This is a genomic window from Aneurinibacillus sp. Ricciae_BoGa-3, from assembly GCF_028421645.1.
Classification (GTDB): Bacteria; Bacillota; Bacilli; order Aneurinibacillales; family Aneurinibacillaceae; genus Aneurinibacillus_B.
In genome coordinates this window covers 3,789,605-3,847,275 of sequence record NZ_CP116887.1, presented here as the reverse complement: position 1 = coordinate 3,847,275, position 57,671 = coordinate 3,789,605, and the positions used below count along the sequence as shown (strand labels likewise).

The 57,671-nt window shown below is 48.2% G+C and carries 53 protein-coding genes, 1 pseudogene and 1 riboswitch (2 of these 55 running past the window's edge); of the genes and pseudogenes, 49 read left to right on the top strand and 5 right to left on the bottom strand.

Annotated elements, in window-relative coordinates; translation table 11 throughout:
* From leuS to PP175_RS19550, 3 genes are all read left to right on the top strand, one after another.
* A protein-coding gene (gene leuS / locus PP175_RS19560) for a leucine--tRNA ligase (protein ID WP_272439913.1) crosses the window boundary here: on the top strand, window positions 1-1,128 show its end. It extends 1,332 nt beyond the left edge of the window; 1,128 of the gene's 2,460 nt are visible here — the last part of the coding sequence; the start codon falls outside the window, past its left edge; it ends in the stop codon at window positions 1,126-1,128.
* Between the two features lie 88 nt (window positions 1,129-1,216).
* On the top strand, window positions 1,217-2,245 hold the full coding sequence (locus PP175_RS19555; RefSeq protein ID WP_272439912.1) for an ABC transporter substrate-binding protein: 1,029 nt from the start codon (window positions 1,217-1,219) through the stop codon (window positions 2,243-2,245).
* Between the two features lie 112 nt (window positions 2,246-2,357).
* The gene (locus tag PP175_RS19550) at window positions 2,358-2,618 is read left to right on the top strand and encodes a hypothetical protein (RefSeq protein ID WP_272439911.1); all 261 of its coding nucleotides are present in this window, start codon (window positions 2,358-2,360) and stop codon (window positions 2,616-2,618) included.
* Here the strand turns inward: PP175_RS19550 and comER are convergent.
* Window positions 2,607-3,434 (bottom strand): late competence protein ComER, encoded by an 828-nt coding sequence (gene comER / locus PP175_RS19545; RefSeq protein WP_272439910.1) that lies wholly within the window; start codon window positions 3,432-3,434, stop codon window positions 2,607-2,609. The two genes, PP175_RS19550 and comER, sit on opposite strands and share 12 nt — an antisense overlap.
* A gap of 246 nt (window positions 3,435-3,680) precedes the next feature.
* The gene (locus tag PP175_RS19540; protein WP_272439909.1) at window positions 3,681-3,929 is read right to left on the bottom strand and encodes a DUF2533 family protein; all 249 of its coding nucleotides are present in this window, start codon (window positions 3,927-3,929) and stop codon (window positions 3,681-3,683) included.
* Window positions 3,930-4,019: 90 nt separating this feature from the next.
* Between PP175_RS19540 and PP175_RS19535 the strand changes: the two genes are divergently transcribed.
* The 9 genes and pseudogenes from PP175_RS19535 (at window position 4,020) to holA (ending at window position 15,357) form a co-directional block, all read left to right on the top strand.
* Complete coding sequence (locus PP175_RS19535; protein WP_272439908.1) at window positions 4,020-4,787, top strand: helix-hairpin-helix domain-containing protein; 768 nt, start codon at window positions 4,020-4,022, stop codon at window positions 4,785-4,787.
* Between the two features lie 117 nt (window positions 4,788-4,904).
* Window positions 4,905-5,007: riboswitch (SAM riboswitch) on the top strand.
* 99 nt (window positions 5,008-5,106) lie between these two features.
* Window positions 5,107-6,405: a homocysteine synthase gene (locus PP175_RS19530; protein ID WP_272439907.1), complete on the top strand. Its 1,299-nt coding sequence runs from the start codon at window positions 5,107-5,109 to the stop codon at window positions 6,403-6,405.
* A 175-nt stretch (window positions 6,406-6,580) separates the two neighbouring features.
* Complete coding sequence (locus PP175_RS19525; RefSeq protein WP_272439906.1) at window positions 6,581-7,084, top strand: deoxycytidylate deaminase; 504 nt, start codon at window positions 6,581-6,583, stop codon at window positions 7,082-7,084.
* A gap of 102 nt (window positions 7,085-7,186) precedes the next feature.
* On the top strand, window positions 7,187-7,774 hold the full coding sequence (locus PP175_RS19520) for a hypothetical protein (protein WP_272439905.1): 588 nt from the start codon (window positions 7,187-7,189) through the stop codon (window positions 7,772-7,774).
* Window positions 7,775-7,868: 94 nt separating this feature from the next.
* Window positions 7,869-10,256: a DNA internalization-related competence protein ComEC/Rec2 gene (locus tag PP175_RS19515; protein ID WP_272439904.1), complete on the top strand. Its 2,388-nt coding sequence runs from the start codon at window positions 7,869-7,871 to the stop codon at window positions 10,254-10,256.
* Window positions 10,257-10,396: 140 nt separating this feature from the next.
* Complete coding sequence (locus PP175_RS19510) at window positions 10,397-10,939, top strand: RNA polymerase sigma factor (RefSeq protein WP_272439903.1); 543 nt, start codon at window positions 10,397-10,399, stop codon at window positions 10,937-10,939.
* A 1-nt stretch (window position 10,940) separates the two neighbouring features.
* Complete coding sequence (locus PP175_RS19505) at window positions 10,941-12,203, top strand: anti-sigma factor family protein (protein WP_272439902.1); 1,263 nt, start codon at window positions 10,941-10,943, stop codon at window positions 12,201-12,203.
* A gap of 395 nt (window positions 12,204-12,598) precedes the next feature.
* A pseudogene (locus PP175_RS19500) lies at window positions 12,599-13,819 on the top strand (IS110 family transposase).
* Window positions 13,820-14,322: 503 nt separating this feature from the next.
* On the top strand, window positions 14,323-15,357 hold the full coding sequence (gene holA / locus PP175_RS19495; RefSeq protein WP_272439901.1) for a DNA polymerase III subunit delta: 1,035 nt from the start codon (window positions 14,323-14,325) through the stop codon (window positions 15,355-15,357).
* A gap of 66 nt (window positions 15,358-15,423) precedes the next feature.
* On the opposite strand, the gene rpsT is transcribed toward holA, so the two are convergent.
* Window positions 15,424-15,690 carry a 30S ribosomal protein S20 gene (gene rpsT, locus PP175_RS19490; protein WP_272439900.1) on the bottom strand — a complete coding sequence of 89 codons (267 nt, stop codon included), beginning with the start codon at window positions 15,688-15,690 and terminating at the stop codon, window positions 15,424-15,426.
* A gap of 136 nt (window positions 15,691-15,826) precedes the next feature.
* Here rpsT and gpr point away from each other — a divergent pair, with 136 nt between their 5' ends.
* The 16 genes from gpr (at window position 15,827) to deoC (ending at window position 34,004) form a co-directional block, all read left to right on the top strand.
* A complete protein-coding gene (gene gpr, locus PP175_RS19485; RefSeq protein WP_272439899.1) occupies window positions 15,827-16,939 on the top strand; it encodes a GPR endopeptidase in 1,113 nt (370 codons plus the stop codon).
* Window positions 16,940-17,051: 112 nt separating this feature from the next.
* Window positions 17,052-18,203 carry a stage II sporulation protein P gene (gene spoIIP / locus PP175_RS19480; protein ID WP_272439898.1) on the top strand — a complete coding sequence of 384 codons (1,152 nt, stop codon included), beginning with the start codon at window positions 17,052-17,054 and terminating at the stop codon, window positions 18,201-18,203.
* A 23-nt stretch (window positions 18,204-18,226) separates the two neighbouring features.
* Entirely contained in the window at window positions 18,227-18,538 is a 312-nt protein-coding gene (locus PP175_RS19475) for a DUF3679 domain-containing protein (RefSeq protein ID WP_272439897.1), read from the top strand.
* Window positions 18,539-18,699: 161 nt separating this feature from the next.
* Window positions 18,700-19,806 carry a M24 family metallopeptidase gene (locus PP175_RS19470; RefSeq protein WP_272439896.1) on the top strand — a complete coding sequence of 369 codons (1,107 nt, stop codon included), beginning with the start codon at window positions 18,700-18,702 and terminating at the stop codon, window positions 19,804-19,806.
* Between the two features lie 75 nt (window positions 19,807-19,881).
* Window positions 19,882-21,696 (top strand): translation elongation factor 4, encoded by a 1,815-nt coding sequence (gene lepA, locus PP175_RS19465; protein WP_272439895.1) that lies wholly within the window; start codon window positions 19,882-19,884, stop codon window positions 21,694-21,696.
* A gap of 164 nt (window positions 21,697-21,860) precedes the next feature.
* Window positions 21,861-23,000 carry a radical SAM family heme chaperone HemW gene (hemW, locus tag PP175_RS19460; protein ID WP_272439894.1) on the top strand — a complete coding sequence of 380 codons (1,140 nt, stop codon included), beginning with the start codon at window positions 21,861-21,863 and terminating at the stop codon, window positions 22,998-23,000.
* An 88-nt stretch (window positions 23,001-23,088) separates the two neighbouring features.
* Window positions 23,089-24,120 (top strand): heat-inducible transcriptional repressor HrcA, encoded by a 1,032-nt coding sequence (gene hrcA / locus PP175_RS19455; RefSeq protein ID WP_272439893.1) that lies wholly within the window; start codon window positions 23,089-23,091, stop codon window positions 24,118-24,120.
* Window positions 24,121-24,135: 15 nt separating this feature from the next.
* The gene (locus tag PP175_RS19450; RefSeq protein WP_272439892.1) at window positions 24,136-25,659 is read left to right on the top strand and encodes a TCP-1/cpn60 chaperonin family protein; all 1,524 of its coding nucleotides are present in this window, start codon (window positions 24,136-24,138) and stop codon (window positions 25,657-25,659) included.
* 11 nt (window positions 25,660-25,670) lie between these two features.
* Window positions 25,671-26,273: a nucleotide exchange factor GrpE gene (gene grpE, locus PP175_RS19445; protein WP_272439891.1), complete on the top strand. Its 603-nt coding sequence runs from the start codon at window positions 25,671-25,673 to the stop codon at window positions 26,271-26,273.
* A gap of 57 nt (window positions 26,274-26,330) precedes the next feature.
* The gene (dnaK, locus tag PP175_RS19440) at window positions 26,331-28,184 is read left to right on the top strand and encodes a molecular chaperone DnaK (RefSeq protein ID WP_272439890.1); all 1,854 of its coding nucleotides are present in this window, start codon (window positions 26,331-26,333) and stop codon (window positions 28,182-28,184) included.
* A gap of 106 nt (window positions 28,185-28,290) precedes the next feature.
* A complete protein-coding gene (gene dnaJ, locus PP175_RS19435) occupies window positions 28,291-29,412 on the top strand; it encodes a molecular chaperone DnaJ (RefSeq protein ID WP_272439889.1) in 1,122 nt (373 codons plus the stop codon).
* A 51-nt stretch (window positions 29,413-29,463) separates the two neighbouring features.
* Window positions 29,464-30,501 carry a 50S ribosomal protein L11 methyltransferase gene (prmA, locus tag PP175_RS19430; protein ID WP_272439888.1) on the top strand — a complete coding sequence of 346 codons (1,038 nt, stop codon included), beginning with the start codon at window positions 29,464-29,466 and terminating at the stop codon, window positions 30,499-30,501.
* Between the two features lies 1 nt (window position 30,502).
* On the top strand, window positions 30,503-31,234 hold the full coding sequence (locus tag PP175_RS19425; RefSeq protein WP_272439887.1) for a 16S rRNA (uracil(1498)-N(3))-methyltransferase: 732 nt from the start codon (window positions 30,503-30,505) through the stop codon (window positions 31,232-31,234).
* Window positions 31,235-31,272: 38 nt separating this feature from the next.
* Entirely contained in the window at window positions 31,273-32,619 is a 1,347-nt protein-coding gene (mtaB, locus tag PP175_RS19420) for a tRNA (N(6)-L-threonylcarbamoyladenosine(37)-C(2))-methylthiotransferase MtaB (protein WP_272439886.1), read from the top strand.
* Between the two features lie 267 nt (window positions 32,620-32,886).
* Window positions 32,887-33,333, top strand: coding sequence for an NUDIX hydrolase (locus PP175_RS19415; RefSeq protein ID WP_272439885.1), 447 nt, complete (start codon window positions 32,887-32,889; stop codon window positions 33,331-33,333).
* A 62-nt stretch (window positions 33,334-33,395) separates the two neighbouring features.
* Window positions 33,396-34,004, top strand: a complete 609-nt coding sequence (deoC, locus tag PP175_RS19410; protein WP_272443327.1) for a deoxyribose-phosphate aldolase — start codon at window positions 33,396-33,398, stop codon at window positions 34,002-34,004.
* 422 nt (window positions 34,005-34,426) lie between these two features.
* Here deoC and PP175_RS19405 read toward each other — a convergent pair whose 3' ends face one another.
* Window positions 34,427-35,350 carry a Na/Pi symporter gene (locus tag PP175_RS19405; RefSeq protein WP_272439884.1) on the bottom strand — a complete coding sequence of 308 codons (924 nt, stop codon included), beginning with the start codon at window positions 35,348-35,350 and terminating at the stop codon, window positions 34,427-34,429.
* 229 nt (window positions 35,351-35,579) lie between these two features.
* Here PP175_RS19405 and PP175_RS19400 point away from each other — a divergent pair, with 229 nt between their 5' ends.
* The 13 genes from PP175_RS19400 to PP175_RS19340 all read left to right on the top strand — a co-directional run bounded on the left by PP175_RS19400 (window position 35,580) and on the right by PP175_RS19340 (window position 49,182).
* Window positions 35,580-35,819, top strand: a complete 240-nt coding sequence (locus tag PP175_RS19400) for a hypothetical protein (protein ID WP_272439883.1) — start codon at window positions 35,580-35,582, stop codon at window positions 35,817-35,819.
* A 172-nt stretch (window positions 35,820-35,991) separates the two neighbouring features.
* Window positions 35,992-37,239, top strand: a complete 1,248-nt coding sequence (locus tag PP175_RS19395) for a DUF445 domain-containing protein (RefSeq protein ID WP_272439882.1) — start codon at window positions 35,992-35,994, stop codon at window positions 37,237-37,239.
* 61 nt (window positions 37,240-37,300) lie between these two features.
* Window positions 37,301-38,605 carry an ATP-binding protein gene (locus tag PP175_RS19390; RefSeq protein WP_272439881.1) on the top strand — a complete coding sequence of 435 codons (1,305 nt, stop codon included), beginning with the start codon at window positions 37,301-37,303 and terminating at the stop codon, window positions 38,603-38,605.
* Window positions 38,602-39,495 (top strand): response regulator, encoded by an 894-nt coding sequence (locus PP175_RS19385; RefSeq protein WP_272439880.1) that lies wholly within the window; start codon window positions 38,602-38,604, stop codon window positions 39,493-39,495. The genes PP175_RS19390 and PP175_RS19385 overlap by 4 nt, the downstream gene beginning before the upstream one ends.
* Before the next feature lie 37 nt (window positions 39,496-39,532).
* Window positions 39,533-40,882 (top strand): sensor histidine kinase, encoded by a 1,350-nt coding sequence (locus PP175_RS19380; RefSeq protein WP_272439879.1) that lies wholly within the window; start codon window positions 39,533-39,535, stop codon window positions 40,880-40,882.
* Window positions 40,863-41,516 (top strand): response regulator, encoded by a 654-nt coding sequence (locus tag PP175_RS19375; RefSeq protein WP_272439878.1) that lies wholly within the window; start codon window positions 40,863-40,865, stop codon window positions 41,514-41,516. Before PP175_RS19380 ends, PP175_RS19375 begins: the two co-directional genes overlap by 20 nt.
* Window positions 41,517-41,661: 145 nt before the next feature.
* Window positions 41,662-42,657 (top strand): ABC transporter ATP-binding protein, encoded by a 996-nt coding sequence (locus PP175_RS19370; RefSeq protein WP_272439877.1) that lies wholly within the window; start codon window positions 41,662-41,664, stop codon window positions 42,655-42,657.
* Window positions 42,638-43,609 carry an ABC transporter ATP-binding protein gene (locus PP175_RS19365; protein ID WP_272439876.1) on the top strand — a complete coding sequence of 324 codons (972 nt, stop codon included), beginning with the start codon at window positions 42,638-42,640 and terminating at the stop codon, window positions 43,607-43,609. Before PP175_RS19370 ends, PP175_RS19365 begins: the two co-directional genes overlap by 20 nt.
* 30 nt (window positions 43,610-43,639) lie before the next feature.
* Complete coding sequence (locus PP175_RS19360; RefSeq protein ID WP_272439875.1) at window positions 43,640-45,301, top strand: ABC transporter substrate-binding protein; 1,662 nt, start codon at window positions 43,640-43,642, stop codon at window positions 45,299-45,301.
* Window positions 45,302-45,374: 73 nt separating this feature from the next.
* Window positions 45,375-46,379 carry an ABC transporter permease gene (locus tag PP175_RS19355; protein WP_272439874.1) on the top strand — a complete coding sequence of 335 codons (1,005 nt, stop codon included), beginning with the start codon at window positions 45,375-45,377 and terminating at the stop codon, window positions 46,377-46,379.
* A gap of 16 nt (window positions 46,380-46,395) precedes the next feature.
* Window positions 46,396-47,292 carry an ABC transporter permease gene (locus tag PP175_RS19350; RefSeq protein ID WP_272439873.1) on the top strand — a complete coding sequence of 299 codons (897 nt, stop codon included), beginning with the start codon at window positions 46,396-46,398 and terminating at the stop codon, window positions 47,290-47,292.
* 423 nt (window positions 47,293-47,715) lie between these two features.
* On the top strand, window positions 47,716-48,780 hold the full coding sequence (locus tag PP175_RS19345) for a D-alanine--D-alanine ligase (protein ID WP_272439872.1): 1,065 nt from the start codon (window positions 47,716-47,718) through the stop codon (window positions 48,778-48,780).
* A 24-nt stretch (window positions 48,781-48,804) separates the two neighbouring features.
* A complete protein-coding gene (locus PP175_RS19340; RefSeq protein ID WP_272439871.1) occupies window positions 48,805-49,182 on the top strand; it encodes a YidH family protein in 378 nt (125 codons plus the stop codon).
* 545 nt (window positions 49,183-49,727) lie between these two features.
* Here PP175_RS19340 and PP175_RS19335 read toward each other — a convergent pair.
* Window positions 49,728-51,107 carry a UDP-N-acetylmuramoyl-tripeptide--D-alanyl-D-alanine ligase gene (locus PP175_RS19335; protein ID WP_272439870.1) on the bottom strand — a complete coding sequence of 460 codons (1,380 nt, stop codon included), beginning with the start codon at window positions 51,105-51,107 and terminating at the stop codon, window positions 49,728-49,730.
* A gap of 272 nt (window positions 51,108-51,379) precedes the next feature.
* Here PP175_RS19335 and rpsU point away from each other — a divergent pair, with 272 nt between their 5' ends.
* From rpsU to PP175_RS19295, 8 genes are all read left to right on the top strand, one after another.
* Entirely contained in the window at window positions 51,380-51,553 is a 174-nt protein-coding gene (rpsU, locus tag PP175_RS19330) for a 30S ribosomal protein S21 (RefSeq protein WP_272439869.1), read from the top strand.
* A 12-nt stretch (window positions 51,554-51,565) separates the two neighbouring features.
* On the top strand, window positions 51,566-52,012 hold the full coding sequence (locus PP175_RS19325) for a GatB/YqeY domain-containing protein (RefSeq protein WP_272439868.1): 447 nt from the start codon (window positions 51,566-51,568) through the stop codon (window positions 52,010-52,012).
* A gap of 167 nt (window positions 52,013-52,179) precedes the next feature.
* A complete protein-coding gene (gene yqfC, locus PP175_RS19320) occupies window positions 52,180-52,461 on the top strand; it encodes a sporulation protein YqfC (RefSeq protein ID WP_272439867.1) in 282 nt (93 codons plus the stop codon).
* An 18-nt stretch (window positions 52,462-52,479) separates the two neighbouring features.
* Window positions 52,480-53,706 carry a sporulation protein YqfD gene (gene yqfD, locus PP175_RS19315; RefSeq protein ID WP_272439866.1) on the top strand — a complete coding sequence of 409 codons (1,227 nt, stop codon included), beginning with the start codon at window positions 52,480-52,482 and terminating at the stop codon, window positions 53,704-53,706.
* 5 nt (window positions 53,707-53,711) lie between these two features.
* Window positions 53,712-54,680 (top strand): PhoH family protein, encoded by a 969-nt coding sequence (locus PP175_RS19310; RefSeq protein WP_272439865.1) that lies wholly within the window; start codon window positions 53,712-53,714, stop codon window positions 54,678-54,680.
* A 17-nt stretch (window positions 54,681-54,697) separates the two neighbouring features.
* Window positions 54,698-56,812: an HD family phosphohydrolase gene (locus PP175_RS19305; RefSeq protein ID WP_272439864.1), complete on the top strand. Its 2,115-nt coding sequence runs from the start codon at window positions 54,698-54,700 to the stop codon at window positions 56,810-56,812.
* A gap of 38 nt (window positions 56,813-56,850) precedes the next feature.
* Window positions 56,851-57,291, top strand: coding sequence for an rRNA maturation RNase YbeY (gene ybeY, locus PP175_RS19300; protein WP_442870487.1), 441 nt, complete (start codon window positions 56,851-56,853; stop codon window positions 57,289-57,291).
* A 12-nt stretch (window positions 57,292-57,303) separates the two neighbouring features.
* Window positions 57,304-57,671, top strand: the 5' portion of a protein-coding gene (locus tag PP175_RS19295; protein ID WP_272439862.1) for a diacylglycerol kinase family protein. 121 nt of this gene lie beyond the right edge of the window; 368 of the gene's 489 nt are visible here — the first part of the coding sequence; its start codon is at window positions 57,304-57,306; its stop codon lies beyond the right edge, outside the window.

The window sequence follows — 57,671 nt, the reverse complement described above, 5'->3', positions numbered from 1 at the left end:
ATCGTACCTGTTCCGAAAGAACAGTTGCCTGTAATGCTTCCGGAAGACGTGGTCATTGATGGCCATTCCAATCCTCTTGCCAAATCAGAGGAATTCGTGCATACCGATTGCCCGAAATGCGGCAAGCCGGCCCGGCGCGAAACAGACACGATGGATACGTTTATCGATTCGTCCTGGTATTACCTTCGTTTTACCGATCCGAAAAACGATGAGATTCCGTTTGAACCGGCAAAAGCCAATAAATGGCTGCCAGTTGATGAATACATCGGCGGCATTGAGCACGCGATCCTGCATCTGCTTTACTCCCGCTTTTTCACAAAAGTGCTGCATGACGCCGGTATGGTTTCCTTTACCGAACCGTTTAGGAGTCTGCTGACACAGGGAATGGTACTCAAAGACGGCGCTAAAATGTCTAAATCCAAAGGCAACGTGGTCAGTCCGGATGAAATCATCGAAAAATACGGGGCAGATACCGGCCGGCTCTTTATTCTGTTTGCGGCTCCGCCTGATCGCGATCTGGAGTGGAGTGACAGCGGGGTGGAAGGCAGCTTCCGTTTCTTAAACCGCGTATGGAGAATGGTGGATCAGCATCGTGCCCTTTTCAGCAGTGACACGGCTGTTGCACAGGTTTCAGGTGACGCAGAAAAGGATTTGAATCGAACGCTTAATGCCACCATTAAAAAAGTGAGCGAAGATATTGGCGAGCGGCGCCAATTCAACACGGCGATTAGTTCCATCATGGAGCTCGTGAACAAAATTTATGCGTATCCTGAGACGGCGGACAGCGGGATGCTGGCTCTTTCTGTAGAGCGGGTGATTGTCCTGCTTGCGCCATTTGCTCCGCATATTACGGAAGAAATGTGGCGCATGATCGGCCGTGCAGAAAGCGTCCACTTGCAGGACTGGCCAGTGTATGACGAGCGCGCGCTCGTGCTTGATGAAGTGGAAATTGTTGTCCAGATAAACGGTAAAGTTCGTGAAAAGCTTGTGATTGCGGCAAAAGCAACGAGAGAAGAAATGGAAGCCCAGGCGATGGCTGACGTTAAAATTCAGGAATTGCTGGTGGGCAAAACCATACGCAAAGTGATCGCGGTCCCAGGGAAACTGGTTAATATAGTGGTCGGCTAAATTCATGGTAGCCAGTCTGAAGTTTACCGTGGTATAATCGTCACAAGTTTTCAGAATACTAGCTGAGTTAAGTATGGAGGAGAGAAAGATGAGAAGAGTAATGGCTACAGGAATTGCCCTGTCTTTGTTAGTAATGGGTGCTGCCGGGTGCAGCACGGCTGCTGGTACAGCCAAAGACGCCGCATCTCCTGCCGCATCGAATGCGCAGAGCAGTGCGAAAACTGAAAAGCAGGTAAAGGTTGGCGTTACACAGTTAGTCGATCATCCGGCTTTGAATTCGATTCGCCAGGGGATTGTTGATGAACTTGCCGCGCAGGGATATAAAGATAAAGCCAACATGGTGCTGGATTACCAGAATGCGCAGGGGGATATGAGCACCGTAACAACCATTGCCCAGCAGATGGCAACGAATAAGGACGATATTATCATTCCAATTACGACGCCCTCTGCCCAGGCTGTTGTGAATCAAGCAAAAGGGATACCAGTGGTATTCTCAGCTGTTACCGATCCAGTTGCGGCCAAGCTTGTTCCATCCCTGGATAAGCCGTCTCAATATGTGACCGGAACGTCGGACGTATCGCCAATGGACAAACAGGTTGAACTGATTGCACAATTCCTGCCTAAAGTAAAAACTATCGGTGTGATATACAACACCGGGGAGGTTAATTCCGGTGTGCAGGTAAGCATGGTCGAGAAGGCAGCTAAGGCGAAAGGCATTGCGGTTCAAAGAATCGGCATCACCAGTTCAAATGAAGTTAAACAGGGTGCGGAAGCCGCTATGAACAAAGTCGACACGATTCTTGTTCCGGTGGATAACACGGTTGTATCTTCGTTTGAGGCGCTGCTTACTGCGGCAAAAGCATCCAAAAAACCTTTATTCGCCTCCGACAGCGACACGGTTAAGCGCGGAGCCATCGCGACATACGGGATTGACTATTACAAAATGGGCCGACAAACAGGAGCCATGGCGGTTAAGGTGCTGAAAGGTGCTAAACCAGGTTCACTGCCGGTTGAGACGACAAAAGACACGCAGCTGGTTATTAATAAAAAAGCTGTTCAGTCTTTTGGACTCAAAATTCCTGATGCGTTAAAAAGTAAAGCCAAATTTTTAGATTAAAAAAAGAGCTTGTTGCGATCTAAAGTCTTTTCCCATACGGTAAAGACTCGGACCAACAGGCTCTTTTTTTTCGTATAGGCAAGTATATTTTGCTTTAATGTGTTGAAGTACGTTGAGCGATATTTTAAATGGGACCTCCGGTCCCGAAACACCCAAGGAAAACATCGTGAGGCACATGTCCGCACCTTTCTTTCCCCTTATGGAGCGTGTGGAACAGAGGGCGAAAAAGACCGGCAAACTGTCTCCATCATTGAGATACCCAGATGTTTTTGCCGGTTCGACCGTCGTTCCACAAAGCTGCCGTCAAAGCTTCTATGAGGGGGAAGGAGAGAGCGGCGTGGCCCGCGATGTTTTTCATGCATTACAGATTTGATTTTGCAAAGGCATGGGTAACTTCTTCGATATCTGTCTTAAACTTCTGGTGGGTGGCTTCAATGAGTCTTTCAAATGTTTGATCGGTTGTTTTGTCCAAAACCTCAAGCCCTATCCCCGTAACGCCGCCCGGAACGCAAACCTTTTCCTGAAGGGCGGGCAGTGTATACCGGCCTTCCTCCAACAATTTTCCCAGACCGATCAGCATCTCTGTAATCATTGAAGTTGCCTGATCTTTGGAAATATTCGTTTCCTTCACAGCACAGTCAATGTAGCGCTGTACTAAGAAACTAAAGAAAGCGGGGCCACAGCTGACAAGGTCGGATGAAATACGTGTGATGTCTTCATTTATTTCGATAGGCTTGCTAATGGTGGAAAACAAGCGAAGGAGGATCTGTTTGTCAGAGGCATCGATCCGGCTGCCAAAAGTTATCAGCGAAGCTCCGCTGCAGGCGGAATTCGTAATGCTTGGTATAATCCGGGCTGCTTTGGCATGCGAATGCCGCTCAAGCATAGCGGGTCCGATGGAGCTTGTTATCGAAAGTACGATTTTACCAGGTGTTAAGCTTTCGCTTATCTCATCAAGAACCACGGGATAATCATGAGGTTTTACACAGAGAAACAGAATGGATGCTTCTCGTGCAGCATTTTTGTTGTGTGAAACTTTTAATTCAGTAAATTTGTTTGCGAGCCGTTCAAGCTTTTCTGGTGTGCGGTTTGAAGCGATTATTTGGGAGGGATGAATCGCACCTGATTCAATGAGCGATTCAATCAAAATGGTCCCCATATTTCCGGTGCCAATGAAAGCGTATTGCATCGAGTAAGCCCTCTCTTTCTTCCCTTCTTTAATAAGCCGCAGACTGAAGAAAGAATAGCAGTGCGGCATAAACATTGCGTTATTACGTAAGCCTATGCCGCGGGAGGAGAATTTAGTATACAGTTATTTCCATTTATGATAAAATGGAAAAAAAAGTAAAAATCAATTTACATGTATCATAAAGTTACACGTATCATAAGTCTGCCGCCTATCGCTGAAGCGACTGGTCAGCCAAATGACATGGCATTAACGGCTGGCCTCGCGGATCATATCAACCGTCACATGTCTGCGTGGCGGCAGATGATGGCGGGCTGCCAGTTGGTTAATCTGCTCTGTCACATTATTGATTTCTGTCACGTTAATTTCTTTTCCTGCACGGCACTGTTGAATAGCCTGCTCGATTCTTACTTCACGCATTGCATCAAGTTTACGATACAGAAGGATGTATTCTGCCTGCCGGGATGAGTGTTCTGTTATCGCATGATGGACGCTCATTTTTGTCAACTCCTTTTCGAAAAGCATAATGTAGTATAACAAAATTATAGGGAAACGAAAATAAAACCACAAGTGAGGAGGGTTGCGGAGATGATAATAGTCAGGTTGGTGACATTGTGGCAGGAGAAGAAAAAATGGGTGATTGCAATGGGAACAGCCTTGTTGTTCGCCGCAAGTCTGCTTTATTATTTCTCCGGAAACGGACAGCAGGAGATGATACCGCTAGATGCCACTGGAATTAAGGAACCCCATAATACTGTAAAGCCAGCCCATGCTTCTCCGGGGGATCCGATAAAGTTGCAGCAGACCGCAGCCTCACCGGGCATCCATAGCCGCGATGGGGGAACTGCAAAGGCGGTTCAGGGGGCTAAAAAAATTGTTGTCGATATTAAGGGAGCCGTGGTTCACCCGGGAGTGTATACGGTTGAAGCGAATGCGAGGCTTTTCCAACTAATCGGCCTGGCAGGAGGACTGCTTACGCAGGCGGATGCCAAACAGGTGAATGAAGCTGCACCATTACAGGATGGTTCACTTGTGTACATACCTATCAAGGGCGAGGCATACATAGGTCCTTCATCAGCTTCCCAGCAGGGCAGCGGCACGGGGAGATCTGGCAATGGATCATCCGAAGCAGCGGGTGCTTTACAGGGTGCGGGTGCAGAAGCTCCTATTAACCTCAACCGGGCTTCTCTGGATGAACTGCAAAAAATACCGGGCATAGGACCCAGCAGGGCAGCTTCTATTCTACAGTACAGACAGGAACATAACGGTTTTAAGACGGTCGATGATCTGCGCCAAATATCCGGGATCGGACCGAAGACGCTGGAGAAGCTGAGGCCAAAAGTGTGCGTGCAATAGGAAATATTCGAATTAAGTTGACAGGTAGGAATAGTGTGGCTATAATCGTACTCAACAACAATGATTTCGATCAGCTGAGAGAACATGAAACACGAAGCACCACGAATAAAATAGATTCTCTTATCCAGAGAGGCGGAGGGACTGGCCCTGAGAAGCCCGGCAACCGGCAGCATGCTGCGTGGTGCTAATTCCAGCAAAGCAATGCTTTGGAAGATGAGAGCGATGTGACATACCGAGTATGGAACCTCTTCTTTCAAACAGAAGAGGTTTTTATTTATCCTCATCGACCTGCTAAAATCATACTGGGAGGAACAAGAACATGTCAGAAGAAAGAAAATTGAAATTTGAAACCATTTGCCTGCATGGCGGGCAGGAAGTAGATCCGACTACGATGTCGCGCGCTGTACCACTCTACCAAACAAGCTCGTATGTTTTTAAGGATACAGACCATGCAGCTAATTTGTTTGCGCTTAAAGAATTTGGCAATATTTATACCCGCATTATGAATCCAACGCAGGATACGTTTGAACAGCGGATTGCGCAGCTCGAAGGCGGAGTAGGTGCGCTTGCTGTATCCTCTGGGCTATCAGCTATTACGTTTTCGATTCTAAATATTGCAGGTGCGGGTGACGAAATTGTAGCCTCCAGCAACCTATACGGTGGCACGTATAACCTATTTGTTCATACACTTGGCAAGCTTGGTATTAAGGTTACGCTCGTAGATCCGTCCGATCCGGAGAATTTCCGGGCTGCTGTTACAGATAAAACAAAAGCGTTCTTCACAGAAACAATCGGCAATCCGCGCATTGATGTAGTGGATCTGGAGAAAATCGCTGACGCTGCCCATGAGAACGGTGTGCCGCTTATCGTGGATAATACGTTTGCTACCCCTTATCTGTGCCGCCCGATTGAATTCGGGGCTGACATCGTTGTTCACTCCGCTACCAAATTTATCGGCGGGCACGGAACTTCGATTGGCGGGGTCATTGTCGATGGAGGCAATTTCGACTGGCGCAATGGAAAGTTCCCTGGATTAAGCGAACCGGATCCAAGCTACCATGGGATTGTATATACGGAAGCAGTCGGCAGCCTGGCATATATTATTAAGGCACGCGTTCAACTTCTGCGTGATATCGGTGCCGCCGTTTCCCCGTTCAACTCATGGCTGTTTATACAAGGGCTTGAAACCCTGCACCTTCGCATGGAACGTCATGTAGAGAACGCTGAAAAAGTGGCGAAATTCCTCGAGGAGAATGAACTGGTGACATGGGTGAACTATCCGGGCCTGGCCAGCAGCGAGTATTATGAGCTGGCTCAGAAGTATCTGCCCAAAGGCGCAGGCTCTATTTTCACATTTGGCATAAAAGGCGGCCTGGAGGAAGGCAAGAAATTTATCAACAGCGTAAAACTCCTCTCGCATCTCGCCAATGTAGGGGATGCGAAATCCCTGGTGATTCATCCTGCCAGCACGACCCACCAGCAGCTGAGTGAAGAGCAGCAAGTATCCGCAGGCGTAACTCCAGATATGATTCGCCTGTCCATAGGTATCGAAAATGTGGATGATATCATAGCAGACTTAGATCAGGCTCTTAAAGCTAGCCAGTTGGCATCCGTTTAAATTGCGTTTCAATTAGCTGTCCGCCATACACATACAGTATTATAAAACAAGGGCCACTGCGCCCTTGTTTTTCTTGCTTATTGCTCTATATCGGACGTTTGGTACCAAAAATGTTTTTCTAGTGTTATAAGATAATAAGGTGTGTATATGACTAAAGGAAAAGAGGAGATAGTCTGTGTCTAAAAGAAAATCATGGGACGAATACTTTATGGATTTAGCACATATGGCAGCCACCCGCTCTACATGCCCGCGGCGCCATGTGGGAGCTGTACTAATCCGCGACCATAAAGTTTTGGGTACCGCTTATAACGGCAGCCCGAGCGAAACACCTTCCTGCGAAGATGAAGGGTGCATGGTGCAGGATTATTATGAGCCGGATGAGCGTGGCGAAATCAGCCGGAAACAGCGATGTATAAGGGCGATTCACGCCGAGCAGAATTTATTTTTGTTTACGGATCAGGCAGACAGGCAAGGTGCAACTTTATATGTCACAGACCAGCCCTGCTGGACGTGCGCTAACATGATCGCCAACAGCGGCATAGCGAGTGTCGTGTACCACCGGCCCTACCGGAAGGACTTTACAAAAGTTGCGGCCCTGTTGGCGGCAAAGAACATACAGTTCAGGCAGCTTGATTCTTATGAGCCGCCGCAGGGGATTAAAGAAAAAGTGATAGAGTGAAAGTTTTTAAAAAAAGGCGCATCGTATTGGTATGGAATGCTGAAAACGGGGTAAAGATGTAGCAAGAAGGAAAACTTCTGAACTACTAACGAGGTGATTTCTATGCATTCAAATATAGCTACTATTCGTGGTGTTTGTGATAATTTTCAGGCGCCACAGGAGCGATTCGATGACGTATATCGTGTAGTGGAAGAAGCGAAGTCACGGAGTGAAATTACAGTTGAAGAGAAGAAAACCATGCAGGGTACACTACTCCTTGGTTTTTATTCGGAACATGGCGTATTCCGACTGGTTGTGCAGGCAGGTCTGCCAATCAAAGGACGTTTATATGTAAATGGCATCACGGAAGAAGAGATGGCCACAAACCCGCTTATCCGGTTATTTTATGGTTCTGTCTATTTAATGGGGGCATCCGGCATGCTCCGTCTATATGAAGAGGGATTGAGCAAAGACATTCACTTCCGCGAAGGAAGAATTTTCGAAAGTGATGGATTTGGGGAAGAAAAGGAACTTGCTAACATTCTGGTGGACCAGTATATTGACCAACAGATTGTAGAAGGCCGGATTAATCTCTTGTTAGAAAAATTAAATGAGTGCATGGATGCGCCTGCCGGAATTCCAGATGCATTTGTGATAAAAGAAGAGCTTTCCAGCTTATCTGAACAATTAAACGAGCTCCAGGGTTTTTAAAAAGGGAGAAAATTACTTCTTCCTTTTTTTGTGTTTTTCCTTTACTATTTGGTAAAAGAAATAATTACCAATATATGTAAAAGGAGAGGACGATGTGAAGTGGCGTCCGTTATTTTGGTCTGGTGTTTGTTTGTTGGGCGGGCTGGCGTATGGGTCTTTGGCAGGTGGAAGAAGCCTGTTAGGGTTATCGCTTCTGCTGATACCGGCCATCTTGTTACCTTTGACCGCGTGGAAGCGAATTTCCCTGAGAGGCCCGATAATCGGGGGAGTCTGTTTTTTTATAATCGGAGCCGCACAGTATGCATGGACGGAAATACATAACACAAGCGAGTTGGCTGCCGGGCAGGTACAATTCCTGGGCAGAGTCGATGACCAACCGGATTTTGACGGAAATCGGTGCAGGGTTACACTGGTTGTTTCCTCTATTGATGGGAAAACCTTAAAAACCCCTGAGAAAGTTCGTGCTACCCTTTACTTCGAGCATATGCAGCAAAAAACCATGGCAGAACAGAGTCTTTCCTATAACTGCCAATTGACAGGTGGAATGGTTTTATCGTCTCCTGGGACGCCGTCCAATCCGGGCGCACTTGACTATCCCGTTTATCTTCATTACCAGCATATCCATTGGGTTGGCCAAATAACCGATTTTGGGTCGCTGGCTTATCGGCCTGGAATACAGGGAGTTACCGGAGCTATGCTTTCTCTGAAAAAGTGGCTGATTGGCAGGATTGATCGGTTGTTCTCACCTGACACAGCCGGGTTAATATCGGGGCTTCTCCTAGGTGCTGCAAATGAAATTGACCCGGAGAGTTATGCCCGGCTTTCGTCCCTCGGCCTGGCCCACATCCTAGCCGTTTCGGGGCACAACATTACGCTTGTTGTTGCAGGGCTTCTCTATTTGCTTCGGCTTATAGGAGTCACAAAGCAGCGCTCCTACCTGGCAGCCGCCGTGATTCTGCCTCTTTATGTCCTCCTGACGGGGGCAGGGCCTTCCTCTGTCAGGGCGATGATTATGGGGGAGATGGTTCTTTTGGCCTTTCTGTTTGGCTTATACAGGGACGGACTCAATATAATTGGTGCAGCCTTCATTGGCATGGCCATGTATAATCCTTACATTATCCACTCTATTAGTTTTCAGCTATCTTTTGTGGTTTCAGTGGGGCTGCTCGTTCTGGTTCCAGGGCTAAACCAAAGAATAATGGTTCGCTATAAGCCCGTTAAAGAGAACATCTCAGTCACTGCTGCAGCAACAATGGTCTCTTTTCCACTTAGTGTTTACTATTTTCACCTGTTCTCTTTTTTATCCCCGTTGATTAACTTTTTGTTCGTACCTTTCTTTAGCGTAGTTATTATTCCCACAGCAGCTTCGGCGCTGCTTCTGTCATGCATCCACCGTTCGCTTGGCCTGCTGTTGGCCAGGTCTTTAGATTCTGTGCTTATGCCTGCCCTGCATTTTTTATATCATGTCGAGGCCTGCAAACTATTTATTTTTGCGTTTCGTTCCCCCTCTCTGTTCTGGTTTTTGCTCTATTGTCTAGCGATCATCTTTTTTGGCTTGTTAATGTATGGTAAAATAAAATGTAACTGGAAAATGGGTGTTATCTGCTTTTTAACTTTCACCACTCTTTTATTTCTCTTATTTGGGCCTAAGTGGCTGAAAAGGGAGACAATTGTCACTTTTCTTGATGTTGGTCAGGGTGATACAGTTGTAATCGAAACACCTAAAGAGGTTGTTGTGATAGATAGCGGCGGTCTGGCTTCCATTGTAGAAGACTGGAAACAAGTCCGCGATCCTTATCTGCCAGCTAAGAATGTGCTCATACCTTTTTTGCTGTACAGGGGAATTGATGCTATAGACCTGCTTGTTATGACACACGGAGATGCTGACCATGTAGGGGGCGTTCCGTATTTGCTCAGGCATATGCCTGTTAGAAGGATTTTAGAGAACGGGATGACTGCGAAAACAGAGCTGGAAAAAGAGATTGTCAAAACCATTACTGAATATCATCTTCCCGTTTCCATTGCCAGGGAGGGACAGGTTATAGCGGACTCAACTGACAATCATTGGTCCATTCTCAACCCGCCTTATGGGAAGGCAGAATTGGATGGCGACAGCAGCAAAAATGATAATTCGGTCGTTCTTCTGCTGAATGCGTTTGGCCGTCGTTTTTTGTTTACTGGCGACCTGGAGAGGAACGGAGAGGAGCGGCTGCTAACTGAAGGGGATGGCGTGGGTAAAGTCGATGTGCTGAAGGTAGGACACCACGGCAGCCGCTCGTCGACGAACCAACAATGGCTTGACAGGCTGCAGCCGAATGTGTCTGTTGTCTCTGTCGGCAGGAAGAACAGGTATGGCCATCCGGCTCCAGAAGTCATACAAAGACTGGTTAAAACAGGAAGTCTGGCCATTCGGACTGACGAGCATGGTGCGGTAATGGTGACGGCAGGACGCAATCGGTTCTCCTGCATGGTAATGAAATGATACAGGTAGGTAATAATTGGAATTATATTCACAGGGTGAACTCGTACATAAATTATCCCGAAACACCGATAAATTCTTTATTGCAGTGCAACATTTTATTTGTACCTAGCGTCTAATGGTACGAGAGGGGAGGCAAGGGCGTGGTCGATGCTAATTTAATACGCGCCGCCCAGAATGGGGACCGAGAATCTCTCGTGAGGCTTTTAGAGACGATTGAGAGTTCTGTATACCGAACTGCTTTTTATGTGCTTGGTAATGAACAGGATGCGCTGGATGCCTCTCAGGAAGCGCTAATCCGTATATATACAAAGATCGATACATACCAGGAGAAAGCAAAATTCTCAACCTGGGTGCAGCGAATTGTTACGAACGTGTGCATAGATAAATTTAGACGGAAGAAAGAGACGGTTTCAATCGAGCAGAATGAACTTGTGCTGTACGCTTTCCAGAATGTTGAACAGGAAGTGGAGCGCGCAGGAATGTTCGAAGAAGTGCGCCGGGCGATTAATGAACTGCCTGAGCAGCATCGGACCGTGGTTATTCTTCGGTATTTGCAGGATTTATCATACAATGAAATAGCGGAAATTTTAAATATGCCGTTGAATACCGTAAAATCTTATTTGTACAGGGCCAGGCAGCAGCTTCAGGAACTTCTGCACGAATATCAGAAAGGTGGTGTATAGGGTGAGATGTGAAGAATCATACGAATGTATGCAGCGGGATCTGGATAATGATTTAAATTCTACTGAGAGACGGGCTCTGCTCCAGCACCTGTCCAAATGCCCGGATTGCTCCTTACTTTACGGAAGGCTGCAGCATATATCCGGCCGTCTCGAGCAGCTCCCTATGGTTGAACCACCGTTTAGCATAGTTCAATCCATCATGCCTGAGCTTGACCGAATTGACATAGAGCGAGCAGCTTCTACTTGGACGGAGCAGGCTGCCTCAGTGGTTCCTTTTACAACCGACAAACAACCTGCTAATAAAGAAAGGAAAGTTCGCTTATACCGCTCGCTGGGCGGTGTGGCTGCCGCAGGGATTTTGCTGTCTGCCGTTATTTATGGGATGGAAAACAAGTCCATGCATGAGTCTGCTTTAACGGTAGGTTCGTCTTTTGCCCAGCAGGACACGGGAACAAAAAGTACGACCACTGGTACAAAAGAGGTCAGACCCCCTGCGCAGAACAGTGTAGGACCGGCTGAGGAACCAGCGGCTGGTGCTGCAACAGCTGACGCGCAGAATAAGAAGGCTCTTCCTCCGGTTCCCGGCGGAACAATGGTGGCCAAAGGCCCTGATGCATCTGCAAGCCATGCACAGACAGGCTCATCGCCCGCTAATGAGGTCCAGCAGCAAACCACGAAGCCATCTGCTGGCAACAGCAAACAGAGCCCAGCACAGGGTTCACAGGCACAGCCGCAGAATCAGGCACCGGTAGCAGGCAGCAAGAGTGATAATCAGTCTTCTTCGCAGTCATCTGCTAAAGACCAGCCAAAAAAACAGGAGAATTCCTCTCCGGCACTTGTTGCGTCTGATAACAACAATACTCAGCCACCAGCCCCTGCTAATAAGGCGGGTGCGACGGTTGCAGAAGGCAGTGTAGCAGCTCTTGATAAGCCACGCGCCGGCCGTTATTCCATTGCTGGGTTTGCGGCACCGGAGGCATCTGCACCGAATCAGGATAAAGCAGGTTACCGTCCGCCGGGAATTCCCTCCTCGGACGAGAAATATTTTGTAAGTGAAAGCGACCATCAGCTGCTTATACGGGATAAAGACGGAAAAATTACATTTGCAACACATGTATGGCCGGAAACATACAAAGTGAATTATCACTGGATTTCTGGAAGGATTGTTGAGTATACGCTTGATAGCGGAGACGGCAAGGCTCCACCGGATATTTGGTTAATTGATATGGATAACAATACAGAGCGGCCAATTTATAATAAATAAGAACCTTTTTAACGGCAGTGCGTATGATGTATCAACAACAGCTTAATCGTTCATCATCCGGCAAGGGCCCAGTCGGAACTGAACGTTTACATATACGCACACCCCCTCAAAAAAACCGTGGCGGATCGTCATGGTTTTTTTGATCGTATAAGACTTCTATGCCGCTTTGCGGCACCACAGAGGATGAAAATAGGGTTTCATGTCAATTCTGGTACTACGGCTGGCGAAGGTAGGTCGTATTTTCTTGGTGTTACGAACCCGTGTATAAGACGGACCACAACGACCCGGTGCACCACGGAATGTTACTCCTTTTTCGGAAGTATGTAGGGTAGATTAATCCCTTTGTGGTTGTTGCACCAGCCTTTAAATTATGTAAGCCGTAGGGAGATTTATGTATGGAAGTTTTACACAGCCATTGTTGTGGGCTAGACGTGCATAAAAAGAGCATCACTGCCTGTACCATTACCCCAGATGGAAAGGAAATTCGTACGTTTGCCACAATGACTCGGAACTTAGTGGAATTGGTAGATTGGATCAAGTCTAAAGATTGTACTCATGTTGCAATGGAAAGTACAGGTGATTACTGGAAGCCCGTTTTTAACCTCTAGAACTTGAAGATCTTCAACCCATTGTCGTGAATGCTCAGCATATTAAATCAGTACCAGGGCGAAAAACAGATGTAAAAGATTCGGAATGGATAGCCCGTCTCTTACGCCATGGTCTAGTTACAGGAAGTTATATACCCAGCCGTGAGCAACGAGAGTTGCGAGAAATCATTCGGTATCGCCGCAGTATGGTTGAAGAACGAACGAGAGAAGTCAACCGCCTCCAAAAGGTACTTGAAGGTGGGAATATTAAGCTTTCCTCTGTACTTCCAACGTGTTAGGTGTATCAGGACGGATGATGCTGGAAGCCATTATTCAAGGAGAAACTGATGTAACTGTATTGGCAGATATGGCACAAAAGAGATTAAAAAATAAAAAAGATGAGCTTAAACTTGCGTTGGAAGGCAACTTAGGACGCCATCAAATCATCATGTTTGAAAAAAAGCAATTAGAGCATATTGATTATTCAAATGGACTCATCCAGGAATTGGATGATGAGATTGATTTACGTATGGAGCCATGTACAGAAGAAATCCAGTTGTTGGACACTATTCCTGGGGTAAATAAACGGACTGCCCAACTAATTTTGGCGGAGGTTGGAACAGATATGTCACGGTTCCCAACTGCTGGTCATTTATGCTCTTGGGCAGGGATGACTCCTGGTCACGATGAGAGTGCAGGGAAGAAAAGGTCTGCTAAAACGCGTAAAGGAAATAAAAAGCTGCGCAGTGCCTTGGTGGAATCGGCACGTGCAGCAGCCAAAAAGAAGGAAACTTATTTAGCGTCTCAATACCATCGCATTGCAGCCCGTCGGGGAAAAAATCGAGCAGCAATATCAGTGGGACATACCATCTTACGAATTGTCTATCTCATGTTAACAAGGAAACAAGCGTACATTGAGCTAAGTGCCGATTATTATGACAAGCGTAAGAAAGACATCCTGATAAAGAGTACACAAAAAGGCTAGAATCGCTAGGACTTACAGTTGAAATCCGAGAACAATCTGCCTAATCCTAGAAGCCTATGTTAAATCCAAAACGATACCCCACTTTAAAAAAGAAAGAAGTGAGGGTTTAATTTCATTGCCCAAAAACCCGTGTAACTCATACTGGGGATTTATATTTTCAGGGTAGAAAGTATATTTCGCCTTGAACGATTCTTAAATGGGACCTCCGGTCCCGAAACACCCAAGAAAAACATCGTGAGGCGCATGTCCGCACCTTTCTTTCCCCAGGGGAGCGTGTGGAACAGAGGACGGAAAAGACCGGCAACTGTCTCCATCGTTGAGATACCCAGATGTTGCACCTAAACGGTATAAAGGAATCTAAGGCCATTGCCTGCGCTTACGCTTGCCACTGACCAAGATTACCTAATGCCGGTCCGTCCGTCGTTCCACAAAGCGGCCGTAAAAACTTCTATGAGGGGAAAGGAGAGAGCGGCATGGCCCGCGATGTTTTTCTCATTGCTTTACCGTTAACATCCGGCTTCGGTATAATGGGTATTGAGGTGACACTATGGATGTTCGGCAGATGACCCGTGAGATCAAACAGGGGCAAATAGCGCCTGTTTATGTGTTTTATGGACGGGAACAATATTTAATGGATGAATGCATTCGTCTGATAGAAGAGCAGGTAATTGAAGAAGCCAGCCGTGATTTTAACTACAGTACGTTCGACCTTAGGGAAACACCGATACAAATCGCCCTTCAGGATGCGGAGACTTTTCCATTTATGGGAGACAAGCGATTAGTGCGGGCTCATCGGGCCCTGTTTCTGACGGGCACGAAGACAAGAGAAACCGTGGAGCATGATCTAGAAGCGCTCCTTGCTTATGTTACGAATCCCCCGGACTACACTGTTCTTATTCTGGAAGTGCCGGAAGAGAAGCTGGATGAAAGAAAAAAAGTGGTCAAAGCGCTCAAAACCAATGCGGCTTTGGTTGCGTTTGAACCCTTAAAGGACATGGCGCTCCTGGAATGGGTTGCGGACAGAGCGAAGAAATACGGGGTAAGCATAGAGGCACAGGCGGCTCAGGAGCTGGTTACGATGGCGGGAAGTGACCTGCGCCAACTCAGCCAGGAAATTGAGAAGATGGGGCTATACGCAGGCCGTGAAGGCGTAATAACAGCTGACATTGTGAACCTGCTGGGCAGCCGGCAGATTGAACAAGATGTATTCAGGCTTATTGATAAGGTGGCGCACCTGAAACTTGAGGAAGCCATGCGGCTTTTCTATGATTTGCAGTTGAATAAAGAAGAACCGTTAAAAATTCTTTCTCTGCTCGCCAGACAGTTTCGCATTCTGCTGCAGGTAAAGACACTGCAGCCTAAAGGTTATTCACCGCAGCAGATCGCCCAGACGATTGGTATCCACCCCTACGCGGCCAAGCTGGCATCCCAGCAGGCAGGCGCCTTCAGCGAGCGTTCCCTGCGGCGGATTCTACAGCGAATGGCGGAAGAAGATTACCGCATTAAGACTGGACAGATTGACAAAACACTCTCCCTGGAGCTGCTTATTATGGGAATGAAAGATTCCATAACCGCCTCTTAAATATAGCAAAAAGAAAAAGCGACCTTTGTGGTCGCTTTTTCTCAATATGAATGCATTCATATATTGTTATGCGGACAAGCCGTTTACCTTTTTAGCCAGGCGGGATTTCTTGCGGGCAGCTGCATTTTTATGCATTAATCCTTTGGTTACAGCCTTGTCCAGACGTTTGCTAGCTTCTTTAAGAGCAGCTTTCGCGTTTTCAATGCTGCCAGTGGCAATCGCTGTTTCTACTCCTTTTACAGCTGTACGAAGAGCAGATTTCTGAGCAGCACGGTGTGCGCGACGTTTTTCAATTGTTTTAGTACGCTTAATCGCAGATTTAATATTTGGCATTAGATTCACCTCCTTGGTGCATCCGTTACTTTCAAAGTGAACAAAGAAGATTTTAACATGCACTGGGCATGTTTGCAAGAATGTTTTTTAGAATAAAGGGAAAATCAAGTGGACACGATGAAAACGAGGTGACATCATGAGTAAAAAACTTGATTTGAGCAAATATGCGGTTCGTACGGATCTCGCGCTGGAAGCAAGAGAATTAGCGGCTGAAAAAGCAGGCCCAGGCGAAGTAAAAGGAGTAAAATTTCACACAGAAGAGGATCATGGGATGACCGTATCCCGGATTGAAGTACTCAATGAGGAAGGGGCGCAGTTTATCGGAAAACTGCCGGGCCGTTACCTGACGATTGAAGTGCCAGGTCTGCGTACGCAGGATACGAACCTGCAGGACAGAGTGACGCGCCGTTTTGCACGCGAATTATTCGTATATATAAAGGAAATGGGATTGCCTGATGATGCAAGTGCACTGGTGGTAGGCCTTGGCAACTGGAATGTAACACCGGATGCGGTAGGCCCCATGGTCGTCGAGAACATTCTTGTTACCCGCCATCTTTTTCAACTCATGCCCGACGCGGTAGAAGAAGGCTACCGGCCGGTGAGCGCGGTATCTCCGGGTGTACTTGGTATTACTGGAATCGAAACAAGCGAAATTGTGTACGGTGTTGTAGATAAAACAAAGCCAGATTTTGTCATCGCGGTAGATGCTCTCGCTTCTCGTGCGCTCGAGCGGGTTAACACCACCATACAAATCTCGGATACGGGCATCAGTCCTGGATCCGGTGTTGGCAATAAACGCAAACCACTTAACAAAGAAACGCTGGGCATACCGGTTATCGCGGTTGGCATTCCAACGGTGGTGGACGCTGCAACCATCGTCCATGATTCGATTACCTATTTGCTTGGCCATCTTGGGCGCCAGGTGAACGAAGCGCGCAATCCGAAACCTTCTGGCCGCTTACTTCCAAAAGGGTTTTCACTGCCGGGCAAGGTTAAGAAGTATACCGAGAAAGATATGCCGAGCGAGCAGGACCGTAAAATGTTGCTGGGGATTGTCGGGGAACTGGATGAGGACAAGAAGCGCCAGCTCATTCACGAAGTGCTGGCGCCGCTGGGGCACAATCTGATCGTTACGCCTAAGGAAGTAGATGACTATGTGGAAGATATTGCAAATGTGGTAGCAAGCGGACTTAATGCCGCGCTCCACGCCGCTATCGATATGGATAACGTGTCCGCGTATACGCATTAATTTTCTGTTCTATCCCGCCTGTTACTTTCATACGCTTTTATAGGGCGTGTAAAGGGCTCACCTAAGGGACAACCTTTAAAAGTTACTAAGGCAGGGAAAGGAAGGAGTTGCAATGCGCGGCAAATATCAGGGCTTTGTTGTCAATCTAAACGGTGCAAATGTTGAACGAATTTTTATCGTACTTTCTCTGGGCACCGCGGTTATGTTTATCTTGGTCGGCCTCCTGTTTGCATCCAAAGCAGGGAAGGGACTGGCATCCGAACAAGTCAGCAAGCTGAGTGTTTCTATGTCAAGCGGCATACTATCACACGCTTTAGAATACGAGATTCCCTATTTCAACTCCGGCGCGAAAGATGAGCTATCCAATAAAAATCTTGCCAGTTTTGCTTTTGAACTTGTTACAGGCGTTAATCCGGACGATGCGCGTACGTTCCTCGGGCACGAACTGCCTGGTTTTGACCTGTTCGATACGACGGTACTTGTTGCCGGAAAAGATGTAGGGCTTACAGATATTCCGGTGGAGTCTTCACCGCCGCCTGAAGTGTTAAAGGGCAATGCTGTTCCAGCCACGCCGTCGCCGCCAATAATGACGACGAAAGGCAAGAAAGTTGTTTTTCTCTACAACACGCATGACCGGGAATCTTTTTTGCCAGAACTGCCGATAAGTTATACGCATAATGAACCAAACCGGGCGATGAGCACGCAGATTAACGTAACGAATATCAGTCGCCGGATAGCCCAATCATTGGAGAAGCGAGGATTGGGCGCCGAATATAGCACGGTGGACTATACGGGTATCCTGGAGCGGGAGAACCGCCCTTATTCCTTATCTTACGCGGAGTCGCTCAAAACGCTAAAACAAGTGCTTGCCTCTAACCACGATGTGCGTTACTTGATTGACATTCACCGTGACTCGCTGCGCAGGGGCTCTACAACCGCTACGATCAACGGAAAAACATACGCACGCGTCAACTTTGTGATGGGGATGCAAAACAAGAACTGGGAGCTCAACGAAAAGCTTGCTTTAAAGATTAATGACTGTATTGAAAAAAAATATCCGGGTATTTCCAAAGGCATATTTGGGAAGAATCGTGGCGATGCTGAATACAATCAATCCGTTTCACCCAATGTAATCCTCATTGAGGTGGGCGGTGTGGATAACACGATGGAAGAGTGTTACCGAACGGCTGATGCTATCGCGGATGCCGTCGCTACCGTGTATTGGGACGCTGAAAAGGCGAACGGAAAAAGCACGCCAAAATAATCCTAAAGAGAGAGGAAGCCTGGATGAAACTCACTGTCCAATTTTTTTTACTGGTCGGGATGCTGTTTGTTGGGGTCATGTGGGGGATTAATATGGCGGAGAACGGGATCCAGCGGATTGAAGGAAACCCGCATCCATCCGCGCAGGCTTTTCAAATCAAAAAGATTAGCGGCGGCAAAGTAGAGATGGAAGTATTGGGACGGCAGATAGGCAGTGACAGTCCGTTATTTAAAGGCCAGCCTGAAAACTGGCTAACCAATACGGGAACCGGCCTTCGCAGTTGGTTTGTGGTAAACACGCGAAAAGGGCTCGAATGGGTCATGAAAAAGTTGTGACCCATTGTCTTCCCCCTAGCGTTCCAAATAAGAACCCGCAGTTATCCGCACTCCCCTGGGGAGCGGTATCTGCGGGTTTTTTTGCAAAGAAGGAATTCTTTCGCTCTGTGCGGAAGTTTTGTTATGAGACTAAGGGGAGTTATGATCCCCTAATCGGAGGAATGATTGGACGAATGGATAATGAGCGATTATATACGATTCTAGATGATATGAACGGCAGTGGTTTGGATGGTGTGCTGCTTACCTCCCCTATATCGGTTGCCTACTTTACCGGGTTTGTCTGTGACCCGCATGAGCGATTCCTCGGGCTGTGGGTTGGCCAGGACGGAGAGACTGCCCTGTTTCTCCCTTCTCTGGAAAAAGACAATGCAGCGGCCGCATTAGCAGGCTCGGACCTCTCCATTGTGCCGATTTCCGACACGGATGACCCCTATCAGGTGCTGCGCACAACGCGAATCAAGCAAGCTAAAAAAATCGCCGTAGAAAAGGACCACCTGCGCTTGAGCCAGGCGGAAAAGCTCCAGGCCGCCCTGGGAGAGGTGCATTTGTTTGATATCGGAGCAACCATTGCCAGGCTGCGCAACCGAAAAGCAGACTGGGAAGTAGACAGAATGAAAGAAGCGGTGCGGATTATTGAAGAAGTGATGGAAGAAGGGATTAAGCGGGTTAAGTTAGGCATGACCGAAGTTGAGCTGGTTGCAGAATTGGAATATCTCATGAAGGAAAAAGGAGCGGATGAGCCGTCATTTGGTACAACGGTTCTGGCCGGCAAGAATTCAGCGCTTCCGCATGGGACGCCTGGCACCACGAAAATCGAAAAGGGCGGATTTTTGCTCATTGACATGGGTGTGTTTAAAGACGGCTACTGCTCGGATATTACGCGCACATTTGCAGTGGGAGAACCAACGGATGAAATGAAAAAGATATACGAAGCCGTACAGCATGCCGTCGAAGCTGCGACGAATGCGGTTAAAGTAGGAAGGCCGCTGGCGGAAGTCGACCGTGCCGCACGCGGCGTCATTGAGAAAGCTGGATATGGCGAGTATTTTACACACCGGGTTGGGCATGGGCTCGGTCTGGAAATACACGAATATCCTTCTGTGCACGGGGAGAACCAGGATGTAATCGAGGCGGGCATGACATTTACAATTGAACCTGGCATTTATGTGCCGGGTGTAGGCGGAGTCCGCATTGAAGACGATATTTATGTGACGGAAGCCGGTGCGCAAACGCTTATGACGTTTCCGAAATCGCTCACGATCCTGTAAGAATAAATTGCTGATACACTCCCTGCCTGATATAATAGTAACTAGTGCATTTTTGTCCTCCTGGGAGGTTTAGACATGGATCGTAGAAAAAGACAAGAAAAAATCCGTAACTTTTCAATTATTGCCCATATTGACCACGGGAAATCGACGTTAGCGGATCGCATTCTGGAATTTACAGGTGCGCTCAGCGACCGTGAACGCGAAGATCAGTTCCTGGATCAGATGGACTTAGAGAGGGAACGGGGAATTACCATCAAGCTGAACTCTGTCCAGCTAAAATATAAAGCGAAAGACGGCGAAGAATATATTCTTCACTTAATCGATACACCGGGACATGTCGATTTTACATACGAAGTATCCCGTTCGCTGGCAGCCTGTGAAGGGGCGCTTCTAATCGTTGACGCTGCGCAGGGAATCGAAGCGCAGACGCTTGCCAATGTGTATCTGGCTCTTGATAACGACTTGGAGATTATTCCGGTTGTCAACAAAATTGATCTTCCAAGTGCTGAACCGGAGCGTGTGAAGCAGGAAATCGAAGATGTTATCGGCCTGGATGCCAGCGATGCCGTGCTTGCCTCTGCCAAAGCCGGCATCGGCATTGAGGAGATACTTGAGCAGGTCGTCAGTAAAGTCCCAGCTCCGACGGGCGACCCGGATGCCCCGCTTAAAGCACTCATTTTCGACTCGCTGTACGATCCGTACCGCGGTGTTATCGTGTATGTACGGGTAATTGACGGTTTTGTCAAGAAAGGCAGCAAAATCAAAATGATGGCCACCGGCGCTGTTTTTGAGGTGACGGAGGTTGGAACATTTGCTCCATTTGCCAAGCAGGTGGATGAGCTTACCGTGGGCGACGTAGGATTCATCGCAGCCAGCATCAAAAGCGTACGCGATACGCGGGTTGGGGATACCGTAACGCTGGCGGATCGGCCGGCTGCTGAGGCTCTCCCCGGCTACCGGAAAGTAAACCCGATGGTTTTTTCCGGGATGTATCCGGTTGACTCGAGCGATTACAACGATTTGCGCGAGGCGCTCGAGAAGCTGCAGCTCAATGACGCATCGCTTCAATTCGAGCCCGAGACCTCGCAGGCGCTTGGTTTCGGCTTCCGTTGCGGTTTTCTTGGCATGCTCCACATGGAGATTATCCAGGAGCGGATTGAACGGGAATTTAATATTGCGCTCATTACCACTGCACCAAGCGTAATTTACCATGTTACCTTAACCAATGGCGAGGAGTTGTCCATCGAGAATCCTGCACACATGCCGGATCCGCAGCGCATCGATTTTATTGAAGAGCCTTATGTGAAGGCGTCGATTATGGTGCCGAAGGAATTCGTAGGCGCGATCATGGATTTGTGCCAGCGTAAGCGCGGCGACTTTGGCGATATGCAGTATTTGGATGAAACCAGGGTACAGATCACATATGAAATCCCGCTTGCAGAAGTTGTATTTGAGTTTTTTGACCAGCTAAAGTCAAGCACCAAAGGCTACGCTTCTTTTGACTACGAACTGTCCGGCTATAAGAAATCCAAGCTTGTGAAGATGGACATTATGCTGAACGGTGAACTAGTGGATGCCCTTTCCTTCATTGTACACCGCGATTCCGCCTATAACCGCGGCCGCGTGCTTTGCGAAAAGCTGAAAGAGTTGATTCCACGGCAGATGTTTGAGGTGCCGATTCAGGCAGCCATTGGGCAGAAGATTATTGCCCGCGAAACGATTAAAGCGATGCGCAAGAATGTACTGGCTAAATGTTACGGCGGGGATATTTCCCGGAAGCGCAAACTTCTCGAGAAGCAGAAGGAAGGGAAGAAGCGCATGAAATCGGTTGGGAATGTCGAGGTACCGCAGGAAGCATTCATGGCCGTGCTTAAGATGGATGATAAGTAATCGATTTTTTACTGTGTTATACTATAGGAATCAAATCTCACAGCGGGAGATAGCGGGGAAACCCACTAATCGACCGCTTTTTTCACATATATGCACGCAGGCTGCCCCTAACGCCAACGCTTGGCGTCAGCCAAGTTTTCTACTAAACAAAGAAGGTGACTTTTATGGCGGAAGCCGTTTATATTCATATACCGTTTTGCACAAACAAGTGCTATTACTGTGATTTTAATTCTTATGTAACGAAGAATCCCCAGTTTGTATGGGATTACCTGCATGCGCTTGATAAAGAGATGGCAGAAACGATAAAACGGACCCCTCCATCCGCGATTAACACCATTTTTGTGGGAGGCGGGACGCCAACTTTTCTGTCCCCGCAACAGATGCAGTATTTTCTGGAGTCGGTTCAGCGCCACTTCCCAGACCGGAGTGAAACGCTGGAATTTACGATGGAAGCGAACCCAGGTACAACGGATGTGGAGAAACTGCGAATTATGAAAGATGGCGGCGTCAATCGGATTAGCTTTGGCGTACAGTCGTTTAATAATGATTTGCTGAAAAAAATCGGCCGCATCCACGATCGGGAGCAGGTATATAAGAGCCTTGATTATGCGAAACAGACCGGTTTTACCAATCTCTCTATTGATTTGATTTTTGGGCTGCCTGACCAGACGAAGGAGTTGTTCCAGGATACGCTAAATCAGGCCTTTTCTCTGGATTTGCCGCACTTCTCCTCCTACAGTTTAAAGGTAGAAGAAAATACCCTTTTCCATACATTGTATGAGAAAGACCAGCTGCCTCTGCCCACTGAAGATGAAGAGGTGGCGATGTACGAACTTTTGATGAACGAGATGGAGAAACACGGTTACCGCCAGTATGAAATCAGCAATTTCGCGCGGCCTGGATATGAAAGCCGCCATAATATGACATACTGGAAGAACGAAGATTACTACGGGATCGGCGCGGGTGCACACGGATATGTGAATGGACGCCGTCATGTGAATGCAGGCCCCCTGACGCAGTATATGCAGCTTGTAGATGATACAGGGCTGCCGCGCATTGAGGAATTTGCCGTCTCGAAGCAAGAACAAACCGAGGATCATATGATCATGGGGCTAAGAATGATGAAGGGCGTTTCAGCGGCGGCATTTGCCGAGAGATTTGGCGCCACACTTAAGGCGTGTTTCGGCAATCAGATTGATGATTTAGTAAACCTTGGCCTCTTGCAATGGAAAGGGGATTATCTGCATCTCACGAAAAAAGGCATTCCGCTTGGCAATGAAGTTTTTGCGAGATTCCTCAACTAAGTTGACAACCATCGAGTTCGTTTGGTATTTTTTAAGTAAAGCTTTTTTAGCACTCGTTGATGTGGAGTGCTAACAAGGAGAGGGTTGTATGCTGACAGAAAGACAACAGCTTATTCTACATGCGTTAATCAACAACTATATCCGTTCAGCAGAACCGGTCGGTTCGCGAACCATTTCCAAACGAGAAGAAATTGGCTACAGTTCAGCGACAATCCGAAATGAAATGGCAGATTTAGAAGAGCATGGCTACATTGAACAGCCGCATACATCCGCCGGGCGCGTTCCTTCCAATAAAGGATACCGTTTTTATGTGGATCAGCTGGTAAAGGCTCCTTTTACGAAGCCTTCAGACCTCATCCAGATGCGCCAGCTGTTTGCTGAACGTTTCTATGAGCTTGAACAGGTTATGAATCAGGCAGCAGGGATTCTTACCAGCCTTACGAATTACACATCGATTATATTAGGACACGAAATAAACCATACAAAGCTTAAACATCTCCAGCTTCTTCCCATCTCTGACAATGAGGCTGTTGTTATCCTTGTTACGGATACGGGTAAGGTTGAAAGCAAGAAAATTAAGATCCCCGAAGAAATCTCCCACGGTGAGCTGGAACGGGTAGTCAACTTGCTGAATGAGAAGCTCGTTGGCGTTGCAATGAATGAGCTTAGAGAACGGGTGACAACTGAGGTTTCCAGGGAATTAGGCCGCTTTCTGAAGCAGTACCAGCAGATGATTGCAGTGCTCGAAGAAACACTGACACAGCCGAACGATGAGCGGATTGTGATGAAGGGCGCCTCCAAAATCATGATGCAGCCTGAATTCCGTGATGTGGATAAAGCAAGGGATATTCTGACATTATTTGAGCAGAATGATATGGTGGTGCGGTTATTTGACTCGCACGAATCAGGCATCCAGGTGCGGATAGGTACGGAGAACAATGAGGAGGCAGTAAACAACTGCAGCATCATAACCGCGACCTACCATCTGAACGGATTGCCCATTGGCACACTTGGCATACTGGGGCCGACGCGCATGGAATACGGGAGAGTCATCGGTATCCTTGACGGGCTCGCTACTAATCTCTCCGAACTGCTTTCGCATCTTTATAAAACGAAATAGAGAGAAGGAGAATCTATGGGCGAGAATAAGACCGGCGAGGAGCGGCTTTCTACCCTGCTTCACAATGTAAATGCCGTACAGGCGGTTGCCAGTTCTGTTGAGGGAACCATCGGGCCTAAAGGGCTCGATACGATGCTGGTGGATGAAAACGGCAATGTCATCATTACGAACGATGGGGTAACCATTCTGGAAGAGATGGAAGTTAAACATCCCGCTGCCCGCATGGTTATAAATATAGCACGTGCCCAGCAGGACAAAGTGGGCGATGGCACAACAACGGCTACCCTGCTCGCCGCTGCTCTTGTTTCCGAGGGAGCGAGCCAGGTTAGCCGGGGTGTGCCCGTTGCGAAAGTGATATCCGGCATTCGGCAGGGAATTACTAAAGCCGTCGGCATTTTGGAGAAAACGGCTGTGCGCATAACAAGCATGGATGATGAGAAACTCTATCATATTTCATTGATTGCAGGCCGGGAACATGAGGATATTGCCCATCTTATCATGGAGGGTGCAAAACTGATCGGAGAGGCAAAAATGTTAGAAAACGATTTTCGCTTCAGCGATCTTGTTACCGCAAAAGAAGGAGCAGACAATGAAGTCATTCACGGCGTGCTAATGAATCAGCGGCCGCTGTCCAAAGAAATGCCGGAACAGATAGAGGATGTAAAGCTGCTCGTTCTGGGTGATGCGCTGGCGCCGGAAGAGGTTGACGATGAAGCGCTGGGCACAGAGCGGGGTTTCCAGCGCTATCTGGATCTAAAGGAAGGCTACACGTGCAATCTGCAGAAGTTGGTGGCGCTTGGCATCAACACCGTCGTGGTAGAGAAGAGCTGTGACAGCATCGCTGAGGAATTTTGCATCGACAACGGGATTATGGTGCTACACAGAGTAAGCAAGGCCGATCGGCAGCGGGTGGCCGACCACACAGGTGCCCGCACGCTAAAGCGGACAGGTCTGAATAAGAGTGTCGATGAGCTAACACGCTACATTGGAAGGGCAAAACGAGTTGAATTTGAGGAAACGCTCGGCCAGGTGCGCATCATGCATGGTGCAGGCAAACCAACCGCAACGATGCTCATCGGCGCATCTACTGAAGAAGTAGTAGGAGAGAGGGAGCGGATTGCTAAAGATGCCGCCTCAGCCATGCAGGCTTGTATTCGAGCCGGTTATTTGCCTGGCGGCGGAAGTATTGAAATCTACCTTTCCCACCAGATAGAGCAGTGGCGAACGAGCCTGAAGGGAATGGAGGGCTTCGGTGTGGAAGCGGTGGCCAATGCGCTTCGCAAACCGCTGTCCCAGATGGTTCAGAACGCAGGATTTAATCCGCTGGAAAAAGTTGAAATGGTGAAGGCGGCCCAGGTTGAATCCGGAACAAACAGTGTTGGTATGGATTTTGATACGGGCCGGTGTGCGGATATGCTGCAAGCAGGGGTGGTTGACCCCGCGCTTGTTAAAATACATGCGCTAAAAACAGCCGGAGAAGTGAGCCAGGCTATCCTGCGCATACATACCATTATCCGCATGAAATCCGAAGAAGAATAGGGGGGCATCACATGGCTGGCGATATGCAAAAAGAAACACAAGAAGCACAGACAGAGACCACGCCGGAGCAATCTGCAGAAGGCGGGTACGAAAACGTTGAAACAGCGGGCGAGTCCGGTAACGCTCAGGATCACGCTGAACCTGTAAGCCGGGAGGAACAGCTGCTGGCTCAGATCGAACAGCTGCAGCAGGAAAAAGAGGAAAACTACAACAAATTCCTGCGGGCACAGGCAGACTTGCAAAACTTCCGCACACGTGTGAACAAGGAGAAGGAACAACTTCATAAATACGCTTCCCAGAAAGTAATCGAAGCTTTGCTCCCGATCATCGACAATTTTGATCGTGCTGTTTCAGCAAGTAAAGAAACAAAAGACTTCGACAACCTCGTGGAAGGTGTTGATATGGTGTTCCGCCAGCTGCAGCAAATTCTCGTACAGGAAGAGGTTACACCGCTTCCGGGTGTAGGCGAGCCGTTTGATCCGAATCTTCATCAGGCTGTCATGCAGCAAGAAAGCAGCGATTACGCGCCTGGCATTATCATTGAAGAGTTTCAGAAGGGCTACAGGCTAAAGGATCGCGTAATCCGCCCTTCTATGGTGAAGGTTAGCTCATAAAAGCTTGTGTTTAATTGATTCCATTCTTATATATACATTCTAGGAGGTAGTCTTATCATGTCTAAAGTAATTGGGATTGACTTAGGTACAACCAACTCCTGCGTTGCTGTTATGGAAGGCGGAGAGCCGGTTGTTATTCCAAATCCGGAAGGAAACCGCACCACTCCTTCTGTGGTTGCCTTTAAGAACGGGGAGCGCATTGTGGGTGAAGCCGCGAAGCGCCAGGCGATTACAAACCCTGATAACACCGTGGCTTCTATTAAACGCTACATGGGTACAGCTCATAAAACAACGCTTGAAGGCAAGGATTATACACCTCAGGAAATTTCCGCGATGATTCTGCAGAAGCTTAAGTCCGATGCTGAAGCCTACCTGGGTGAGTCTGTAACGCAGGCGGTAATTACCGTTCCTGCCTACTTCAATGACAGCCAGCGCCAGGCAACAAAAGACGCCGGTAAGATTGCCGGGCTTGAGGTTCTGCGTATTGTAAATGAACCGACAGCGGCATCGCTCGCATACGGTATGGATAAAGGAGAAGACCACACGATTCTTGTATACGACCTTGGCGGCGGTACATTCGACGTGTCTATCCTTGAGCTTAACAACGATGAAGAAGAAGGAAAAGGAATTAACGTTATTGCGACTAGCGGGGACAATCGTCTGGGCGGTGATGACTTCGACCAGGCCATTATTGACTACCTGGTGAGTGAATTCAAGAAAGAGAACGGCATTGACCTTAAGCAGGACCGCATGGCTATGCAGCGTCTTAAAGATGCGGCTGAGAAAGCGAAAAAAGACCTTTCCGGTGTTGTCACCACTACGATTTCTCTTCCGTTTATTACAGCTGATGCAACGGGACCGAAGCACCTGGAGGTAAACCTGACCCGTGCGAAATTCGACGAATTAACAGCTAACCTTGTAGAGCGCACGATGGGCCCAACCCGCCAGGCGCTGTCTGATGCGGGTCTGTCGCCTTCCCAGATTGATAAGGTTGTGCTTGTTGGGGGTTCTACCCGGATTTTGGCCGTTCAGGAAGCGATCCGCAAGCTCATCGGCAAAGAACCACACAAAGGCATTAACCCGGACGAAGCGGTAGCGCTTGGTGCTGCAATCCAGGCCGGTATCGTAACAGGCGATGTTACAGACATCCTGTTGCTTGACGTTACCCCTCTTTCACTCGGCATCGAGACAATGGGCGGTGTCATGACGAAACTGATTGACCGCAATACCACGATTCCGACTAGCAAAGCGCAGGTATTCTCTACAGCTGCCGACAACCAGACTTCTGTTGATATCCATGTGCTCCAAGGGGAACGTCCAATGGCTGCGGATAACAAAACGCTTGGACGCTTTATGCTGACGGATATTCCGCCGGCACCGCGCGGCATTCCACAGATCGAAGTTAAATTCGATATCGATGCGAACGGTATCGTAAATGTATCAGCTAAAGATCTTGGCACAGGCAAAGAGCAGAAGATTACGATCACGTCTTCCTCCGGTTTAAACGACGAAGAAATCGAGCGCATGGTTCGTGAAGCAGAAGAAAATGCCGAGTCCGACAAGCAGCGTAAAGAGCAGGTAGAACTGCGCAATGAAGCCGATCAGCTGATCTTCGCAACAGACAAAGCTGTCAAAGACCTGGGCGATAAAGTCGATCAGGCTGATATTGACAAAGCGAACGCGGCGAAAGATAAGTTGAAAACTGCGCTGGAAGGCTCAGATATCGAAGCCATCCGTACAGCAAAGGACGAACTGCAGGAAGTTGTACAGCAGTTGTCTGTTAAGCTCTACGAACAAATGGCAGCACAACAGCAGGCAGAGCAGGGCCAGCCTGGTGCCGATGCAGGCAAAAAAGATGATAATGTAGTAGACGCTGACTACACAGTAGTTGACGAAGACGATAAAAAATAAGAAACAAGCAGGCAAAAGTCAAAGTCAGGGAAACTTGGCTTTGACTTTTTTTAGTGAGTCCTGTTAAGATGAAAGTTATGATGTAAAGCGAGCGGGAGTGAAAACAATGAGTAAACGGGACTATTATGAAGTATTGGGTCTTTCTAAATCAGCCACACCTGAAGAAATTAAGAAGGCTCACCGTAAATTGTCTATGAAGTACCATCCGGACCGCAACAAAGAGCCGGACGCTGAAGCAAAGTTTAAAGAGGTTCAGGAAGCATACGATGTATTGAGTGACCCAGGCAAGAAGGCTAGCTACGATCAATTCGGCCACGACGGACCGCAGGGCGGATTTGGCGGCGGCGGTTTCGAAGGAGACTTTGGCGGCTTCGGAGACATTTTTGACATGTTCTTCGGAGGCGGTGGCGGACGCAGAAACCCAAACGCACCGCGCCAGGGTAACGATCTGCAATACACCATGCGGATTGATTTTAGAGAAGCCGTTTTTGGCAAAGAAACAGATATTGAAATACCGAAAGAAGCGACCTGTTCCAAGTGTGATGGTTCTGGGGCGGAGCCGGGAAGCAAAGTGGAAACGTGTGACACCTGCCACGGTTCAGGCCAGCAGGAAGTTGTTCAGAACTCCGCTTTCGGCCGCGTAGTCAACCGCAGAGTTTGTCCATCCTGTAAGGGTACCGGCAAATTTATTTCGGTCAAATGCAGCAAGTGCCACGGTTCAGGAAAAGAAAAAGTGCGCCGTAAAATCCATATCAACATTCCGGCTGGCGTTGATGACGGAGCTAGAATGCGCGTGACAGGAGAAGGAGAACTTGGCATTAACGGAGGACCGCCGGGAGACTTGTACATCGTGCTGCGCGTGAAGCCGCATGAGTTTTTCGAACGGGAAGGCGACGACATCTATTGCCAGATTCCGCTCACGTTTGTACAGGCGGCGCTCGGTGATGAGATCGAGGTCCCCACACTGGATGGCAAGGTAAAATTGAAAATACCGGCTGGCACGCAGACCGGCACAAAATTCCGGCTGCGCGGTCATGGCGTTCCGCACCTGCAGCGATCCGGTAAAGGGGATCAGCATGTACGGGTGATGATTGTGACGCCTACGAAATTGAATGATAAGCAAAAGGAATTGCTTCGTGAATTCAGCGACGTTAGCGGGGAACCGGGAACCTCCGGTGAAAGTTCTTTCTTTGATAAAGTGAAAAAAGTGCTGCGCGGGGAATTATAAGAGAAACAATCCGGCCTGGCCGGCAGGCAAATGATGAGGGGATGACAGGCATTGAAATGGTCCGAAATTAGCATTCATACGACCCAGGAGGCAGTGGAACCGATAGCGAATATTCTTCATGAAGCGGGTGCGACAGGGGTTGTGATAGAGGATCCTGAGATTTTGACGCGTGAATGGGAAGACCAGTTCGGTGAGATTTACCAGCTCTCCCCTAAGGATTACCCGGAGGAGGGCGTACTGGTTAAGGCGTATCTTCTCGTTAACAGCTATCTGGGGGAAACCGTCGATCAAATTAAGCAGGCCGTGAACAATCTGGTGCTGTATGATATTGATGCGGGACCCGGCACTGTTTTGCTTGCTGAAGTACGTGAAGAAGAATGGGCGACCGCCTGGAAAAAGTATTACAAGCCAGTGGAAATCTCGGACCATATTACGATTACACCCACCTGGGAAGAGTACGCACCGAAAAAGCCGGATGAGCTCATCATTGAACTTGATCCAGGAATGGCTTTTGGCACAGGCACCCACCCTACTACCGTTCTCTGTATTCGTGCTCTGGATGAAGTGATCCAGGGAGGAGAGCAGGTGATTGACGTGGGCTGCGGCACAGGTGTATTAAGTATTGCGGCTGCCAAGCTGGGAGCCGGATCTGTGCGTGCGCTTGATCTGGATGAAGTGGCCGTTCAATCCTCTCGCATTAACGTCAAGCTTAATCATACCGATGACAGGGTGACTGTAAACCAAAACAATCTGCTTGATGGGGTGGAGGGATCCGCAGACATTATTGTGGCGAATATACTGGCTGAGGTCATTGTCCGATTTTCGGATGATGCGGCCGCAATTTTAAAGCCAGGCGGCCTTTTTATTACCTCAGGCATTATTACACAGAAGGAAGACGAAGTGAAAGAGGCGCTGGCCGCGTCGGGCTTTCGCGTCCGGGAAACGCATTACATGCATGACATGTTTGACGAAGGGGAATCAAGCAGTGGCTATCCTTCCGCAGACGAAGTTGCGCCGCCAACCCTGTACGACAGAACCTTGCTCACATCTGGCTGGGTGTGCATCATAGCGGAAAAGGAAGCGAAATAGCATGCAGCGCTACTTCGTAAAACCACAGCAGATGACGGACTCGGTTGTCAGGATAACAGGGGACGATGTGAGCCATATTGTCAAAGTGATGCGAAGCGAACCGGGTGATGAAATCATCTGCTGCAATGGCGAGGGTAGGGATGTTAAAGCCGTTATAGAGGGACTAGGACCGGATGAAGTGACCGCCCGTATCACAGAAGAAGACCTGCCAATCCGTGAAATGCCGGTATATGTTACCATTGCTCAGGGCCTGCCCAAGGGTGATAAAATGGAACTGGTCATACAGAAGGGCACTGAACTTGGTGCTTTTTCTTTTTTGCCGTTCACTTCCCAGCGCACTATCGTCAAACTGGACGATAAAAAAGAAAAAAAGCGCCTGGAGCGCTGGCAGAAAATCGCAAAGGAAGCTGCAGAACAGTCTCACCGCAGCCGTATTCCGGCTATAGAAAATGTGCATAATTGGGAACAGCTTCTTGCACGGGCATCTGGTTTTGATTATGCTTTATTTGCATACGAAAAAGAGGAAGGTTCCCTGGCACTCGCTCTGGAGCGTATACCCGCGGGTTCAAGCATTCTCCTCATAATCGGGCCCGAAGGCGGATTTGAGGAGCAGGAGGCGCTTGCGGCGGAGGAGTCCGGAATGATGCGTGTTTCCCTGGGCCGCCGGATACTGCGCACGGAAACAGCGGCGCTGTATGGATTGTCATGTGTCTCTTACCAGTTCGAACGATAATTTTTTAACTATAGAAGTAGTTAGGAGTTGGTCTAACAATGCCAACCGTTGCGTTTCACACGTTAGGCTGTAAAGTAAACCATTACGAGACGGAAGCCATCTGGCAGCTCTTTAAAGAGGCCGGATATGAGCAGATTTCGTTTGAAGATAAAGCAGATGTCTATGTCATTAATACATGTACCGTGACGAATACAGGGGATAAGAAAAGCCGCCAGGTCATCCGCCGTGCGATTCGCCGCAATCCCGAGGGGGTTATCGCAGTAACGGGCTGTTATGCCCAGACAACCCCGCATGAAATTATGGCTATCCCAGGCGTGGACATTGTGGTTGGAACATCAGGCCGAGAAAAGCTTCTCGATTATATCAACCAGAATCTGCGCGAACGCCAGCCGATAAATGCGGTAAGCAATATTATGAAAGCCCGTGAGTATGAAGAGCTGGATGTTCCTTCTTTCACGGACCGGACGCGGGCTTCGCTTAAAATTCAGGAAGGGTGCAATAACTTCTGCACGTTCTGCATCATTCCATGGGCACGCGGTCTGATGCGCAGCCGCAAACCGGAAAGCGTTATTGAACAGGCGAATAAGCTTGTCGCTGCAGGGTATAAAGAAATTGTGCTGACCGGCATTCACACCGGCGGGTATGGAGAGGATCTGGAAGATTATAACCTCGCCCGCTTGCTCCGTGAGCTGGATACAAAAGTCCCGGGGTTAAAGCGCATTCGCATCAGTTCCATCGAAGCGAGCCAGATTACCGATGAAGTTATCAAGGTGCTGAATTCATCAGACAAAATGTGCCGGCACCTGCACATACCGCTTCAGGCTGGATCCGATCCGGTACTCAAGCGTATGCGCCGTAAGTATACGACGGATGAATACCGCCGGACCATTGAGAAACTGAAGAAGGCCATGCCGGATGTAGCCATCACAACCGATATTATTGTCGGATTTCCAGGGGAAACCGAAGAAATGTACCAGGAAGGTTTCCGCTTTATTGAAGAAATGGAGTACGCGGAATTGCACGTATTCCCTTACTCCAAGCGAACCGGCACACCTGCCGCGCGGTTTGAAGACCAGGTGGACGAGGATATCAAAAACCAACGCGTCCATGAGCTGATTGAATTGTCCAACCGGATGAAAGTTGCCTATGCCAGCAAATTTGTCGGCCAGGTCCTTGAAGTCATTCCGGAGGAGCCATATAAAGAAGCGCCAGACAGCGGTTTATATGTCGGCTTCTCTGATAACTATCAGAAGCTTATTTTTGAAGCAGACGAATCTCTTGTTGGCGCCATCTGTAAAGTTCGTCTTGACGAGCCGGGTGTCGAATATTCAAAGGGGACATTTGTCCGTGTACTGGAAGAAGCGCGCACCTCGGCAGTTGTATAAACAACGCCAATCAAGCGGAACAATCGCGGTTTAGCGGTTGTTCCGCTTTTTAATTGTATAAGAAGTATATTTCGCTTTAAAGCATTAATGTTAGTTTCTGCTGGGACCGATAGGTCCCCTTCTTTTGTGAATATGGAGTTTATGGCCTACGATGTTTTTCTCACTTTTTTTATTTAGCAATAAAGAGTAAAATATGAAGAAAATGTGGAAAAAATCTCTAAAAAGAGAATGTGTCGCAGTAAAAACCATTCGCTAAGGAGGGATACAATGCCTAAAGAAGTTTCAGCTGGCGGCGTGGTATATCGTCGAACAGGCAGCAACATCGAACTGATGATGATCGAAGATAGGTATATGAAAGTCTCTCTTCCTAAAGGAAAGCAGGAAGAAGGGGAAACAATGGAACAAACAGCCCTGCGTGAGATTTTGGAGGAAACAGGCATCGAAGGCAAGGTTGTTCATCCGTTAAAAACCATCTATTATGATTATTACAACCCCAAGTTAGGAGCCATAAAAAAAGAGGTTCATTACTATCTGGTAGAAGCGCTTTCCGGAACGCTAACACCCCAGGTGGAAGAGATAAACAAAGTGGACTGGTTAACACCTGAGAAGGCCTGGGAAAGACAGGATCATAACGGGTATGATAACAATATTCCTGTTTTAAAAAGAGCCTACGAACTGCTGGGAATTAACAACTGGAGGGAAAAAACATCGTGACACAATTAAATATCGCTGACTATATTGACCATACTTTATTAAAACCAGATACAACAGCTGACATGATCGATAAGCTTTGCCAGGAAGCGAGGGACCATCATTTCTTCGCGGTGTGCGTGAATGCGTACTGGGTGGCCAGGGTCAAGCAACAGCTGCGCGGCAGCAATGTTAAGATTGCGGCTGTCGTTGGGTTTCCGCTGGGGGCCACAACATCTGAAACGAAAGCTTTTGAAACAGTACAAGCAGTTGAGAATGGTACGGATGAAATTGATATGGTAATCAATATCGGCGCGCTTAAAGATAAAGATGATGAAGCCGTCCGCAGGGACATTATGGGGGTTGTCCATTCTGCAGGAGGAAACACTGTGAAGGTTATCATTGAAACAGGCCTTCTAACGGAAGAAGAAAAAGAGCGCGCGTGCAGGCTGAGCAAAGAGGCTGGTGCCCATTTTGTTAAAACATCTACAGGATTTGGACATGGCGGGGCAACGGTTGCGGATGTGGAGTTGATGCGCAGAACGGTTGGCCCAGATATGGGTGTAAAAGCTTCTGGCGGCGTTCGTGACTGTGCAGCCGCGGAAGCCATGATAAAAGCGGGTGCAACCCGTATCGGCACCAGCGGCGGCGTTTCGATCGTTAGCGGCGGAACCGTTGCAAAAGGGCAATATTAAGCACAAAACAACTACCTGGAACTTAATCAGGGAGTTGTTCTTCTTATCGTATATGTATCCAAGAAAAACATCGTGAGGCGCATGTCCGCACCTTTCTTTCCCCCAGGCCGAAAGGTGTTTCCGATTTTACCATTCGGCATAAGTGCAACTTAGGTTGCTGCCAGCGCTACAGCTTAGCAGCAACCTAGTTTTCTAATGGAGCGTGTGGAACAGAGGGCGAAAAAGACCGGCAACCTGTCTCCATCACCCCGATACCCAGATGTTGCACCTAAACGGTATAAAGGAATCTAAGGCCATCACCTGCGCTTACGCTTGCCACTGGCCGAGATTCCCTAATGCCGGTCCGTCCGTCGTTCCGCAAAGCGGCCGTAAAAACTTCTATGAGGGGAAAGAAGAGAGCGGCATCGCACACGATGTTTATACTACTTTTTGTCGGGAACGCAGTAAACGGCGAGCCTGGATATGGAGTAGGTAAACGGCAGCGCTCCAAGCGAACACACGGCATTAAATAGCGTTTGGGCATGCGCTATCTGCATATCCGGCGCGTCAGTCATCGTAGAAACCACACGGGCAAGCGGTTCAATCAACGGCATAAACAGCAGCACTCCTGCAACATTTAGAAAGACGTGGACCCACGCGACGCGTTTGGCCGGAATGCTTGCCCCAATTGCGGCCAGTACGGCCGCAACGCATGAGCCTATATTGCTCCCCAGTACGATAGAGATTCCCATAGCTAATGGGATGGTATGCTGGTTCATAAAACTCATCGTAATGGCGGTAGTGGCTGTCCCGCTTTGTATGATGGCTGTCAAAATTAAACCTATAAGTACGCCTATCCAGTTATTTCGGGAAGCGCTGGTGAGCATCTCGGATATCCAGCCGTTATGTTGAAGCGGGCCTGCCATAGATTGTAGGAGGTTTATGGCCAGAAACATGCAGCCAAATCCCGCTAACGCTGCTCCCACGGCACGTATAGCAGGCCGGGGAATAAACCACAGCAGGCTCCCTGCTAGAAAGATCGGAACGGCATGCGATGATAAATCGAGTGCGATAAGCTGGGTGGTAAACGTAGTGCCTATGTTTGTCCCTAAAATGATGCCTATCGTTTGTGGGAAACTGATTAACCGGGCATGGGTAAGTCCAATGGTTAATACTGAAACAGCGCCGCTGCTTTGCACAATCATTGTGACAAGCGTGCCGGTAACAAGCCCCCGCAACGGCGTTTTAGTAAAGCGGACTATCCATAAACGCATTCGATCCCCGGCCAGATTAAAGAGACCGAACCGCATGATATACATACCGCCGATAAACAGCAGCAGACCGGTGCAAAAACGAACAATTAGCATGGTAATGGTATATCTCTCCTTTCCATAGGTAAAGGCACCGGGCGGTTAACTGGTAACCTCGGGCAAGACAACACGCAGCTTCTTTAATATCTATTCAGGAAAAGGGACGGGCATGACTCACAGCTTAACCGTACGCCCGCCACATAACTGCCCCATGGTTGATACCCGGAATAAGGTGTCGTATCATATTGACCATAAGAGAAAGCATCAATCAGAGAGGATTAAAAGTATGCAGCCGCAAAATTCTTGCAAACTGAACCATTCGGTTTCGGATGTTCAGGCTAAATTAAACGACATGACGGCCTTTCTGCCGCATGATATTTCACAATGGCTTACCAGTTATATTGATGATGGAAGGAGCCAGGAGGAGCTTAACAGCATTTTTCACCTGCTGAAAAAGTATGATCTGGCAGATGCGTCCGAGCAGGATCGAAGGAACAAGACTTTTCAGGAAATGAAAAACAGGTAAGAAGAGTAGCGGTCCACTCCACCACTTCCGAAAATAATGATCAAAGGAAGATTTTTGCCATACAATGGGAGTAACCTGCAGACTTTAAACTGTGGGTGTACTCCTTTTGTTTTCGGACGCCATTTCAGTTATAGTTAAACGTATAGACTTTAAAGATGTGAGAGGGAACAGTATGGCAGGAAAAGCAAAGCATATAGCAGGAATTTCATTGAGTATTATGGGCGTAGGTTTTGCAGCCACGCTGCCTTTTCAGGGCACGGCGTTAGGCGGCATTCTGCAGGGGGGATTTGAGGCAGGGCTTGTTGGGGGACTGGCCGACTGGTTTGCCGTGACAGCCCTTTTTCGGCATCCGATGGGTCTTCCGATTCCACATACTGCTTTGGTTCCCAAGAACAGAAAGCGCATTACAGAAGCGCTTGTATCTACACTTGAAAATGATTGGCTGAGCAAGGAAAGCGTCGTTTCAAAAATCAGCCAGATTAATATAACCGATAAAATGATTGCCATCGTCGAGAGGGAGCTTGGCTCCGAACGGGTGAAAACGGGGCTGGCTTCCCTGTGCCGACAGCTGATTCTGGCGATTGAGCCGGAGCGCATCGTCCCGTTGGTTGAGGAAGAAATCAAGCGGTTTGCGGCAGGGCTTGATACCAGTGTAATTTTGGGGCGGGCCATTGATAAAATTATCCAGCAGGATTATGACACCAAGGCTTTTGACTTTCTTCTTGAGAAGGCAGGGGAATGGGCTGTTCGAGGTGAAACCCGCTATAAATTGGGCGCCATGGGTGTGGCGGCCCTGGAAAATATCCAGCTAGAAGGATTTATGCAGTTTGCGCTTAAATCGCTGTCCGGCATGATTAATGAAGACAAAATCGGAGGCATTATGCAGAACCTCATTATCCGCGGACTGGATAATCTGCGCCATGAAGACAATGCAAACAGGCAGATGATTCTAGGGATTATCCGGACTGAACTGGAACAGCAGAAAGAGAATCAGACACTATTATCCGAATTAAGCGGGCTTAAAGCTCAGATTCTATCTGAACTGAATATCGCGGACAAACTAACCCGGATCTTCATCGATTTAAGGGAGAAGGCCGCAGCCTTCATCGAAAAACCGGCATTTGCTGATGAGTATTTGATACCATTTCTGCATCACATGCTGGGCAATTTTAAAAGCAGCCCGAAAGCAGTGGCAACGCTTGAGAACTGGGTGCAAGATCAAATTGCGCATTTTGTGGAGGATAACCATTCCCGGATCGGACAGCTTGTTAAGGAAAATCTGAACAAGCTGGATGATGAAACCCTCATCGCTATGATGGAGGATAAAATCGGAAAGGATCTGCAGTGGATTCGCGTGAATGGAGCGGTGTGCGGGTTTTTAATCGGACTCATCCTTGTCGGTGTGAAAGCACTACTATAAACGGCGCCCGGCTTGAAGAGGGCTGCTTTCTTTATGTAACACAATTTAAAGGGGCTTAGTTATGAAAGAAAGGATTCTTTCTCTTCTCGTGCTTACTTCCGCTACCGTTTTGTTCGGAGAATTAAAATATACGCCCTTCCACAGCGATTTTCGGATTAGCTTTGGCAGTGGCGTCTTCTTCTTTCTCCTTCTCTGGTTTCATCGTTTACCCCTGCTGTTTGCTTCCTTTCTAACCGGTGTGGCTGTCGTTGTGTTTCGCGTGTGGCTTGATTTCGGATTCTTGCCTGGCTTCTCGCTCAGCAGCAGTCTCGTCAATCATGTTCCCTCGTTTGTTTTTTATATGGTGTTTGGACTGATCTTGTGGTTTGGCGGCGTATATCAGGACCTAAAAGACCCAATTAAAATGGGCGCATTAGGTTTTATTGCGGACTTGATTGCAAATCTTACAGAGCTGTTTATCAGGAATAGCATGAACCAGCACACGCTATGGTTGCCGGATGCTTTTTACCTGCTGTCTATTCTAGCATTTGTCCGCAGCTTTTTTGTGGTAGGCTTTTTTAATATTATCCGAATTCGCCATCTGCAGGCGATAACCCAAGAACAGCAGCTCCGGTTTGAGAAAATGCTGATGATCAGCAGTGAGCTTCACGTTGAAGCGCTCTACCTGCGAAAAGTCATGGGGCATACCGAGCAGGTCACAAGAAACAGCTACAATTTATACCGCACCTTAAAAGAGTTGGAACAGGGGGGCACCCCCCCATCTCAGGAACCGCCCCTGTCACGCCGGGCCCTTACGATTGCGGAGGAAGTTCACGAGATTAAGAAGGATTCACAGCGGATAGTAAGCGGCATGAGCAAAATTATCGCGCAGGAAGCGGCGGTAAAGGAAATGACTGTGGAACATATCATCCGCCTGGCAGTCAGCGCAAACCGAAAATATGCGGAAATGCTGGGCAGGACGGTTGAGATAAACATGGATAACCGCATTTTATTTATGACGGATAAAGTATACTCGCTGCTGTCTGTGCTTAACAACCTGCTGTCGAACGCGGTTGAAGCCATTGCCCAAAGCGGTTGGATATCGATCTTTACGACGGAGACAAAAGGTATGGCTGAATTCAGAATTACCGACAACGGGGTTGGGATTCCCCCTGGTGATGAAGCCTTTATTTTCAAACCAGGCTACACAACGAAGTTCGATGAACAGGGCAATCCTTCTACGGGTATTGGGCTGGCGCACGTGCTGGATAACGTGAACGAGCTGCAAGGCACGCTTCATATCGAGCGGGAACAGCAGCCAGCGTCAACGTCGTTTGTCATTCGCATTCCGGTTAAATCCTTAATGAAGGGAGGAGATCCATCATGAGATTTCGTTTTTTTATAGTGGACGATGATCCTTCTTCACGTAAAATGCTGCACAATATTATTGAAAACGAAGACCTCGGGGATATCATGGGCGAGGCTGCCGATGGACTTGGGGTAGAAACAACCATTGTCATAAAAAAATGCGATATTGTTCTGCTGGATTTATTGATGCCAGGCCAAGACGGCATTGAAACCATTTCCCGGCTTAAAGATATTGGTTTTGAAGGGAAAAGCATTATGATTTCGCAGGTGGAGCATAAAGAAATGGTTGCAGAGGCCTATAGTAAGGGTGTTGAATATTTCATACATAAACCGATAAACCGGATTGAGGTGGTTTCCGTTATCAAAAAAGTAATGGATCATCTCGTACTGGAGCGTTCTTTGGCAGGCATTAAAAACTCGTTGTCCATGCTCGATGTGCAAGAACGGAATAGCGCACCCTTACAAAACACGAGCTTTATCCGGAGTGTTCTGGCGGACTTAGGGGTTGCCGGCGAATCAGGCAGCCAGGATCTGGTGGGCCTGATTGAATATTTGCAGAAGAAATATGGCAAGGAGCGGCTGAAAGAGCTCCCTTCTCTAAAGGAAGTGTTCAGTAATTATATTGGACAGGCACAGGGCCGCTCTGCCGATGTGCAGCGTGAAGTGAAGGCGATGGAGCAGCGCATCCGAAGGACGGCAGCTCGCGCGCTGCAGAATCTTTCTTCGCTTGGCCTTGAGGATTACGGTAACCCTAAATTTGAACTGTATGCTTCCAAATATTTCGACTTTTCAGATGTGCGGCAGAAGATGCGCGAAATTGAACAGGGGATCGAGACGTCGCGCATCCGGCTGAACGTAAAAAAGTTTATCTTTACTCTTTATCTTGAAACCATAGAACAAACATCATAATAAGAGGGCACAAAAACGTCTAAGGAGGCGGGGTCGCTTGGTTGCGCGCATATTTTCTTCTTGGGCGGTCTGGAGGGCATTAGCCATTATTTTGATTGCCCTCTTTCTGCCTGTCTGGTTTGGTCTGGAAAAAACCGGAATTTATCCGATGATGGCCTCGCTTGAGATCCATCCCACTGGTAATCTGTTAATGGTCAGTGTTCTTTCTTTAATGATTTACACTACCCTGTATGCGCTTCCTAACTACCTTGGCTGTTTTCTCCTCAGTGAACAGCTCGGGGAAATAACCGGCTGGAAGCCGGTTAAGTTTATTCTGCCAATTCTGATGGTGCCGGCTATTTCTTTTTTTGGTTACCCTTACTATTCTCTTGCTTCTTATTTTGGCCCGCCAGATATTCTGATGCTGGTGTCGATTGTTTTTATCCACCGCTTTGTGCAAGACAAACTTGGATTTGCGATGAAAGCGCTAATACTCGCCCAGTTATCTATCGGCTTTCAATGGCTGGATGTGATTCCTATTCTAACGCCGGCTGGCTTTGGCCACCATCCCGTCCTATTGAAAATGAAAGAGATTGCGGGGGTGATAGGCTTTGACCAGGCTCTTGCTCTGTATAGCCTGATCCTCTTTCTGATTTTTGTGGTTAATGCTATTATTCTCGCTATTATCTTAGCGATGGCGGGTCAAAAGATGAAAATTCGCAAAGCGCTATACAGCGCACAACTGGAAGCGATCGAGTCGCGCTCAGGCAGGGAAGTCCTGCAGCTTGTCCATGACTTAAAAACACCTTTAACCTCAATCGAAGGGCTTATTTCTTTGATTGATATGAGAGTAAAGGATGCAAAAATAAAAGATTACTGCCGAATTATTTCCCAATCTATCGCCTCGATGAGCGAAATGATATCGGAGATGCTTTACGAAGATCGGAAAAACTGGTGCAGCATTCGCGATTTAATGAATTATGTAAGGGCCAGCCGCCTGAGTGGAACAGGCAAAACGGTGGTTATGCAGCTGCCTGAACAAGATGCGGAAGTGTGGATTAATAAAATACGTGTAACACGGGCGATTGTCAACCTGATTGATAATGCGTTTGATGCGATCCAGGACAGACCAGATGGCAAGGTGTGTATTCGAGTTGAAACTGAAGGCAAGGAAGTCGTCATCAGGGTTTCAGATAACGGCCAGGGAATGGCATCCCATCTGCTGGATAAAATCTGGCAGGCCGGCTACAGTACGAAGCGCCACCCGGGGCTTGGGCTGTCGTTTGTGAAACAAGTGGCAGAAGGACATAAGGCTTATATAACAGTGGATAGCAAGTTGGGCCAGGGAACAACCGTTTCGCTGCATTTGGAAAGAGGGGATGATGTATATGAGAATACTGGTTATTGATGATGATGCCACCGTCCGTTTTATGCTGGGTGAAATATGCGAAGCGGCGGGCTGGGCGGTAGAAATGGGGAGCAACGGGAAGGAAGGGCTTGATGTATTTAACATCCATAAATTTGACGTTGTGCTTGTGGATTATCATATGCCTGAGATGGACGGCCTTGTAACCGTCCAGGAGATCCGAAAACTTGATGTGGAAATCCCAATTCTTGTCTTAACGGTGGATGAGCGGCAGGAAATAGCGGATCGTTTCCTGGATAATGGAGCGACCGACTTTGCCTTGAAACCGGTTAAAGCGCCTGATCTGATATCGCGCATCCAGCTCCATATTAGGCTCTCCCAATTAACGCGCTCAGCGCACAGCCACAACAGAGAGCAACGCACAGATGATGGGCTGGAACCAGGCTTGTACGCCATCAAAGGGATAGGGAAAAACACGCTCGAACATATTGTAAAATACCTCCGCACGGTTGGCGAGCCATCCACCATTGATCAGATTACCAAGGAAGTGGGGCTCGCATATCCGACTGTATACCGGACGTTGACGCATCTGATGCAGAAGGGGAAAGTCAGAACGATCATCAGTTATCAAAAGGTTGGCCGGCCCAAGAACCGATATGAATGGTTCAACGATTAACAAGGTTTTTTTCTTTTTTTCTGTTGTGTGAAGAATTTGTAAAATATATATTATAAACAAAAGATAAATTATCTGAAACTTAATAAAATACATAAGTTTTGGCCGCTTATTCAAATGGGTGAGTCTCTGAGGTGATAAAACATAAATGAAGCCATTGTTAGCGATAAATAATCTTAAAACCCATTTTTTTACAAGTGACGGTGTGGTTAAATCGGTGGATGGAGTCGATCTCACGGTGTACCGGGGTGAAACCGTTGGAATTGTAGGGGAATCCGGCTGTGGAAAAAGTGTAACCGCTCTCTCTGTGATGCGGCTTATACCGAATCCTCCCGGTAAAATCGTGGACGGTTCCATTCAATTTGAAGACAAAGATTTGGTAAAAGTGGCGGAAAAACGGATGCGGGCTATACGGGGCAATGAAATTGCGATGATTTTTCAGGATCCGATGTCAAGCCTTAATCCTGTTTATACGGTCGGCATGCAGATTGCCGAAACGGTGCGCCTGCATAAAGGCTTAGGGAAAAAGAAGGCGTTAGAGCGGGCGGTGGAACTTCTTCGGCAGGTTGGCATCCCGCGCGCCGAACAAATTGCCGATGAATACCCACACCGCCTGTCTGGAGGCATGCGCCAGCGCGTGATGATCGCGATGGCGATGGCCTGCAATCCAAAGCTGCTTATCGCGGACGAACCTACTACCGCATTGGATGTTACCATCCAGGCGCAAATATTGGATTTGATGCTCGCGCTGAAAAAAGAGCATGGCACTGCGATCCTCATGATCACACATGATCTGGGAGTTGTTGCGGAGATGTGTGACCGGGTTGTGGTGATGTATGGGGGCAAGGTTGTGGAAGAGGCGGATGTTTCAACGCTTTTTGAGCGTCCAAGCCACCCTTACACACAGGGGTTGCTGCGTTCCATCCCATCCCTTGATCAAGACAAAGAATGGCTTGATTCTATTCCTGGAAATGTGCCGATTCCATCGGAGATGCCGCAGGGTTGCAAGTTTGCCCCTCGCTGTCCACATGCGATGCAGAGATGCGTTCTGGAAGAACCGCCGCTTTATCAATTGGCCGGCGGGCAGAAGTCCCGCTGTTTTCTGGCGGCAGAGGAGGTAGACCATGTCGGAAGCCCTGCTTAAAGTTAATCATTTAAAGAAGTATTTTCCCATCCGGGCGGGCCTTTTACAGAAAACGGTAGGCCATGTGAAGGCGGTAGATGATGTCAGCCTGGAGATTCATAACGGTGAAACGCTAGGCCTGGTAGGAGAGTCAGGGTGCGGTAAATCAACGACGGGGCGCTCCATCCTTCGCCTAATTGAGCCTACAGCCGGAGAGATTTATTTTAACGGCAGGGAAATTCGCTCCCTTTCCGGGAATGAAATGCGCGCCGTATACAGAGATATGCAGCTTGTGTTTCAGGATCCGTACGCTTCTCTCAATCCCCGCAAAACGGTTGAGAGCCTGATTGCTGAACCGATGTTAATCCATAATATGTACGCGCCTGCCGAACGCAAGAAAAAGGTGCATGAATTGCTGGAGAGAGTAGGATTAAATGCCTATCACGCAAAACGCTACCCGCATGAATTTTCCGGCGGACAGAGGCAGCGCATTGGGATTGCCCGGGCCCTGGGTCTACAGCCCAAGTTTATTATTTGCGATGAACCCGTCTCTGCGCTTGATGTTTCCATCCAGTCACAAGTTCTCAATCTGCTGAAAGAACTCCAGCAGGATTTTAACCTTACCTATCTGTTTATTGCACATGATTTAAGCGTTGTTAAGCATATTAGCGACCGGATAGGCGTGATGTACCTCGGCAGGATCGTTGAGTTATCCGATAAAAAAGGCCTGTATGAGAAGCCGCTCCATCCGTATACGCAGGCGCTCCTATCAGCAGTGCCGGTTCCAAATCCGAGCCACAATCGAGATCGCATTATTCTTGAAGGAGATGTGCCGAGCCCGGCAAATCCTCCATCCGGTTGTACATTCCACCCGCGCTGCTCGGCCTGTATGGATATATGCAGAACGCAGCGTCCCGCTCTCCGCGATCTGGGAGGCGGGCATATGGTGGCTTGCCATTTATACAACGAATAAAAACAGAAATTTAAAGGGGGACAATGGTAAATGAATAAGCCAAAGAGAACATCGTTTATCATCGCGTCAGCTTTACTTGCCACCTCACTGGCGGCAGCGGGCTGCGGCGGCGGTGATAAAGCAGCAGGCGGCAGTAAAGAGACCACAGCCACGACTGGCGACAGCGCAGGTGGAGGCGGTGGAACGCTTATCTATGCACGTGGCAGCGACTCTACATCGCTCGATCCACAGAATGTGACCGATGGCGAATCGCTCAAAGTTACCAAAAATATATTCGACACGCTGGTGGATTACAAGAAAGAGAATACAGAAATCATACCTGCGCTTGCTACCGAGTGGAAGTCATCACCGGATGGGAAAACATGGACGTTTACGCTTCGTGATGGCATTAAATTCCAGGATGGAACAAATTTTGACGCTGATGCGGTTGTGTTTAACTTTGAACGGATGATGGACAAAAAGAATCCGTACCATACAGGCGGTAACTTCGATTATTTCCCTAGCATGTTCGGGGGCTTCAAGGGTGAGAAGGGCGCTGTTATCAAAGAAGTAAAAGCGCTGGATAAAACGCATGTCCAGTTTACGCTGAACACGCCGCTCGCACCTTTCCTGGCGGATGTAGCCATGCCATGCTTTGCCATTGGGAGCCCGAAAGCGATTAAAGAGGAGAAAGACAAATTCGGCCAGCATCCAGTCGGGACAGGTCCGTTTAAATTTGTTAGCTGGAATGCGAATGATTCCATCACTCTTCAGAAAAACGACGGATACTGGGAGAAGGGCGCACCGAAGCTGGATAAGCTCATTTTCAAAGTTATCCCTGACAATACAGCCCGCCTGACTGCGCTGCAGAACGGGGAAATAGATGTGATGGACGGCTTGAATCCGTCTGATGTGCCGACTGTAAAATCAAACAGTAAACTTCAGGTTCTCTACCGCCCATCCAATAACATAGGCTACCTGTCATTTAATACGACAAAAAAGCCGTTCGACAATCCGAAAGTGCGCCAGGCGCTGTATATGGCCATTAACAAACCGGCTCTCGTGTCCGCATTCTATGCCGGACTCGGTGAGCCTGCGAAAAACCCGATGCCGCCTTCGCTGCTTGGCTATAACAATGATGTGAAAGATTATCCATATGATCCGGCTGCAGCCAAGAAGCTGTTGGCAGAGGCCGGATTCCCGAATGGCTTCTCCATCGATTTCTGGGCTATGCCGAAAGCCCGTCCTTATATGCCGCAGCCGCAAAAGATCGCCGAAGCCATTCAGGGCGATTTCAACAAAATTGGCGTGAAAACGAACATTGTCAATATGGAGTGGGCGACTTATGTTAAGAAACTGGAAAACGGGGAGCATACTATGGCGCTTTTCGGTTGGCAGGGCGACAACGGGGACCCGGATAACTTCCTGTATGTACTGCTAGACCAGGACAATGCCAAACCGCCGGCAGCTCAAAACGTTTCGCTTTATAAAAATCAGAAACTGCATGACATCCTGATTAAAGCACAGACTACGCCAGATAATAAAGTGCGCGAAAATCTGTACAAACAGGCTCAGGTGTTGATCCATAACGATGCGCCTATGGTTCCGCTTGTGCATTCCAAGGAAGCTCTCGCGGCGGGTGCGAATGTGAAAAACTTTATACCGCACATGACCGGAACAGATAAATTTACGGACGTAACGATTGAAAAATAAAGCGGGTTAATCAGAAAGAGTGTGTGTCTCGCGCGCACACTCTTTCATTCTGACAATATGGCAGGTGAATATCGTGTTATCTTATATCATCCGACGGCTGCTGCAGCTTATACCGGTTTTGATAGGGATGTCTATTGTTGTCTTCTGTATTATTCATGCAATCCCGGGCGATCCTGCCCAGGTTATTTTAGGGGAACATGCCACGCCTAAAACGCTTGCGGATCTGCGCCAGCAGCTTCATTTAAATGATCCGCTGTATAAGCAGTACTTTTATTACATACGCAATATCTTAACGGGCGATCTTGGTGAATCCCTTCGAACAAAACGGTCGATTACAGATGAGATCGGGCCCTATCTTGCCGCCACGCTTGAACTCTCTATAACCGGACTTATTTTCGCCGTGATTGTTGGCGTAAACGCAGGCATTATAGCAGCCTGGAAACGGAACTCGTGGTTCGACTATGTGGCCATGCTGGTTGCGCTTGTCGGTGTCTCCATGCCCGTTTTCTGGCTTGGTCTTATGGAGCAGCTTGTATTTGCACAAAAGCTTGACTGGCTGCCGTCCATCGGACGTTTTAATACGCGAGAGCCGATTACAGCCATCACAAACTTTTACTTGCTTGATACGATCATTAAGGGTGACTGGAACGGATTTAAAGACGTATTGCGCCATTTGATTCTGCCCGGCATTGCGCTGGGTACCATTCCAATGGCCATCATCGCCCGCATGACGCGTTCTTCTATGCTTGAAGTTATGAAATCGGATTTCATTCGTACAGCCCGTGCGAAAGGGCTCCATGAATTTTGGGTTGTTTACCGGCATGCGCTGAAGAATGCCTTCATCCCCGTACTGACCGTTATTGGTCTGCAGCTGGGGCTCCTGCTCGGGGGTGCGGTGTTAACAGAAACTATTTTTGGCTGGCCGGGAATCGGAAGATATATTAACGATGCGATCGCCTTCAGGGATTATCCTGTTGTGCAGTCAGGCATTCTGGTTATTGCCTTCCTGTTTGTGCTAATAAACCTTATCGTCGACATCCTGTACGCGTATATCGATCCGCGGATTCAGTATAAGTAAAGAGGAGGTGAGCAGGATGCAAGGTGCAGTTGTAACGAACGCCGATGGGGTACAGCAGGCCCGATTGCGGAAGAGCTCGCCCTGGCGGGACGCCTGGCAGCGTCTGGCCAGGCAAAAAGCGGCTGTCATTGGTCTGGGTGTGATTCTGCTTTTTATACTGCTAGGGATTTGCGCTCCGCTGCTTTCCCATTATTCGTGGGCAGAGGGAAAACTAACGGATCGCCTGCTGCCGCCGAGTGGGGCGCACTGGTTTGGAACGGATGATCTGGGGCGCGACCTGTTTACCCGGGTACTGTTTGGCGCGCGCATCTCTCTTTGGGTCGGGTTCTCATCGGTAGCCGGGTCCATCATCGTGGGTACAGTGCTTGGGCTGGTAGCCGGCTACTTCGGCCGGTGGACGGATACCATTATTTCCCGGGTTTTTGATATTATGCTGGCTTTTCCCAGCATCTTGTTGGCCATAGCCATTGTTACGATCCTCGGGCCAAGCCTTTCCAACGCGTTGATTGCTATTGCTATAGTAAATATACCAACGTACGGGCGGCTTGTCCGCTCCAGGGTGCTCAGCATTAAGGAAGAAGAGTATATTGTAGCGGCCCGCGTTATCGGCATGAAGCATACACGCATTCTTTTTTTTCATGTGCTCCCCAACAGCATCGCCCCGGTTATTGTGCAGGGTACGTTAGGGGTCGCGACTGCGGTACTCGAAGCCGCGGCCCTTGGGTTTCTCGGGCTCGGAGCTCAGCCGCCGGAACCGGAATGGGGCAAAATCATTGCCGATTCCCGGGAATACCTGGCAACCGCCTGGTGGACTGTACTGTTCCCCGGCGTAGCGATTATGCTAACGGTGCTGGGTTTCAACCTGTTTGGTGACGGGCTGCGGGATGCACTCGATCCGAAAATGAAGCAGTGACAAATAGACCAACACGAAAGACCGTCCAGACTCTGATCCTGGACGGTCTTTTTCTCATTGTTAAAGGTAGTATATATTACCTTAAAGTGATAAAGTTTTCCAGTTGGGAACATTAGGTCCCTTTCTTTATGTTGATATGCAAAATTTACCTTCTTTAAAGTGTTGAAGTATCTAGAGTGATTTTTTAAATGGGACCTCCGGTCCCAAAACACCGAGGAGAAACATCGTGAGCGGCATGGCCCACGATGTTTCTCTATACTTGTTTTTAAAATCGGTCAGATGTACGATATAACGTAGATTGAAAAACTGCTAGGATTGAAATGCTAACATTTTCTTAGCTTTTACATAAGATAATTCAATAATGGGCAGGAGCCCGTCAGGATATGAATTTTTTTCGGGTGAATGCAAGGAGGCTTCTAGGTTGTGGGTAAAAAGAGATTAGGCATTATATACGGCGGTAAATCAAGCGAGCATGAGGTTTCGGTCCATACCGCCCATTCGATTATCAAAGCCGTGGATAAGGGCAAATATGATATTTTGCCTATTTATATTCGAGTAGATGGAAGCTGGGCGCAGGGTCCCTGGGTCGAGACAGCGCCGGACGACGTGAACGCACTGCGCTATGAAACAAATAAACCGTTTAATTTGCTTGGCCTGAAGGAGCAGCTCGATGTCATATTCCCGGTCATTCATGGGCCAAATGGCGAAGACGGGACGTTGCAGGGGCTTCTTGAACTGCTGGATATTCCGTATGTAGGATCGGGTGTGCTTGCTTCTGCGGTTGGCATGGATAAAGTCATGATGAAAAAAGTATTCGGCAACAGCGGAATTCCACAGGGGGACTATACGTTTTTCCTACGCAGCGAATTAAAAAGGAACCTTGAGGCGATTTGCGAACAAATCGAAACCAGTCTGGGCTATCCTTGCTTTGTTAAACCGGCAAACATGGGCTCAAGCGTTGGGATCAGCAAAGCGAAAGACCGGGCTTCCCTGCGTGACGCTCTTACGCTTGCCGCGCGTTTTGACCGCAAAGTGATCGTGGAGGCGTTTATATCAGGCCGGGAGTTGGAAATTGGCGTGCTCGGCAATAATGAGCCGGCCACTTCTGTCGTAGGCGAAATTATTCCCGAAAATGAGTTTTACGACTACCAGGCGAAATACAAAAGCAACGGTACCCGTCTGGAGATTCCTGCGCAAGTCTCTGACAATGTCGTGAACCGTATGAAGGAACTCGCGGTCAAGGCTTTTCTAGCGCTTGATTGTGCAGGCATCTCCCGAATCGATTTCTTCTACGATGAAGCGGCTGATAAGCTGTATATAAATGAAATTAATACACTGCCTGGATTTACGCCTTTCAGCATGTACCCTATGCTGTGGAATGAAGCGGGAATCGGGTACGCCGAATTAATTGACCGCCTGATTGCCCTGGCAATCGAAAGGCACAATGAAAAGCTCGAAAATGAAACAGTAGCAGAGAGTTTCGAATAATACTGCGGCAGGAGTTCGAGAGATGTGGAAACTAAACACCCTACAGTAGACTCTAAATATATTCAGCAGCATCTGGCTAACGAACGGACTTATTTAGCCTGGCTCCGGACATCTGTTGCGATAATGGGTGTAGGGACGCTTGCGGCTACGCTCGAAGCAAAAGGGGTACTTGGGCATCAGCCTTTTTCCTATGCCGGACTGGCGCTTGGACTCCTGGCCATCCTCATGGGGGCGATTATCTCTATTGTTTCTACGTATAATTACCTATCCAATCGAAAAGCGATAAATGAGCAGACATTTCGGGCGGTTGGCTCGCTTGTGTGGTGGGTTACAGCTGGTGTGGTACTGCTCGCAGTGATTCTTGGCTTCTATATTTATGAAATGCTGCACGATGGATTGTGATGCCTTTCAATTGGCCACGCGGCTATCAGCAAATTTGATTTAAAAAGACCTGTTCCGCAAAAATGGAACAGGTCTTTCTCATAATTAGAAAGCCGGGCGATCTGCAGTTTATGGTTTTCACAGTGTTGAAGTACGCTGAGCCGATTTTTTAAATTGGGACCTCCGGTCCCGAAACACTCAAGGAAAACATCGTGAGGCGCATGTCCGCACCTTTCTTTCCCGCAGGCCGAAAGGTGTTTCTATTTTACCTTTCGGCATAAGTGCAACTTAGGTTGATGCCTGCGATATAGCTTGGCTGCAACCTAGTTTTCTAATGGAGCGTGTGGAAAAGAGGGCGAAAAAGACCGGCAACTGTCTCCATCATTGAGATACACAGATGTTGCACCTAAACGGTATAAAGGAATCTAAGGCCATCGCCTGCGCTTACGCTTGCCGCTAGCCAAGATTCCTTAATGCCGGTCCGCCCGTCGTTCCACAAAGCGGCCGTAAAAGCTTCTATGAGGGGAAAGGAGAGAGCGGCATGGCCCACGATGTTTTTCTCATGCTTATACAAGTCCGCCAAGCAAATCTTCCAGTCTCATGCCCCTGGATGCTTTGAGCAGGATGGCGTAGTCTTCAGAGGCAAACGCGGCGAGGCGCTTTGCCGCTTCTTCTTTGGTGGGAAAATATTCCGCTTTGGTGCAGCCCTCCGCGATGTGACGGGCCAGTGCTCCCACGGCTATTACTTGAAATTCTCCATCCATGGTCGCCAGTTGTTCCCCGACTTCCCGATGGTATTGCTCCTCCTGGCTGCCCAGCTCAAACATATCCCCCAGCACCAATACTTTTTTACGTTCAGGATAGATGGACAGGAATGTGCGTACAGACGCCAGCATAGACGTCGGGCTGGCGTTATACGCGTCGTTTATAACAAGCAGTCCATTCCTTCCATCAATGCGCTCAAAACGCATAGAGGATATCTCCAGGCTCGCCAGCCGCCCGGCGATCTCATCCAATGTTAGGCCAATATGGAGGGCGATGAAAATACCAGGCAGCGCATTTGAGATGTTGTGCATGCCAAACAGCGGCATAAAGCAAGCTGCTTCGCCTTCCGCCGTCTTTACGGTAAAATGGCTGCCCGCGTTATCGAACCAAATAGAAGAAGCGGTTATGTCGGCAGCAACTGGCGGTTCGCCCTCCTGCTCAATATGGTAAAAATATGTCGTACCTGGATTGAGCTGGGCAAGACCGGGTACTAAATCGTTGTCGAGGTTAAGGCAAGCAAACCCGTTTGGGCTCGTATGGGGAAGAATTTCTCCTTTTGCCCGGGCAATCGCCTCTCGCGTGCCAAAAAATTCGATGTGTGCGTCGTTGACGTTCGTAATGACTGTATAGGTAGGCTGTACCATCTCAGCCAGGAAGTCGATCTCGCCTGCATGATTCATACCCAGCTCCAGTACAGCAGCCTCGGTATCAGGTGAAATCTGCAGAAGGGATAAGGGAACACCTAAATGATTGTTGAAATTTTTGTACGTTTTATATACCTTAAGCTTGCCCTCGAGAATATGGGCGAGTATGTCCTTTGTCGTGGTTTTTCCGTTGCTGCCTGTAATGGCAGCAATGGGGATAGACAGGCGGTTACGGTAGGAACGGGCTAAATCTTGAAAAGCTTTTTCCGTATCCTCTACTAGAACGAGCGAGAAGGAAGAAGGCAGTTGTGCAGCTTGTGTTTTCTTTTCGTCGGAGACGAGTGCTGCGACGGCGCCCTGTGCGCCCGCGGTAGAAAGGAATTCATGTCCATCCCGCGTTCCGCCGGCAAGAGCAACGAACAAACCTCCCTCTTTAATCTGCCGGGAATCAAAATGCACGTTTGTAACACGAGAGTCCGTGCTTCCACCTATCAGACGCCCTCCTGTACTTGAAATGATTTGTTCAATGGTAAACATATCGAATCCCTCCGGCTGGTATGTATATAGTATTATATGATAGCGGCCGCTTTAAGAAGCAAGGGCAGCCGATAGTTTTATCTAAGCTGTAATGCTACCACTTCCGCTACAGGCCAACAACCTTTTTGATGCCCGAACGATGAAATCGGGCATAAATGAGCAGTAAATGGTTGACCTGATTTAATCGGTATAATATAATGTTTTTTGACGACTTTTGCAAACCATTTTTGTTTGCATTGTCATGATGGTTATGGCGGAGGGAGGGGAAACAAATGGCAGAAGTTCGTATTCGTAAAAACGAGTCGTTAGACCAGGCACTACGTCGTTTCAAACGTGACTGCTCCAAAGATGGCATTCTTGCTGAAGTTAAAAAACGTAGACACTTTGAAAAGCCTAGCATTAAGCGCAAGAAAAAGTCCGAGGCAGCGCGCAAGCGTAAATTCTAGGAGGAATAGTTAATGAAGCTCGTCGAACGTTTAAACGAAGAGATGAAGCAGGCGATGAAGAGCAAAGACAAGCTTAAACTTTCCGTGATTCGCATGGTCAAATCTTCTGTAAAGAACGAAGAGATTAACCAGGGCAAGGAATTAACCGACGACGAAGTGTTAACTGTCTTGACTCGTGAGCTGAAGCAAAGGCGCGATTCCCTCCAAGAATTCGAAAAAGCTGGTCGTGAAGACCTCGCAGCACACGCCCGCGATGAAATTAATGTATTAATTGAATATATGCCTGAACAATTGGATGAAGAAGAAATTCGCAAGCTGGTGAGCGAAGCGATTCAGCAAAGCGGCGCTTCTTCCAAGAAAGACATGGGAAAAGTAATGGGTGCGCTTATGCCGAAAGTCAAAGGCCGTGCCGATGGATCTCTTGTGAACAAGATTGTGCAGGAATTGCTGCCTCAATAATATTGTGGCGACCGAAAGCCCCTTACGCATATATATGCGTAAGGGGCTTTTTGCGTTATTCTTCCCGCTCCTGTAACGGGTTTTGCAGGCATAAAAAGCAAGTCCGGTGCGTATGGATGGGATAAGGCAATCATTTTGACCACCGCAGACAAAGGGGCGTGAAGTCGGTGAAAAAGTGGCGTGATAAATGGCGAAGAATATCAACCGGCGTCCTTGATTTTCCGCAGGATATCACGATGGAGATGCCACGCATTACGATGATTGGGCAACTTCAAATGTATATAGAGAACCACCGCGGAGTCCTTGCCTTCACTCAACAGGAACTCCGTTTACTTTTAACCAAAGGCCAGCTGCTTGTCAGAGGCCAGAAACTTGTCATCCGGGCCATTCTTCCGGAAGAAGTGCTGTTAGAGGGCATTGTTGATCAGGTCATTTTTCTTGATGAGTAGGGGAGGAGTTGGAGAACAATGAATGGAAACAGCCTTCACTGGTTCCGAGGTTATCTTATTCTGCAGGTGCGTGGCAAAAGACTGGAGCGGTTTTTAAACCGTCTAATCGGACAAGGTATAGAAGTGTGGAATATCGAACGAACGACAAGTGAAATTGCCGAAATGAGCCTGCCGCTCGCCAGCTTTCACAGTTTAAAGCCGTTTCTAAAAGAAACCGGCTGCCGGGTTCATATAAAGAAACGAGTCGGATTTCCCTTTCTTCTCCGCAGAGGCAGGACACGCTCTATGTTTGTTGCGGGAGCGGTTTTTTTCTTTTTTGGGATTTACCTGCTTTCGAATATCATTTGGCGTGTTGAGATTGTCGGCAATGAAAAAATTCCCACCAATCAAATTATGCAGGCTGCCAATTCACTTGGAATCAAGCCGAAAACATTCATTTTCCGGCTGCCTGATCCCTCTGAAGTGCAGAAGCAACTTACACAGCGGATACCTCAAGCCTCTTGGATTGGGTTTGAGATGAGAGGAACCACAGCGTATATTCGCGTCGTGGAAAAGGTGCTCCCGCAGAAAAAAGATCTAGCGCCTCCCCACAGCATTATCGCAACAAAAAAAGCGATGATTCACTCTATATTCGCCGAGCGAGGAAAGCCGGTTGTCAAGAAGAATCAATGGGTAAATAAAGGGCAGGTTCTAATAGACGGCATGCTGGGCAATGAAGAATCCTTCCGCCCTGTCGCGGCACAAGGCCGGGTCGAAGGGGAAGTATGGTATGAATCTGACATCGTGGTGCCGCTTAAACAAAAAAGGTCTGTGCTTACGGGTGAAAACAGGACAAACCGCTACCTGCTAATCGGAAAGTACAGCATAAAATTCCAGGGTTTTGGCGGGACGCCATTTCCGCAGTTTGTTACGGATGGGCATGCATCCATGCTCACTGTGGGAAACAGACAGCTGCCCATTGGTTTAAAAACAGAAATAGTAAGACAAAATGAGGTAAAAGATGTTACCATGAGTGTAGAAGAAGCTGTGCTTCTTGGGAAAAAATTTGCTAATGAAAAGTTGTTAAAAGAGGCTAAAAAGGGGGCCTATATAAAGTCGGAAAAAGTTTTGCACCAGGCTGTGGAGAATGGTAAAGTTTATATAAAGCTCCATGATATCGTTGTGGAAGATATCGGAGCAGATGGTCCTATTATTCAAGAAATTCCTAAAACTCAAGAAGGTCCTATAACTCAAGAAGGAGAATGAGGTATTTGCAGGTAGAAACAAGCAAAACGATACGACTTGAGAGTGCGGAAGAAGCGAGTTTGCTGTTCGGCCCGCATGATAGTTTTCTAAAACAAATTGAAAACGCAACCGATGCCCATCTTTTTGCACGGAGCGAAGAAATTACAGTTTCCGGCCGGGAAGAGGAAGTGGAGCGAAATGTGCAGCTGCTTAACGTGCTAGCTACCCTCCTGCGCAACGGCATTAAATTATCGGAGCAGGATGTCCTGTATGCCATTAGGCTATCCAGGGAAGAAGCCCTGCCTGAACTGCTTGAGTTGTACGAGCAGCCCATTGCAACTTCTGTAAAGGGCAAACCCATCCGGGTGAAAACACTCGGCCAGCGCCACTACGTGATGTCTATTAAGAAACAGGACATTGTTTTTGGCATTGGCCCGGCAGGTACCGGCAAGACGTATCTTGCCGTCGTTATGGCGGTTACGGCACTGAAAGCCAATCGCGTGAAGCGCATTATTTTAACGAGGCCTGCGGTAGAAGCCGGAGAAAATCTTGGTTTTCTTCCTGGTGACTTGCAGGAGAAGGTGGATCCGTATCTTCGCCCGCTTTACGACGCACTGGGTGATCTGCTTACAGCTGAAAACATGACGAAATATATGGAGCGCGGCGTCATCGAGGTGGCACCGCTTGCTTATATGCGCGGGCGTACACTTGATGATGCGTTTATCATTCTCGATGAGGCGCAGAACACGACGCCTGAACAGATGAAGATGTTTTTAACGCGCCTTGGTTTTGGATCAAAGATGGTTATCACAGGTGACGTGACCCAGGTTGATCTTCCGCGCGGAAAAAAATCCGGACTACAGGATGCAAGCCGGATACTTGAGGGAATAGAGGGTATATCTTTTGTTTATTTATCCGGGGCGGACGTTGTAAGGCACCCGCTTGTTCAGAAAATGATCAGCGCATACGAGGGTGATAGTGAAACGTCCCGGTAAAAGGGGTTGTAACAGAAATGTTTGCTAAAAAACGTCTGCATCTGAATGTGCCCGAGTCTTGGAAACGCAGCGTTGCGGTTAGAAGAATTCTCTTCTTGTTAATTGGTATCGGCATCTATTTGCCGCTTATGGGAAACGTGCTGCCGAAAACATTTGACTTAAATGTAAATACCATCAGCAACGTTACGCTGACCGCACCGGTAACAGTTGAGGATGCGGAAGCCACTGAGAGTGCGCGACAGAAGGCGGTAGCTGAGGTACAGCCTGTTTATTCAAGGGATGACAGCATTACGGCGAATCAGCTTAAGTTAACAGAGTTTGTGTACAAGAAAGCGGTGGAACTGACGGCAGATGGGAGTCTTACGCCTGCACAGCGCTTGCAGGAGCTGAAAGACAATGCGCCGATTTCCCTGCCGCAGGATGTACTGCAGACCCTTTTAACGCTGTCCAAATCGGAACTTGAAGCGGCAAACAAGGAAACGTCAAGGGTTGTATCGGCGATCATGGTGCGGGGGGTTGACCAGACAACTTCGCGGGATGCGGTGCAGCAGCGGGTTAACCAGCAGATCGTGTTATCGGATATGGATAGCAAAGCCCGCAAAGTTGTAAGGGCCGCAGCTATTGCCAGCATTATCCCAAACTTGACCATTGATGAACAGGCCACCAAAGATTTAAAAGAATCGGTTCGCAGAATGGTTAAGCCGACTATGATCTATAAAGGCGAAGTCCTTGTCGAGAAGGGGCAGTATGTGTCTGAGGAGATCCACCGCAAATTGAGTGCGGCAGGGCTTCTCGCGAACAATGCCAGCAAGTTTCCGTTTATTGGACTGGGCATTATCACGGCATTTACAGTCGGGTTCCTGGCTGTGTATCTTGCCCGGCACTACCGTCACATTTACGAGAATAATAGCATGCTGCTTATGCTGGGATTCATTATCTTTTTGAACACAATCGTCATGAAAATCGCCAGTTACAGCCACTTCATCGATTTTGTCGTAGGCGGCTATCTGGCTCCTGTGGCGTTAGGGGCAATGCTTACAGCCATCCTGCTGAATACACAGATTGCCGTTATAGTCAGCGTGATCTTTTCCATGATTGCCGGGGTTATCTTTAACTATGGGAGCCTATTGCCGTTCGATTTTAGGTTCAGCCTTTTTGCCCTGATGTCAAGCCTCGTCGCTACGTACTCACTTGGCAAGGCGATTAAGCGGAGCAGGATTATGCGGGCAGGATTCCTCGTCTCGCTGGGCAACCTTTTAATCATTTCTGCCATTTTTCTTCTCATGTATACAACCGGCAATTGGCGCGATCTGCTGCTTCTTTACGGGTTTGGCGCGGCAAGCGGTATCGCCGCTGCGGTCTTAACGGTAGGTTTTCTGCCCTTTTTCGAAGGTTTCTTCGGGATGTTATCCCCGCTGCGCCTCATTGAACTGGGCAATCCGAACCAGCCGCTCCTGCGCAGGCTGCTCATGGAGACACCGGGAACTTACCACCATAGTATGATGGTCGGCAGCCTTTCAGAAGCAGCTTGCGAAGCAATAGGCGCTAATGGCTTGTTGGCCAGAGTTGGTTCTTATTACCATGATGTAGGGAAGATGAAGCGGCCGCAGTTTTTTATTGAGAATCAGATGAACCGGGAAAATCCGCATGACTCCTTAGCACCGGGTTTAAGCAAGCGAATTATTATCGCCCATGCCTATGATGGTTCTAAAATGCTTGAAGAGCACAATATGCCGCGGGCGATCCGGGACATTGCGGAACAGCATCATGGCACAACCCTTTTGAAATACTTCTTCCATAAGGCCTGCAAGCTGTCTGATACCCCGATTCCGGAGAGCGACTATCGTTATCCGGGCCCGAAACCTCAGACACGGGAAGCGGCGGTTGTGAGCGTGTGTGACAGTGCGGAAGCAGCGGTACGTTCTTTGAGCAAGCCAACCCCGGACCGGATCGAGCAGATTGTCCGGCGCATTATTGCAGAACGGATAGAAGATGGGCAATTTAATGAATGTAACATTACGATGCAGGAACTTGAAATCGTGGCGAAGACGATATGCGAGACCCTACAGGGATTTTTCCACAACCGGATTGAATACCCGGATGATAAACAAATGGCGGTGAAGCAGGCGTGACAATTGATGTTGAATTTGTCCAGGATTATAGCGAGGAACTGAATGAGGAACTGCTTAACTTGCTGCGAAAGGTATTAAACGCCGCAGCGGAGCTTGAAGAGATTGAAGGGGAAGTTGTCGTATCGTTCGTGGATGACGAAAGGATTCATGAGTTAAACCGGGAGTATCGTGGAATTGACCGGCCGACCGATGTGCTCTCCTTTGCCATGACCGAACAGGGAGAAGATGAAGTCGAAATCTTCGTTGATGAAGAAGATCAAGAGATGCCAACTATGCTGGGAGATATTATTATCTCGATTCCGCGGGCGAAAGAGCAGGCAGAGGAGTATGGACATTCCTTTGAGCGTGAGATGGGCTTTCTTACAGCGCATGGATTCCTTCATCTGATCGGCTATGACCACGGAACGGAAGAAGAGGAGAAAGAAATGTTTGGCAGGCAGGAGGAAATCCTGAACCGGGTGGGATTGGTTCGCGAATAAGGTGAACAAACAATGAATGAGTGGCGAAGATTGAAAAAAAGCTTTGGTTACGCTTTAGCGGGCATACAATATACCGTAAAGACTCAGCGGAACATGCAGATCCATGTGATTGTGGCTATTCTGGTCCTCCTTTCGGGCTTCTGGCTTCAAATCCCGAGAGGAGATGTTTTGCTGGTCTTTTTTTCTGTGTTTCTCGTTTTAATTATGGAAACGATAAACACAGCGGTTGAGAAGGTAGTCGATCTGGCTGCTAACGGAAAAGTCCATCCCCTGGCGAAGGTAGCCAAAGATGTAGCGGCAGGCGCTGTCCTTTTTTCTGCCATCCTTGCTGCTTGCACAGGATTTATTGTGTATGCTGAACCGTTGTGGCAGTTTGTTAA

Bases quoted from the DNA above. Each gene is read 5' to 3' on its own strand.
- PP175_RS19555 (WP_272439912.1), top strand. From the start codon at position 1,217: ATGAGAAGAGTAATGGCTACAGGAATTGCCCTGTCTTTGTTAGTAATG.
- comER (WP_272439910.1), bottom strand. From the start codon at position 3,434: ATGCAATACGCTTTCATTGGCACCGGAAATATGGGGACCATTTTGATT.
- PP175_RS19540 (WP_272439909.1), bottom strand. From the start codon at position 3,929: ATGAGCGTCCATCATGCGATAACAGAACACTCATCCCGGCAGGCAGAA.
- PP175_RS19535 (WP_272439908.1), top strand. From the start codon at position 4,020: ATGATAATAGTCAGGTTGGTGACATTGTGGCAGGAGAAGAAAAAATGG.
- PP175_RS19530 (WP_272439907.1), top strand. From the start codon at position 5,107: ATGTCAGAAGAAAGAAAATTGAAATTTGAAACCATTTGCCTGCATGGC.
- PP175_RS19520 (WP_272439905.1), top strand. From the start codon at position 7,187: ATGCATTCAAATATAGCTACTATTCGTGGTGTTTGTGATAATTTTCAG.
- holA (WP_272439901.1), top strand. From the start codon at position 14,323: ATGGATGTTCGGCAGATGACCCGTGAGATCAAACAGGGGCAAATAGCG.
- rpsT (WP_272439900.1), bottom strand. From the start codon at position 15,690: ATGCCAAATATTAAATCTGCGATTAAGCGTACTAAAACAATTGAAAAA.
- gpr (WP_272439899.1), top strand. From the start codon at position 15,827: ATGAGTAAAAAACTTGATTTGAGCAAATATGCGGTTCGTACGGATCTC.
- spoIIP (WP_272439898.1), top strand. From the start codon at position 17,052: ATGCGCGGCAAATATCAGGGCTTTGTTGTCAATCTAAACGGTGCAAAT.
- PP175_RS19475 (WP_272439897.1), top strand. From the start codon at position 18,227: ATGAAACTCACTGTCCAATTTTTTTTACTGGTCGGGATGCTGTTTGTT.
- PP175_RS19470 (WP_272439896.1), top strand. From the start codon at position 18,700: ATGATTGGACGAATGGATAATGAGCGATTATATACGATTCTAGATGAT.
- lepA (WP_272439895.1), top strand. From the start codon at position 19,882: ATGGATCGTAGAAAAAGACAAGAAAAAATCCGTAACTTTTCAATTATT.
- hemW (WP_272439894.1), top strand. From the start codon at position 21,861: ATGGCGGAAGCCGTTTATATTCATATACCGTTTTGCACAAACAAGTGC.
- hrcA (WP_272439893.1), top strand. From the start codon at position 23,089: ATGCTGACAGAAAGACAACAGCTTATTCTACATGCGTTAATCAACAAC.
- PP175_RS19450 (WP_272439892.1), top strand. From the start codon at position 24,136: ATGGGCGAGAATAAGACCGGCGAGGAGCGGCTTTCTACCCTGCTTCAC.
- grpE (WP_272439891.1), top strand. From the start codon at position 25,671: ATGGCTGGCGATATGCAAAAAGAAACACAAGAAGCACAGACAGAGACC.
- dnaK (WP_272439890.1), top strand. From the start codon at position 26,331: ATGTCTAAAGTAATTGGGATTGACTTAGGTACAACCAACTCCTGCGTT.
- dnaJ (WP_272439889.1), top strand. From the start codon at position 28,291: ATGAGTAAACGGGACTATTATGAAGTATTGGGTCTTTCTAAATCAGCC.
- PP175_RS19425 (WP_272439887.1), top strand. From the start codon at position 30,503: ATGCAGCGCTACTTCGTAAAACCACAGCAGATGACGGACTCGGTTGTC.
- mtaB (WP_272439886.1), top strand. From the start codon at position 31,273: ATGCCAACCGTTGCGTTTCACACGTTAGGCTGTAAAGTAAACCATTAC.
- PP175_RS19415 (WP_272439885.1), top strand. From the start codon at position 32,887: ATGCCTAAAGAAGTTTCAGCTGGCGGCGTGGTATATCGTCGAACAGGC.
- deoC (WP_272443327.1), top strand. From the start codon at position 33,396: ATGATCGATAAGCTTTGCCAGGAAGCGAGGGACCATCATTTCTTCGCG.
- PP175_RS19405 (WP_272439884.1), bottom strand. From the start codon at position 35,350: ATGCTAATTGTTCGTTTTTGCACCGGTCTGCTGCTGTTTATCGGCGGT.
- PP175_RS19400 (WP_272439883.1), top strand. From the start codon at position 35,580: ATGCAGCCGCAAAATTCTTGCAAACTGAACCATTCGGTTTCGGATGTT.
- PP175_RS19395 (WP_272439882.1), top strand. From the start codon at position 35,992: ATGGCAGGAAAAGCAAAGCATATAGCAGGAATTTCATTGAGTATTATG.
- PP175_RS19390 (WP_272439881.1), top strand. From the start codon at position 37,301: ATGAAAGAAAGGATTCTTTCTCTTCTCGTGCTTACTTCCGCTACCGTT.
- PP175_RS19385 (WP_272439880.1), top strand. From the start codon at position 38,602: ATGAGATTTCGTTTTTTTATAGTGGACGATGATCCTTCTTCACGTAAA.
- PP175_RS19375 (WP_272439878.1), top strand. From the start codon at position 40,863: ATGAGAATACTGGTTATTGATGATGATGCCACCGTCCGTTTTATGCTG.
- PP175_RS19370 (WP_272439877.1), top strand. From the start codon at position 41,662: ATGAAGCCATTGTTAGCGATAAATAATCTTAAAACCCATTTTTTTACA.
- PP175_RS19365 (WP_272439876.1), top strand. From the start codon at position 42,638: ATGTCGGAAGCCCTGCTTAAAGTTAATCATTTAAAGAAGTATTTTCCC.
- PP175_RS19360 (WP_272439875.1), top strand. From the start codon at position 43,640: ATGAATAAGCCAAAGAGAACATCGTTTATCATCGCGTCAGCTTTACTT.
- PP175_RS19350 (WP_272439873.1), top strand. From the start codon at position 46,396: ATGCAAGGTGCAGTTGTAACGAACGCCGATGGGGTACAGCAGGCCCGA.
- PP175_RS19335 (WP_272439870.1), bottom strand. From the start codon at position 51,107: ATGTTTACCATTGAACAAATCATTTCAAGTACAGGAGGGCGTCTGATA.
- rpsU (WP_272439869.1), top strand. From the start codon at position 51,380: ATGGCAGAAGTTCGTATTCGTAAAAACGAGTCGTTAGACCAGGCACTA.
- PP175_RS19325 (WP_272439868.1), top strand. From the start codon at position 51,566: ATGAAGCTCGTCGAACGTTTAAACGAAGAGATGAAGCAGGCGATGAAG.
- yqfD (WP_272439866.1), top strand. From the start codon at position 52,480: ATGAATGGAAACAGCCTTCACTGGTTCCGAGGTTATCTTATTCTGCAG.
- PP175_RS19305 (WP_272439864.1), top strand. From the start codon at position 54,698: ATGTTTGCTAAAAAACGTCTGCATCTGAATGTGCCCGAGTCTTGGAAA.